The following is a 48,467-nucleotide window of genomic DNA, read 5'->3' on the forward strand; positions in this document are numbered from 1 at the left end:
ATGAGATTGGCTATCTGCCCTTCGGGCGTGAAGAGGCAAACTTGTTCTTCAACGTGGTGGCCCAGCGCTACGAGCACACCAGCATCATCGTCACCAGTAATCTGCCCTTCTGGATTTGCCCCCGTATAACCGGACACGGGATCACCCTTGGGTTGATAAATCCTGGTGACGCCTGAACTCCCTGGGGGATCTGTATTTCAGTGCACTGTGGGGATGCTGCTCGTTGTAATGCTCGAAGGCGATCGCCAGATTCTGCAAGGCGGTAGGCACATCGGGCTTTGGCATGAAGGCGACGTAGTCACGCTTGATCGTCTTGACGAAGCTCTCAGCCATGCCATTGTTCTGGGGGCTACGCACGGGTGTGGTCAGTGGCTTCAGACCGATGCGCCTGGCAAACTCCCGCGTCTTTTTCGCAATGTAGCCCAACCCATTATCGTTCAGCCACTCGATCTGCTGTGCCACCTGGTCAGCGTCACCAAACCGCTGCTCCAGCGCCGCCAGCATCACATCGCGCACTTCATCGCCACTGTATCCTGCCGTGGTCGCTGACCAGCTCATGGCCTCGCGGTCGCAGCAGTCCAGAGCGAAGATCACTCGTAAGGGGTTGCCATCGTCGCAGCGGAATTCGAACCCGTCGGAGCGCACCAACGCTGGTTGCTGCGCAGGACGGCGACCTGCCCGTCGTGGTGCCGTGCGGGCATTTGAGGACGCCTGCGGCGCTCCAGCAACAGATCGTGGTCGCGCATCACCCGGTAAACTCGCTTGGCGTTGATGGGCAACTCCTGTCGCCGTTCCCGGTCACGACGCACCAGCGCCCAGACTCGTCGGTAGCCATAGCTGGGCAATTGTCCAATGTGCTTCTGGATCGCTTCGACCAACTCCGCATCCTGCGCCAGGCGGGCCGTGCGGCCATCACGCCAATCCACTGACCGAGCCAGCTTGACTGCCATGTTCGAGCGCGCAACGCCGAGGACTTCACTGACCCGCTTCACTGGTCTTCCCCTGGCAACGAGGGCGAGCGCGCAATCCATTTTTTTGAGCGGCCGTACTCCACCGCTTCGCGCAAAATCTCGTTCTCCATAGTCTTCTTGCCCAGCATCCGTTGCAGTTCCCGGATCTACTTGAGTGCGTCGGCCAGCTCAGAGGCCGCGACCACCTGCTCGCCGGCTCCTACCGCCGACAGGCCCCCGTCCTGGTACAGTTTGCGCCAGTGAAACAGTTGGTTCGGGTTCACGCCATGGCGTCGCGCCACCATCGAAACCGTCTGGCCAGGCTCGTTGCTCTCGCGCACCATCGCCAGTTTCTGCTCCACCGACCAGCGTCGCCGACGCTCCGGCTGGGTCAGTAATTCCATCACTTCCTGTTTGCTGTTGGTCATAAACACAGTCGTATGCCTACCTGCTATTTTAAGGGGGGACTGTGTCCGGTGATTCAGGGGGCTAATCCACCTTCGCCAATGGTCCTCCTGCTTCGCAGAGGACCAGACGCTGACCGCCGCCTTGCTCGACCGCCTGCTGCACCACGCTCATATCGTGCAGATCGCCGGCGAAAGCTACCGGCTCAAGGACAAGCGCAAAGCATGAAATATCAAGATCAGAAATTAGTTTTTTAGACGCCGGGGTGGGTCAATTTTCAACCGACGTTGACACATTTCCGTCACGCCTTGCCCGAAGCTCGCTTTGTAGCCTGCGTAGTCATCGCAGATCAGGCTGCCTTGCCAGTCCGCCAAGAAGGCTCTGGCATGGCTACCGGATCCGCCTTCCGTAAAGTCATACACCACAGCCTTAAGATCCTGGAACACCCCTGGCGCATAGGCCCAAAGATAGCCACGGTACGTTTTCTTGCTGCCGGGTTGTAGTACTTGCACCAGCGCTTCGTCAGCATGCAGTACAGGCTGCGCCAGCATTTCAGCATTCATGCGTGAGCGCGGCGGTTGGCGAACAGGTAAGCGTGGCGGAGGTGTGCTTGGCCAAACACTGCAACCACCTGCATCAGCAGACGATACATGCCGCTGCGCATGTCCACTGGCTCCACGCCCAGCCAGATATGGTCGATACGGATCATGGCAGCAAGACCTTCAGGCATACCGCCAGGCGGTCGGCGTGTTTTGCCGCCCAGTGCAGGCGCACCGGGCCTTGGCTTGATGGTAACTCTACTGTGATCCGCGTTGATTCTGCGATAACAGGCTGACGGCCCTCATCCACAGGCAGTGACGGCACAGTTCAATAAAGGCTGCCTGTCTGGTTGTCTGCGAACTTATCATCGACAATGACTGAACCGGAACACTCGCTCCGCTCTCTTTGTATTCCTCGACCAACGGCGCAGCAGATTGGCATTCAATCCGCTGGCTAACGCTATCGAGGCAATCGACACATGCGGCTGCAGGCACTGTATTACCAAGTCTCTTTTGTATTCCGCCGTATATCGCCGACGACGTCTCGGACCTGCCAAAATCTGTCCCGCAGAGTGCATACTGCTCCACCTTTTTTAATGGAGCAGTATCCTCTTATGCCCTAAGCAACGGCGCAAGGTGACCTCACCGGACGATTAATTTTAAGAAACAAAAAGCCAGTCAAATGACAGATTTTTCTTTTCTGGTCTCAATGCTTATGGATTCCATTTATACAAAAGATAAATAAGGAACAATAAGATTAGGGTTATAAACCCTCTCTTTTTCTTCGTTGACGGATCATCGCTCGTCATGAATTGCATAAATTTGGATTTTTTAGCGAACTCTTCTTCTTTTTGCTGTTGCTGCTGTTGCTTAATCTCTTCTTGCTTCTGTTTTACTTCAAGCGATCCACGCACGCTGGATGCCCAACTAGAAAATTTATCGTAATTTATGCTTTTAGAATATTTTTCCAATATAGGAAGATTATGATCGCACTCAACGAGTGTTTTCAGTGAATATTTCGCTACTTCGCTAGTAAAGTCTTTTTCCTTCAGCTCTTCCAGCATTTTCTCCAACTCGAATTCAGCTTCAGGATATTCAATTCTACTCGCGTAGCCACGCAAAATTTCTATGTTATGCTGAAAATCAGCGATGGTGTAGATGTTTGCTTCTTTGATTCTTTTATCAAAGAGCATCTTTCTTTCGCTATCAAGATTTCTCATCCCAAAGTAGGAGATGATAGCATTTAATTTCCCGTTATCCCCACCGAAATTCTGAAAAATCAATGTGTATATTTTTTGGCTGTACGGATAGTATTCGATAGCTTTCAGAAAATTGAGAAGAATTTTTTCTTCTGGAATACGCCCTTTTTCTATGCTCTCAACAAGTGCTGCAGCTTTTGATATTTCATCACTGGAGTAAGAGTATATGACTCCCGGATTGAAGGAATTGATAGCATCCACCGTCCCTAAAAAAACGGCATTAATAATATTTTTTACTCCATCACTAACTATGGAGACCGTTTCTCTATTTTTGAAAATCTCATCTTTTTTAATGCTATTCCCGATGGCCGTTACACCTTTCGCCATAAGGTTAAAAACCCCATGACCGACGTTGGAGATCAAATTCTTAGCATCTGCTTGATAAACAGCCTGTTGATTAAACCCAACCCATTTAGCTCTATTTTGGCGACGTGCTGTTCTGTGAGCATCTAATTCAGCAGTATTCTCAGCTATTGTTTCATATTGGGCTGCAATAGGTTCAAAATCTTCATCCCAAGTTACATAGGCCCCAGCAAAGCGAGAGTAAAGCTGCTCTTCTGTGACTTCGTAAATCTCATGGCTGGCTAGTATTTTCATAGCCTGATCAATGGCTTTACTTAAAACCTCATGTGCCAGACCATCAGACTGCTCATAGAGATCATCGAGATTTGAGAATCTTCCATAGAAGTTTGACAATATCAGGTCGGATTCATTTATTGCCAATACATTGAAATCCTTGCGAATTAAATTTGCATTAATCTTTGCGGACGGAATTTCAATTGAAGATCCAAATATCTCGATTTTTTTAAATTCCATGACTACTTATACCCCGGTCGATGTGATTAGAAATCGGTTCCATAGTTAAATTCAAATCAATCTAAAAAATTAATAGATTTTAGACAAACACCTATCGACAAAGCTTCTTTCTTCTACTGGATAGATGTCAGTCTTAAGACACATCTTCAACTACTTAAAAACAGAAGAAGGATAGCAGCCACTTCATGCCTTGGCACGATCAACGAGCACTTGGCGGTCAAGACAACTTACTACCGTGAGACTTGTCGTGGTCAAGTATCAGTGAGTAGTCCCCCCTATTTAGCGATTGCCAGAAGTAGGAACGCTATACGGCCATGGCCAGCCGCTGTTTAGGGGTATATCCTCCCAGTGCCATGTTTGGGCGTTCATGATTGTAAGACCACATCCATTCTGCCGCTGTACGCAGGACCTGATCCAGATTTTCCCAGTGATATTGAGACAGCCAATCGTAGCGCACCGTCCGGTTGAACCGCTCAATATAGGCATTCTGTTGTAAATTGCCTGGTTGGATATACTCAAATTTGATATCCCACCGGTGCGCCCATTCGGTGATTGCTGAACTAGAGCGTGTTATGAACTTTTCGGGAAAGCAGTTATCGTAGTGTAATACCGAGCCGCCGACCGTATCCGACTGATGCTAGTGATGAAGAATGGGCGTTCACCGCGCCGTATTTAACGCTGATGGACGAAAAAACCCCGCAGCACGGGTACGAGCTTAGGGCGATGTTCAATGTCTTGCGTTGATGGCCCGAGCAGGAGCACCGTGGCGCGGCTACCAAATGATTTTCCGTCCCGGGAGGCAGTCTATCAACAGACGCAGCACTGGTTGCAGGCCGGTTGCTTCGAGGCGATGGTGTATGCTTGCGCATCTGTATCGCGTGTGACACAGCAGCGCCAAGGGTAGCCCAGCGTGGTTATTTCTGATGGCCGCACGCTGCAATCGATCTGTGAGAGCGGCCCGCGCGCAGGTTATGACGGCTACAAACGCAAGAAGGGAAGCAAGGTTCACATAGCCGTCGACACGCAGGGACATTTGTTGGTAGTGCACGTGACGCCAGCCAATGAGCAAGAACGTGCCCAGGTGGGCGAACAGGCCCAGCAGTTCAGGCAGTGACCGGCGAGGCAGTCAGCGTCGCGCTTGCCGATCAAGGCTACACGGGACAATATCCGGCACAGGCCACGCAGACACAAGGCATTGATCTTCATATCGTGAAGCTACCCGAGGCAAAGAAAGGATTCGTCCTGCTGCCCCGCCGCTGGGTGGTTGAGCGCAGTTTCGGCGGCTGAACCGCTTCCAGCGACTGGCCCGAGATTATGAGCGGCTGCCAGAAACCCTTACCGACCCGCACTTCGTCGTGTTCGCCATACTCATGCTGAACAACATGCTGCAAAGATTAAGTTCATAACACGCTTAATGAACCACTGCAAAGATCCCTGTTTGGCTCGTAAAATATATATTGCATCGCCATCATCGACCGAGAACATCCATAGCTAAAATATCTGGGATTATGAGCAATGGGGATCACGATAGGGTCGGCACGGTGAGTCCACCGATGCTCAAGACTGCAATTGCCACGCTACGATCCTGATGCTGACCCGTATCGCCGATTACCCGATCAACTGCATCCAGGATTTATTCCATGACATCTGGATTTACCCTGCAAAGAACAGGCGACGTAAGCCGTGCAAAGGTCGTTCCCCTGCAAGACACAGCGCTGGTGCTGCGCATCGAACTGCGATACATCACACCTATCATCCATCGCACCATCGTCGTGCCTAGTCGCATCACGCTGCCCAAGCTGCACGTGACGATTCTGCGAGCGATGGGCTGGCAGGGGGGACACCTGCATGAGTTCCAGATCAACGGTATGCGCTATGGGGAACCGGATCCCGACTATCCTGATTCCAACCTTCAAAGCGAAAAGCGGGTGCGTCTGGACAAAGCCCTGGGTGATACCCAAGATCTTGCCTACCTCTACGACTTCGGTGACGACTGGGAGCACGACCTGCGCATCATGGAAGTGGCGTTCTTTAACGATCCACTGACTTCACCCATATGTCTGGACGGCGCAAATGCCTGCCCGCCCGAAGATGTCGGCGGTCTGCCGGGCTACGAGCACTTCGTGCGAGTACTCTCCGACAGGACTCACCCTGAATACGATGACATGCTGCTCTGGCACGGCAAGCGCTTCGATCCCGCCGCTTTCGACCTCGGTGAGGTCAATCAGCGATTGCGTCAAATACAGATCTAATTCAAGACTATATTGGGCGGACGCTTTACAGACAGCTCAGAGAGGCGACTCGAACATATCCTCAATCCGTTCGGCATCGAGTACCTGCATCGTCCATTGCTGCAAGGTGAGCAGGTCGGCAGTGGCGATACGCGCCTGTATCGGGGCTGGAATGTGGCTGAATTTGCGCAGCAAGAGTTGATTGAGCATGGTCTGCAGTGCTGCCTGACGACCTTGCTCTTGCCCCTGCTGTATGCCTTGTTGAATACCTTTCTGCAGGCCCTCTTCCCGCCCCTTTTGCAGCCCCTGCGCCAACCCTTGCTCGACCCCTTTGCGAGTAGCACGATTGAGAGCCGTGCGCTCATCAAGCATGGCAATATCACGCTGCAACGCGGCCCAGCGCAGTTTTTCGTCAGCGGACAGGGTTTGCAGGTGTTGTAATGTTTCTTGCACAGGGGGATGGGTGATCTGCTTCATGGCGGCCTCGTCCAGGTTGTGCAGCAGGCAGGCGATCCAGGCGTGTAGTTCGGGCGGCAGACCGCCGAGCCGTTCAGCCTTGGGCAGTTCCATTATATGCAGTTGCAAGGCTTCCTTGAAGCAGACGGCGGGAGTCTGCTCGTCACGCAGGGCCAACCGCCAGAGCGCTTGTTGTGGGTGTTCCGGGAATAGATCATGCGCCAGCAGGCTGATGCCAATGACAGGTCGCAGACCGTCGTAGTTCTGGCCCGCCTGCAATTGCTCCGACAGACCACGGGCGAGGTAATACACATTGCGCTCAGGCCAGGGTTCCTCGCGACGGACCTGCATTTCGATGATGAACAGGGCCTCGGTGGCATCGCGCACCAGAATATCCATGACAATGCGCTTGCCATTGACGTGACGCGGCAATCTACCGGATGGCTGGATCATTGAAAATTGGACAAAATTGTCACTCCGTACATCAGCCAATAGCCCCCTCAAATCATCCCCGGCTTCCCCAGTTCCGTCCCATCCACCAGCCGCGCATGCCTGAACGGTGCCGGATCCACGATCGGCGTATCCCCGCACACCAGATCCGCCACCAGCCGACCCGCCCCCGGCCCGATCCCGAAGCCATGCGCGCTGAATCCGGCCGCGACCAGCAGCCCTTGCGGCCCGGCCGGCGAGATCACCGGGATCAGGTCCGGCGTGCTGTCGATCAGCCCGCCCCAGGCACGCACCACCTGCAGCGCGGCCATGGCCGGGTACTCTTTCTTGATGGCCCGCAGGGCTTCATCGACCATCGCATGATCGGGCGCAGGGTCCAGAATGCGTTGCCGCTCGAATGGCGACTCGCCATCCATCTGCCAATGCGCGTTGGCCTCCGGCCCCCGGAAAAATGACTTGCCGATCCTGATCTTGAGGTTGGGCAGCCGATTGCGAAAACCCGGCCAGAACTGCCGCGCATGGCGGAACAGTTGCGGCGTGATTTCCAGCCGGCCACGACCGGAGACGGACAGCGCATAGGCACCATCGATGGTCGGGCGCAGGGCGAAGGTCGGGGTGTACAGCGGCGTGGGAATCACGCCGGGCGCGGCATCCGAGGTCAGCATGGCGGTGCCGTTGACGTGCGCCAGCGGCAGGGTCAGGCCATGTCGCCGGCAGAACAGCGAGGCCCAAGTGCCACCCGCGCACACCACGGTCGAAGCACGCACCAGACCGCGCTCGGTCCAGACACCGCTGATGCGACCCGCCTCGATATCCAGGCCGCGCACAGCGCAATTCTGGTGGACCAGTGCGCCCAGTTTCTGCGCAGCGCGGGCCAGTGCCGGGCTGGCTCGAAAAGGATCGGCATGGCCATCGTCATGCGACCAGACACCGCCCAGCCATTGGGTGGTGCTGCCCGGGGTCAGTTCACGGGCGCGGGAAGGGGTCAGGATTTCACTGTTGAAGCCAAAATCCCGCGCCTTGGCACCCCACGCCTGCCAGGTATCGATCTCGCTCTGGCGGGTAGTCGCATAGACAATGCCCGAACGCCGAAAGCCCAGCTCTTCACCCGTCTCAGCACCCAGTTCGCCCCAACGGCGCAGGCTGTACATTGCCAGCGGCAGTTCGCGATGGTCGCGGTTCTGCTGGCGGCACCAGCCCCAGTTGCGGCTGGACTGTTCGGCACCGACCAGGCCTTTCTCGAACAGGGCCACCCGCACACCCTTGCGGGCCAGTTCATAGGCCGCCGCCGTTCCCACAATACCCGCACCGATAACCACGACATCGACGGCCTGCGGAAACTCGCCGCTGTCCGGCACCGCTTCGATATTCTGCAACATGCTCTTGGTTTCCTTGGAAAGTTTTGAAGGCCCGCCAGGGCCTGCCTCGTCAGGCCAGTGCCTGCGACGCCAATGCAAATCTCGACGCGCCCCCTGCGGGAATCGGCCATGCGCCTTTTGCCATGACAGCCACGGTATCGACCTGCTGCAACCCACGCGCCAGCAGTGCCGTCTGCAGGCCCGAGGACTCGGGGATATCGATGCGCACCAGTCCGGAACCGGCCTCGGCCAGCAGGGTATCGATCAGGGCCAGCGCGCTGTCGCCATCGGGTGCGATCACCGGGCCGATTACCTGCCCACGGCCAAACAGACGCACCACCGCATAGGCCTGCAAGTGCCCATCGCGGTACAGGCCCACCATGCGCCCGGCGCTGGCCAGGGCCTGCAGCAACGCTGCCCGCCCCATGCCGGTTGCACCATCATCCAGCGCAATCGCCTCGCGCAAGGCCGATGCGTCTGCCAGCTCGGCAATCTGTCCGGCCACGACCACAGGCGTGACCGGCGCAGGCTCGCCCTGCATCTGCAGCACCTGGCCTGCCGGCACAAAGCCCTGTCGGGCATACACGCCTGCGCCTGCCGGGGTGGCATGCAGCAAGACCGGCTCGCTGGCGCAATCGGCCAGCAGCTTCTCCACCATCTGGCTGGCCATGCCGCGCCCGCGATGGGTATCAGCCACGATAATCAGGCCGATCGTCATGCCATGCGCATAGCGCCAGCGCATGGCCACACCCACCAGCGCATTCTGTTCCCAGACCGCCAGCCCTTCACCCAATGCCAGGCAGAAGGCCCAGTCTTCGAGGCGATGCGGCCAGCGAGCGGCGACCGAAAGGGCATGCGCCCTGGGCAGATCCTGCTCACGCAGGGGCTGGAACCGCCATGCAGATTCCTGTTGTTGCAGCATGTCTGGATTCTCCAATGTCTCGGCCATTATTGTCGTTCCGCCAGCAGTTGCTGGCGTGACCTGTCGGCACTGATGCGCGCCGTGGCTTCTTCCAGCCATCCCTGGCGCAGTTCCGGCACCGAGTTGACCAGCAGGTCGGTGTAGGGATGCCGGGGTGGTACGGTCAGCTCACCGCGCGCGCAATGATCGACCTGCTTGCCCCGGTACAGCACCATCACCTCGTCACAGATGGCGCGCACCACCGAGATGTCGTGGCTGATGAAGATGTAGGCAAGGCCCAGTTCCCGGCGCAATTCCGCCAGCAACTCCAGAATGGCCGCCCCCACCACCGTATCCAGCGCCGAGGTCACTTCGTCGCACAGAATCAGGTCGGGTTCGGCAGCCAATGCCCGGGCCAGATTGATGCGCTGCTTCTGCCCGCCCGACAGTTCCGAGGGCAGGCGCTGCGCAATGGCCGCCGGCAGGCGCACCATGTCCAGCAACTGGATGACCCGCTGGCGTACCTTGTCAGGCGGGCAGCAATTGAAGACCTGCAGCGGGCGCATCAGGATTTCCTCGATCGTGCGCTTGGGGTTGAGCACGGTATCCGCATTCTGGAAAACCAGTTGAATGCGGCGGCGCTCATCCTGGTCGCGCTGCATGAAGCGCGGGGCCAGTGGCCGGCCATCGAAGCGTATCTGTCCCTGGTAGGGTGCTACCAGTCCCGCGATCGTCCAGGCCAGCGACGACTTGCCGGAGCCGGACTCACCAATGATGCCCAGGGTCGTGCCACGCGCCACGCGCAGATCGATATCCGTCAGGACCTTGATGGGCGGTACCCCCTGGCGATCCGGCTTGCCGTATCCTGCCGACAGGCCCGACACCTCCAGCAGCGGGCGGATGCCTGCGCTTTCCGAAGGCGGGGCAGCCGGTGCCTGCTCGACGGTCTCGACCACGGTTTCGGGGCGGGCGGCAGCCAGCAAGCTGCGAGTATACGGATGCTGCGGATCGGTCAGGATCTGGCCGATCTCGCCATATTCCTGGATTTCCCCGCCGTTGAGCACCACCACCCGATCCGCCATCTGGGCCACCACGGCCAAGTCGTGCGACACATACACGGCACTGGTATGGCGCTCGCGGATGGCTTCCTTGAAGGCACGCAGCACGTCGATCTGCGTGGTCACATCCAGGGCGGTGGTCGGTTCGTCGAACACCACCACATCCGGATCGTTGATCAGTGCCATGGCCGCCATCAGACGCTGCAACTGCCCGCCCGATACCTGGTGCGGATAACGCTCGCCAATCGTCTCCGGGGCAGGCAGCGCCAGTGCCCGGAACAATTCGACGGCCTTGATCCGCGCCTGCTGCGGCGTCATCAGACCGTGAATCTGCGCGCCTTCGATCACCTGGTTCATGATAGTGCGCGACGGGTTGAAAGATGCAGCCGCGCTCTGCGCCACATAGGCGACCTTGCGCCCACGCAGGGTTCGCAGCGCCCGGTCATCCAGCGCCAGCACATCTGTGCCATCGACCCGCACGCATCCCCCCGCGATGCGGCAGCCACGGCGGGCATAGCCGAGCAGGGACAGTGCAATCGTTGTCTTGCCGGAGCCGGATTCACCGATCAGGGCCAGCACCTCGCCGCGCCCGACCGAAAAACCCACGTTGTTGACGATGGTGGTTTCGGGGCCGCCATCGCGACGGGCCACGACCTGCAGGCCTTCGACCACGACCAGGGGTTCATGTGATGCGCTCATGCCTGTACTCCTTTTGCGGCCACGCGCTTGCGCAGCGACAGGCTGTCGATCAACAGATTGACGCCGATCGTCAGCGTAGCGATGGCCACGGCAGGCACGATCACCGCCGGCGCGCCCTCGAACAGCCCCGACATGTTCTCGCGCACCAACGCACCCCAGTCGGCATAGGGAGGCTGTACACCCAGGCCCAGGAAACTCAGGCCGCTCAGGGTCAGCACGATATAGACAAAGCGCAAGCCGAAATCCGCCAACATGGGATGGATCATGTTGGGCAGCAGTTCCCGGAAGGCAATGTAGAAATTGCCCTCGCCGCGCAGCCGCGCCACGATGACGTATTCCATGGCATTGAGGCTCACTGCCATCGAGCGCGCAATCCGGTAGGAACCCGGCATGTAGGTGATCGCTGCCGTGATGATCAGCAAGGGCAGGGAGGAACCAAACACCGCCACGATCAGCAACGCGAAAATCTTGCTCGGCGTCACCAGCAACACGTCGTTGATCCGGCTGATGATCTCATCGACCGTGCCGCCAGCTACCACCGCCAGCAGCGCCAGCAGCGTGCCACCCACGCTGGCGCATATGGCTGCCGTCAAGGCCAGCCCGATGGTCAGTTGGGCTCCATACAGGATCCGGCTCAGCATATCCCGGCCCAGGTAATCGGTGCCCAGCCAGAACTGGCTGCTCAGGGAGCCGAAAATATCGTTGTCGGCCAGATCCTCCATGCCGTACGGCGCAAGATAGGGACCCAGCACCATCATCGACAGCCAGAACAGCGAAATCACCAGCCCGATTTTGCCGGCCAAAGGCAGCGACACACAGAATCGCCACAGCCCCGACGGCAGGTTCAGTATTTTCTTGATCATGATTTGCGCAGCCTCGGGTTGAAGACAATGGTGCAGATGTCCGCCAGCAGCAGCAGAAACAGGTAGCACGCACTGAAGAACAGCACCCCGGCCTGCACCATCGGCAAATCCCGGTTGCTCACCGCATCCACCAGTTGCAGCGCCAATCCCGGATAATTGAAAATGGTCTCGATGATGATGACGCCGCCCAGCAGGTAGGACGTGCTCAGCGCCATCACATTGGCAATCGGGCCGACCGCATTGGGCAGGGCGTGCGACAGCACCACCCGCAACGGCCGCCCACCCTTGAGCAGCGCCATTTCCACATAGGGCGCATCGAGCTGGTTGATGATGGCCGCCCGCGTCATGCGCGCCATCTGCGCCACCACCACGCAGCACAGGGTCAGCACCGGCATGGCATAGCTGCGCAAAAACGCGCCCAGGCTGTCGACGTTGCCGCCGAACGACAGTGCCGGCAGCCACTGCAGCTTAACGGCGAACACCAGCACGGCCAGCGTCGCCACCAGGAATTCCGGCACCGCCACCACCGACATGGTCAGGATGCCCAGCACCCGGTCGAGCCGCGAACCATTGCTCATTGCCGAGACGATGCCCAGCACCAGCGCGATCGGCACGGACACCAGCACCGTCACCCCCGCCAGCATCAGCGAGTTGGGAATCCGCGAGGCAATCAGTTCGGCCACCGGAAAACCGCTGGCATACGATGTACCCAGATCGCCCTGCAGGATGCCCGCCAGCCATTGCCAGAAACGCAGCCAGACCGGCTGGTCCAGCCCCAATTGCTGGCGCAGCGCGGCCACGGTCTCAGGCGTGGCCTGCTGCCCCAGGGCCAGTTGCGCCGCGTCGCCCGGCAGCAGGCTGGTGATGCCGAAGATCAGCGCGGCCACCAGGAACAGGGTCAACAGCCCGGCCCCCAGACGCCTGACAATCAGGCTGGCAATGGTCCAATTGAACATTCACGGCTCCTTTCCGGCTTCAGGCATCAAGCCAGACATCCTCGGCAAAGCGGTATCCCATCAGCATGCCGGCCGGGTTCGGCGTCAGGCCCTTGACGCGCTTGTCGTAGGCATCAAGAAAGCTGATGAAAACCGGGATCAGCACACTGCACTGCTCACTGATCAGGACCTGCATGTCGCCATACATCTGCTTGCGCTTGCCCTCGTCCAGCTCGGCCCGGGCCTGAACCAGCAACTCGTCGAACTGGGTGTTCTGCCAGCCCGATTCGTTCCAGGGCGAATCCGATTTGTAGAACTGCGAGAAGAGCGCATCCAGCGTCGGCCGTGGATTGATCGACCCGTAGGACATCGGGTGCTTCATCCAGTGATTGCTCCAGTAGCCGTCATAGGGCACCCGCCGCACATTCAATTGCAGCCCGACCGTGCGTGCACTCTGCTGCAGCAACTGGGCACCGTCGACCGACCCTTCGACATTGGGCGTGCAGACCAGGTCCCCGCCCTTGCCCTGCAGCTTGCCGCGCTCGACGTGAAAGCGCGCACGGTCGGGATCGTAGGCCCGCTGGGGCAGGTCTTTCATGTAGTAGGGATGCCAGTCGGGCACCGGATGGTCGTTGGCCAGCGTGCCGTAGCCGCGCAGGATGGCATCGCGCACCCGCTCGCGGTTCTGCAGGTATTTCATGGCCATGACGAAATCCGGATCGCGCACCACATCGGCATCCTGGCGCAGGATCAGGTTGGTATACAGGCCGGAACGGGTTTCCAGCACCTCGTGACGCCCACCGGCGCGCAGGCGCTCGATGTCGCGCGGGCCGACCGTCGTCACCATATGCAGATCGCCGGCCAGCAGTCCATTGACGCGCGCAGCCTGGTCGGTCAGGCCGATCAGTTCGATTTCGTCCAGGTACGGCTTGCCGTTTTTCCAGAAATTCTCGTTGCGCACACCCACCACGCTGCCGCCCGGCGTGAACGACTTGCTGCGATAGGGGCCCGTGCCGTTGGCCAGCGCAAAATCGGTCGTGCCATCGGCAATGATCAGGAAATGCGAGGTGCCGAGCAGGGCCGGCAGATCGACGTTGGGCGACACCAGTTCGATGCGGACATCGTGCGGGCCTTCCGCCACCACCGTCTCGAACTGATCGGCCAGTGACTTGGCCTTGGACGCCGTGGCAGGATCCTTGTGCCGCAACAGAGAATAGACCACGTCGTCGGCCGTGAAAGGCTTGCCATCGTGGAACACCACACCCTGGCGCAGCTTGAGGTGCCAGACACGGCCATCCGGCGACTCGAACGACTCCGCCAGCGCCGGCTGGGCATGCATCTGGTCATCGAGTTCGGTCAGCCCGCTGTAGAACATGAACTGGCGCATGTAGTCGCCGGAGTTGGTGCCCTTGGCCGGGTCCAGCGTATCGGCGACCGACGAGTTGGATGCCGCCACGCGCAACCTGCCGCCACGCCTGGGGGCTTCGGCCAGGGCCGGTCCGCCATAGAGCAGCAGCCCAGCTGCCGACATGGACAGCCCCGTCGCCATGGACAATCGCAGAATGTCGCGACGGGACCAGCCAGATTTGCCGTGCTTATCAGTGTCATTCCCCATGATGCTTCCTTTTGTGTTGCGTTGACGACTTCGACTTCAGAAAAACAGGTCCTTCATCCGGTAATACAGTCCCGCCATCGGCAGGAACCAGGGCGTGCCGCTATAGCCCGGCACCGCGGGCCATTGATCCGCGCCTTGCCAGGGATGCAAGGCCGGCCGGCCCAGCATCTGCTCGGCCATGACCTGCCCCATGCGCACCGACATCTGGGTGCCATGCCCGCTGTAGCCGGTCGAGAAATACAGTCCCTCGTGCTGTCCGGCACGCGGGAATCGGTCCACCGTCATATCGACCAGGCCGCCCCAGCAGTATTCGATCCGCGTCCCGGCAAGCTGGGGAAACACCCGCTGCAGACCGGCCTCCAGAATGTGGCCGCTCTTGCGGTCGGACAGCGGATTGCTGAGTGCAAATCGGGCACGCCCGCCAAAGACCAGACGCCCATCTTCCGTGGTGCGGAAGTAGTTGCCGATGTTCAGCGTCGTCACGTACGTGCGCCGCTGCGGCAGTAAGCTGTCGATCACGGCAGGGGCCAGCGGCTCGGTCACGACGATGAAGCTGCCCACCGGCACGATGCGCCGTTGCAGCCAGGCAAAAGGGCCGACATTGGAGCAGCCCGTCGCCAGCAGCACGCGCCCAGCCTCGATCGTGCCCCTGGACGTGCGCACCCGGTAACGTGTGCCTTCCAGGCGCTCCAGCCCGGTCACCGGCGTCTGCTCATGCACGCAAGTTCCCTGGCGAACCGCCGCCTGGGCCAGCCCCATGCCGAAACGCCCCATGTGCATCTGCGCGCCCCCCGGCATCAACAATCCGCCGTGGAAGGCCTCGGAATCGATTTCATCGCGCAGCCCGGCCCGGTCAAACAGCTGAACATCGGGCGACACATGACGGCGAAGTGCCGCATAGGTGGCCTCCAGTCCTTGCATATGACGTGCCTTGGAAGCCAGCTTGAGCTTGCCGCGACGCACGAAATCGCAGGCAATGTTTTCTTCGCGCACCAGTTGCTCGACATGATCGACCGCTTCCGTATAGAAGCGCTGCAGGGTGCAGGCCCGTTCCAGCCCGGCGCTCCTGACCAGCCCGGCAAAATCGTGGGCAACGCCGGTATTGCAGTGCCCGCCGTTGCGCCCGGAAGCCTGGCCGATCACGGTCCCGGCATCGAGCACCACCACCTGCACACCGGCACGCGCCAGCGACAGGGCCGCAGACAGCCCGGTAAATCCGGCCCCCACGATCACGCATTCTGCCTGGGCAGGCAGGTCCGACGCGGCTGCGGCATCGAAGGCGGGTGCGGTACTCAGCCAGTACGGTTCGAGCTTCATGATGATGGCTACCGGTCAGAGTCCCAGCACACCGGCCAATCCGCCGATATCGCGGATTTCCTGATATCCGTAGTACGGTGTGGAGGGCTCGTGCCCGCGCGCCACGAAGACCTTGTTGCGGATTCCCAGGTCATGGGCCGTCATCAGGTCGTAGCGCAGGCTGGAAGACACGTGCAGGATGTCTTCCGGGCCGCATCCCAATTGATCCAGCATGTATTCGAACGGGCGCATGCGCGGCTTGTAGGCCTGCGCCTGCTGCGCCGTGAACACGGCATGAAAGGGCGCACCGAGCTTGTCGACATTGCTGTGGATCTGCTCGTCCATCGCATTCGACAGGATCACCAGCGGCACCTCTTTGGCGACCTTGGCCAGCCCTGCCGGCACGTCGGCATGCGGTCCCCAGGTCGGCACCGTCCGGTAGATACGCTCGCCTTCGCCTTCCCGGTATTCGATGCCATTGCGCTTGCAGGTGCGGCGGATGGCGCTCTCGACCACATCCTTGTAAGGCTTCCAGTCACCCAGCACTTCATCCAGGCGAAACGCCGCAAAGTGTTGGGTGAAGGTCGGCATCATTTCGGGGCTGACGCGGTCGGCATAGATCTCGGCGGCAATGCCGGCCATGTCGAAAAAAATCAGCGTGCCGTAGCAATCGAAAGTGACGTACTTGGGTTTGAAAATGGCCATGATGGATTCCTTGCGCTTGCCTGAAATGAAAACTCAATCGAAGTCGATCAATACGCTCTTGTGACGCAGGTTCGCCTCGAAGGCCTGCCGTCCCAGATCCTTGCCCACACCCGAGCCATTGAAGCCACCCGTAGGCACGATGAAGTCATGCGTGCGGCCATACCGGTTCACCCAGACCGTGCCGGCCGCCAGCGCACGGGTCGCGCGCAGTGCCCGGCCCAGGTCCTGCGTATGCACGCCGGCTGCCAGCCCATACACCGGATGTCCGGCCAGCGCGATCCCTTCGTCCTCATCGTCGAAGACCTGCACGGTCAGCACCGGGCCGAAGATTTCATCGCGCACGGCCGGTGTATTGGCATCGACCTCCGTCAGAATGGTGGGCCGATAGAAAAAACCACCGCCAGTGCCTTCGAAAAAATCGCCCCCGGTCAGGACACGGGCACCAGCAGCAATACTGGCCTGCACCGCCTCGTGCACCTTGTCGGCCTGCCGTCCGTTGATCAGCGGGGCATAGCGGGTGGCAGCCTGCCAGGTCAGTCCGGGGCGCAGTTCGGCCACCGCCTCGGCCACCGCCTCGACCAGCGCAGCCGCAATGCGTCGCTGCACGATAAGGCGTGTCCCGGCCACGCAGGCCTGCCCGGCATTGGAGGTAAAGCCCTTGGCGATACGGCTGGCCACTTCGCGGATATCACCGGCATCCTCGAACACCAGTTGCGGGCTCTTGCCGCCCAGTTCCAGCGTGGCTGGCTTCATGCCATGATGCGCCGCCTCCGACATCACCACCGCCCCGGTCGCCGTAGACCCCGTGAACGACACCTTGCGCACCAGGGGGTGTCGCACCAGTGCAGACCCCGTGCTGGCACCATAGCCATTGACGATATTCAGGACACCCGCCGGCAGCCCGGCCTGGATGGCCAGTTCCGCCAGATACAGGGTCGAGAAAGGCGTCAGCTCCGACGGCTTGAGTACCACGGCATTGCCGGCCGCCAGTGCCGGGCCGCATTTCCAGGAAGCCATCGACAGCGGAAAATTCCACGGCGTGATCGCCCCCACTACGCCATAGGGTTCCGGTGCCAGCAAACCCAGACTGCCGCCGCGCGTGGGCAGCAGATCGCCACTGTACTTGTCTGCGCACTCGGCAAAAAAACGGATTGCCTCGGCGGTAAACGGAACTTCGTGCAGGATGCAATCATGGATGGGTCGGGTCGAGCTCACGGCTTCCAGCCGCCCCAGCGTCAGGCTGTGCTCGTCGATGAGGTCAGCCCAGCGGCGCAGGATGCGGGCGCGTTCGCGTGGCGGCCGGCGATCCCAGCCGCTGTCCTGCAGCGCCTGATGGGCATTTTGCACGGCCCGGTCTACCAGGTCGGCATCGCCGTCGGGCACCGCCCCCAGCAGCAGCCCGTCGGATGGCCGGTTGACCTCGATATCCCATTGCCCGCCCGCCACAGGGCTGCCCCCGATGAAATGGCCGCCTGGCAGCCTCACATCGCCGGGATCGAAATCGCTGATTGTGTTCATGTCCATGAGTCTCTTGTCGTCCCTAGTCTTGTGCGACCGGCGTCAAGGCCGGAAAACGCTGCCGGATATCGGCCAGCACGGCATCCATCTGCATATCCATGTCGCCACCGGCATGCTCGCCGGCTGCCACGGCATCGAAAATCCGGTGCTTGAGGTAGTGCCGCCACAGGATGGGCACGCCAGCCAGAAAATCGGTCAGGCGGGCGTAGCGTGCCCGGGTCCAGACCTGTTCATAGGCGGTCCGCGCCGCACCGAAATCGAAATGCCCGTCGGGCACGTCCACTGCCATCGAGGCACGCAGCGCATCGGTCGCAGCCAGGTCGAGTTCGCCCTGCACATCGATCACCACGCCATACTGCAAGCGCGCCTGGGCCGAGGAAACGAATCCGCACTGCACATCCCTGAGCACACGCTGGGGATCGCGTTCCAGCGGATTGCCGTAGCCGCCCGCGCCCGGCCCGATCACCCGGATCACATCACCCGGCTCGCAGGCCACCACGTCGGTATTACCCAGTTCGACATGGCGCGACGTATCGGGATTCTTCTGGAATCGCGACAATGCCCCATGTCGCCCCCCCAGCACGCCCCAGCTGTGAAAACGGGAGCGGTTGCGATTGCGGGCCGTCACCACCGTACCCGGTGCCGACACCCGAAATGCCATGACCGTCGCCATGCCACCCCGGTACTTGCCGGCACCGCCCGTATCCGGTTCGATACCGTAGCGCAGGAAATGAATCGGCACTTCGGCCTCGTTGATTTCGATGGGCGTGTTTTTCAGGAAGGCCGAAGAGCCGCCCATGCCATCCGGACCATCGTTGAAGGGCGTGCCGCCGCCCCCACCACCCACCGGGCCGATGGAAGCCATGATGGGCAGGTTGTGCCTGTCATGGGTCTTGATGTTCATGATGGCGTTGCCACCCGGCGCGCTGGCCGGAATCTTCTCCGGCAACGCCTGCGAGAACGCCCCGAAGGTCACGATCTGGGTCAGCATGCAGGTCAGCGAACGCATGCCCACGGCAGCCGGTGCCTCGCAATTGACCACGCTGCCCCGGGGCAGGATGGCACGCGCCACGCGCAGGGTGCCGGCATTGAGCAGCAAGCCCGGATGCAGCGTATAGAGCACATAGGTCAGGCCCACCATCGCCAGCGGGTGACGCTCACGCCCGCCCGTGGGCATGTTCAGCGATGACGCCAGTTGGGGATCGCTGCCGGTGTAGTCCAGCACCAGTTCATCACCCTGTATGCGCAGCGTCAGCGCCACCCGGCAGGGATGGTCGCTGTCGCCATCCTCGTCGGCATAATCCGCAAAGAAATACTCACCGTCCGGAATCTCGCGGATGACGCTGCGTGCCTGCTGGTGCGCATAGTCCAGGATAGCGCGTGCGCCTTCCCGGAAGGCCTCGACGCCGAAGCGGTCGATGATCTCGTGGATCTTGCGCTCGCCGATATTGACGGAGGCAATCTGGGCGTTGAAATCCCCCCAGTTCTGCGCAGGTGCCCGGACATTGAGCAGCAGGATATCGATCACATCCTGGTTCAGCACACCGGCCCTGACGATCTTCAGCGGGGGAATCCGCACCCCCTCCTGGACGATCTCGGTCAGGGCACGCGACAGCGAGGCAGGCACGGCACCGCCGACATCCGTATTGTGGATATGCCCGACCACGAAGCAGACGATCCTGCCGTCATGGAAAACCGGCTTCCAGATATGCAGGTCCGGCGAGTGCGTGGCCACATTGCCGCTGTAGGAATCGTTGGTGATGCAGATGTCGCCCGGTTCGTAGCTGTCGATCATGTCCACCACCGGCGCGTAATCAATGCCGCTGTACCAGGGTGCGCCGAAGCTGCGGGGCGAGGCAAAGGCCAGTCCGTCCTCGGTCAGGATGGTGCAGGAAAAGTCCTCGGTTTCCTTGACGAAGGCCGAATGCGCCGTACGCATCAGGGTATAGGCCATGGCATCGGCGGCTGCGCAGCAGTAATTCGCCAGGATCTGTATGTTTCTCTTGTCGAAGGCCATGTTCATTCTCCGAAGGCCGCAGCAGGCGCGCAGGCAATCAGCAGGTTGCCGAAGCTGTCCACCGACACCGCCATGCCTGGCAGCACCGTGGTGGTCGTATCGTTCTGCATGACGATGGCAGGGCCGGTAAACGCATGCCCCTCGCGCAGGTCTTCGCGGACATACACCGGCACCGTGCGCCACTGCCCATCCATGAAGGCCTTGATCTGCTGGCGCGGCTGCAACGGCTGCAGCGCCTTGCCGATCGGCTTGATCACAGGCTTGGCCGTGGCGCCGGAAATCACCAGCCGCAGACTGATCAGTTGCGGCACGGCCTGCGCGTCGTGATGACCGAACAGGCGCGCGTGTTCACGATGGAAAGCCTGCGCGATCTGCGCCACGTCGCCACGCTCGATCCAGGCCGGCTCCAGCGGCGTCTCGATCTCGTACGACTGGCCGCGATAGCGCATATCCGCCGAACACTGCAGGGTGCTCTCGCCGGTAAAGGCCTGCTCCACCCGCAGCCACTGCTCGGCACGCGTGCGCAATCCATCCAGCGCCGCCTGCAGCGGTGCAGCGATGGCGGGCGACACATCCTGGTAGAGGGTATCGATGAAATCGTTGCGGACATCGGCGACCAATCCACCCAGCGCGCTCAGCACACCCGGCACCAGGGGCACCACCACGCCCTGCAGGTTGAGTTCGCGTGCCAGGTAGCTGGCCATCATGGGCCCGGCCCCCCCGAAAGCCAGGAAATGGTATTCGCGCGGATCGATGCCGAAGCGCGACAGCAGGGCGCTGACATCGGCGTACATCTCGGACGTAGCGATGCGGATGATGTTTTCGGCTGTCTCGTGTACATCCTGCTTCAGCAAGGCGGCCAGTTCCCCCACGACGGCCAGCGAACGCGCGCGATCCACCTGCACGGCGCTGTAGCCAAGCTGGCTGTGCCCGATCACCCCGCAGACCACGAAGGCGTCGGTGACCGTTGCCCGCGTACCACCCCGGTTGTAGCAGGCGGGCCCTGGCAAGGAACCCGCACTGTCCGGCCCGACCTTGAGGACGCCATGCGCATCCACCCAGGCAATCGATCCGCCCCCCTGACCCACCGACGTCACCGACACGGACGGAATATGGATCTGAAACTCACCCACGACCTCGCCGACACCATACTGGGCCTGGCCATCGTGGATCACGGCCACATCGGCACTGGTGCCGCCGATATCCAGGCTCAGGATTCGTCCGTAGCCGCAACTGCGCGCCACGAAGCCGGCCCCGATGACACCCGAGGCCGTGCCCGAAAGTATCATCTGCACGCTCTCGGCCTTGGCCTGGGCCGCGCTCATGACACCGCCATTGGACTTGGTGATCCGGGGTGGCACCGTCACACCCTGGGCGGCCAGGGCCTGCTCGAAAGAGGTCAGATAATGACTGACCTTGGGCTGGACGTAGCCATTGATGACTGCGGTCGTGGTGCGCTCGTATTCACGGATGATGGGCCAGATCTCGCTGGCGCAGAACACCGCCATGCCGGGAGCCTGTTGCTGCACCCACGCTTTCACGGCCTGTTCGTTGGCACCGTTGCGATAGGCATTCAGGAACGAGATGACCAGCCCTTCGCAGCCTTTCGCCTGCGAGGCAGCCAGAGCCTGTTCCATACTCTCCAGTTGGGCAGGCAACAGCACCTGGCCCTCACTGTCGATACGCTCGTCAATCGGGAACACGCGATCCCGGCTGATCAGGGGGTCGGGGCGGCGGCCATACAGGTTGTGGATCGGATGGATCTTCAACCGGCCCAGTTCCAGCACATCCTCGAAATGACGCGTGGTCAGCAGCCCCAGCCGGACACCCTTGCGCTGGATGACGGCATTGATGCCGACGGTCGTGCCATGCGTGAAATAGCAGACATCTTCCGCCCGGATGCCATCGCGCTCGGCAAACGTCTCGAGCCCCTTGGTGATCTCGCTGCCCGGTGCATCCGGCCGCGACAGCACCTTCAGTGTGAAGACTTCCGAACTTGCCTCATCCAATACGGCAAAGTCGGTAAATGACCCGCCGATATCGACCCCGATCCTGTAGCCCATTTCAAATGCCCTTTCCTGCGTGCCGATGAAGCCACCCGGTTTCGAATATTGCTTCGGGTTCATTCATCCGACCGATGATGTTTAATATATTAAAAATATAATCACATTTCTAGCAGTTTTTTAAAAATTCGGGAAAACCCCGAAGCACTACAAAAAGCACAAATATGGTGAATAAATGGCACTTTAAATGTGCATATGCGTTTTTTAAGTGCAAAAATCCTATGGAGGTGAAAATATCGCACCGCCATAATTTCAATATAGTGTTTTAAATAAACCGACAGAGGGCATACTCAGCGGCCAGTCATGCTTATTTCCTGATCCTCATGTACCACTCCGGATGCGGCACGCTCTCGAATCCGGCCCGTCGATAGACCTCATGCGCATCCCGGGTCGCCAGCAACCACGACCGGACATCTGCCAGCGCCGGATGCGTCTGCATGACCCGAGCCAGCCAGGTCGCCAGCCCACGTCCACGATGTGCCTCCACGACAAAGACATCCCGAAGGTAGGCAAATATGGCCCCATCGGTCACGACCCGCGCAAATCCTACCTGCACGCCATCGCCGTCATAAATACCAAACGGCAGAGACCCGGACAGGGCGCGCTCCAGCGTCTGCCTGGGCAACCCTGCCGACCAGTACGCTTCATCGGCCAGATAGCGGTGGATGAACTCGATATCGAGCGCCTGCCGCGCATCGCTGATGCAATAGCCATCCTCCCGCGTGACCGCGAAAACAGCCGGTATCTTGTCCATGCCATGTCCTGCCACTGCCGTTCTCCTTGCACTGAAATCGTCCCGCCTGATATTCAATATAGTGCCATCCAAAGATCAAAATAATAAGTAAATACCCTGATTTTCAGCGCAAAAAGCAACCAAAAAACACAATCTAGTTGAAATTTCAAGAACCTGTGACGGCAGCAGCAGAGCCTGCCGAAAAGCAGCGAACAACCGCATGGTCTACCTGTTTTCCGTGCCAATAAGGACAAATCTGCCAGACCACCGATGCTTTAATTTTCGGGTTGCCTCACAAGGACGTAGACACATGCCGCTCACTATCTTGAACACGGATCTGCTGCCGGGCAGTAACTTCATTGCCGGTACTTGGGTAGAAGCCGAAGACGGTGCCGTCTTTGCCGTATCGGACCCTGCCACGGGAAAGGACTTTGCCAGCGTGCCGGACAGCAGCGCAGGCGATGCCCGCCGCGCCGTGGATGCCGCCGACACTGCATTTGCATCATGGCGCAAAGTCCCCGCCAGGCAGCGGGCCCTGATCATCAAACGCTGGAATGACCTGATCCTGGCCAACCTGGATGATCTGGGCAGGCTGATTTCCCGCGAACAGGGCAAGCCCCTGGCCGAAGGCAAGGGCGAGGTCGCCTATGCCGCCAGCTATGTCGAATGGTTCGGCGAGGAAGCCACGCGTGCCGATGGCGACATCATTGCCGCCCCCGTGGCCGGTCGGCGCATGTTCGCCCTGCGCGAGCCGGTCGGCGTGGTGGCGGCCATCACCCCCTGGAATTTCCCTGCTGCCATGATCGCCCGCAAGATTGCCCCGGCGCTTGCTGCAGGCTGCACCGTCGTCTGCAAGCCGGCCGAAGATACGCCGCTGACGTCCCTGGCCCTGGTGCGCCTGGCAGAGCAGGCAGGCGTGCCACCCGGCGTCCTGAATATCGTCACGGCATCACGCCAGCAGGCCGCCCATGTGGCCGATGTCTGGCTGGACGACCCACGCGTGCGCAAGATCACCTTCACGGGTTCGACGCCGGTCGGCAAGCTGCTGGCGCGCCGCTCGGCCGATACCCTCAAGAAGCTGTCGCTGGAACTGGGCGGCAATGCCCCCTTCATCGTGTTCGAAGACGCTGACCTGGAGGCCGCCGTCGAAGGCCTGATGGTCGCAAAATTCCGCAATGGCGGTCAGACCTGCGTCTGCCCCAACCGGGTCTATGTCCACCAGGACGTCCACGACGACTTCGTCGCCAGGCTGACCACCCGCGTGCAGGCGCTGGTGGTCGGCCCGGCCAGCGATCCGGACTCGCAGATCGGCCCCATGATCAACACCCGTGCCGTGGAAAAAATCGACCGCCATGTCCGCGACGCCGTGGAGAAGGGCGCGCATATCGTGACCGGCGGCCATCGCCTCGAACCGGGCAGCGGCGCACCCGCCCACTATTACGCCCCCACAATCCTGACCGGCGTACAGGCCTCGATGGCCTGCGCCTGCGAGGAAACCTTCGGTCCCGTCGTGCCCATTACCTGCTTTGGCGATGAGGCCGACGTGATCCGGCAGGCCAACGACACGCCTTTCGGGCTGGCAGCCTATTTCTATTCGCGCGACGTGCGCCGTATCTGGCGTGTCACGGATGCGCTGGAAACCGGCATCGTCGGGGTCAACGAAGGTGCCGTCGCTGCAGAATCGGCCCCCTTCGGCGGAGTCAAGGATTCCGGTTATGGCCGCGAGGGTTCCCGCCACGGTCTCGAGGAATACATGCACATCAAGTATGTCTGTCAGGGTCAGCTCGACTGAGCCTGGCAGACAGGTGCCAGGGCGGCTCTGCCCCTGACACCACAACATTCAGGCAACAGCAGGCATATCAGCACACACCACTCCATCATTCGCCAGAAGGAATCTGAAAAATGACACATACCAACCAGGCCTGGATCGATGCCAGGACACAGCATGTACCACGCGGCGTCGTCACCGCGCATCCCATCTTCGCAGAGCGGGCACAGGGCAGCCTGCTGTGGGATGTCGAAGGACGCCGCTATATCGACTTCGTGGGTGGCATCGGCGTGCAGAACGTCGGCCACAACCATCCCCGCGTCGTAGCGGCCGTACAGTCACAATTGACCCGTGTCAGCCACGCGGCATTCCAGGTCGTCGGCTACGACCATTACGTCACCCTGGCCGAAAGGCTCAACACACTGGTCGGTGGCAGCGAACCCTTCCAGACGCTGCTGGCCACCACCGGAGCCGAGGCCGTCGAAAACGCCATCAAGATCGCCCGGGCCTATCGCAACGTACCCGGTGTCATTGCCTTTCGCGGCGGTTTCCACGGCCGCACGCTGCTGGGCTCCACGCTGACCGGCATGAGCACCCCGTACAAGCAGAACTTCGGCCCGCTGGCCGGCGACATCTACCATACGCCCTATCCCGACGATTATCTGGGGGTATCGGGTGACGATGCCCTGCAGGCGCTGGAAGAACTGTTCGCGACACAGATCGCCCCCGAGCGGGTCGCCGCCATTCTGCTGGAACCCGTCCAGGGCGATGGCGGATTCCGTCCGGCAGGTGCCGCATTCCTGAAAAAACTGCGCGCACTGGCTAACCATCACGGCATCGTGCTGATCCTGGACGAAGTGCAGACGGGATTCGGCCGTACCGGAAAAATGTTCGGATTCCAGCATGCCGGCATCCAGCCTGATCTCGTCACGGTTGCCAAGAGCCTGGCAGGCGGCTTGCCGCTGTCGGGTGTCGTCGGCAAGCGTCACATCATGGAGGCTCCGACGCCCGGCGGCCTGGGCGGCACCTACGCCGGCAACCCGCTGGCCTGCGCAGCCGCCTTGGCGGTCCTGGATGTTTTCGAAGAGGAATCGCTGCTGGAGCAGGGTGAACGCCTGGGCTCGCTGCTGCGTGCCGGACTGGATGCACTGGCCGCGCAATTCCCTGTCATCGGCACCGTGCGCGGCGTAGGCCCCATGCTGGCCCTGGAATTCGTGCGCAACGGCGATCCGCGCCAGCCGGACGCAGACATGGCCCAGCGCGTCATCGACCTGTGCCGGGCCGATGGTCTGCTGGTCATCAAGTGCGGCGTCTATCGCAATACGCTGCGCCTGCTGGCACCGCTGAATACGCCGCAGGATATTGCCCAGGAAGCGCTGGGGATTCTTGGCACGGCGATAGCAAAAGCCTCCTCGACCTGATGAATTGAAGCGGGCTTCAGCCCAGCGTGATCCCCCTGTCATGCCGAGACCCGGCGACGTTGCAAATACATGCAACATCGTCGGGTCTGCTGGCATGTGCCCAGGGTTGACCATCCCGTACCTGCGATGCACACTGGCAGACACTGCCCATCCCCTGCGGCACTTCTCCATTCTTCCGCCAGGAAATCCCACCATGCGCTTTCTCATCACAGGCCAGACCGGACAACTCGGTTTCGAACTGCGCCGCAGCCTGTCGGTACTGGGTGAAGTCATTGCCCTGGACCGTCATGCCGCCGACCTGGCGAAGCCGGACACACTGCCCGCCATCATCCGCCGGCACGCCCCCGATGTCATCGTCAATGCCGCCGCCTATACGGCCGTGGACAAGGCCGAAAACGAGCCTGGACTGGCACGGCAGATCAATGCCATGGCACCGGCCATCCTCGCCGAGGAAGCCGCACGCCTGGATGCCGTGATGGTGCACTTCTCGACAGACTATGTGTTTGATGGCCGCCAGCCCACGCCCTACGCCGAATCCGATACGACCCATCCACTTTCAATATATGGACAGAGCAAGCTGGAAGGCGAACAGGCCGTCCGGAGTGCCACACCGCGGCACCTGATCTTTCGCACAAGCTGGGTCTATGGTGCCTACGGCAACAACTTCCTGAAGACCATGCTGCGTCTTTTGCAGACGCGGCAGAGCCTGAGCGTGGTCGATGACCAGCACGGTGCCCCCACGGCAGCCAGCCTGATCGCCGATACCTGTGCACAGATCCTGGCCCGCCTGCCGGCCAGCCAGGCCACGCAGGCAGAATTTCCTTTCGGCACCTATCACCTGAGTGCCGCCGGATCGGTATCCTGGCACGGCTATGCGCATCATATTGCCACGCAGGCAAGCCGGCTGGGCTACCCGCTCACCCTGTCACCCGACAATATCCTCGCCATTCCGACCTCGGCCTATCCACTGCCTGCGCCACGTCCCGCCAACTCGCTGCTGGATACATCATTGCTGCGCACGACTTTCGGGCTGGCCTTGCCTGACTGGCGGGAAGGGGTGGAGCAGACCCTGGCCTTGCTGAAAGCGGGCAGGGCAGCATAGCGAACGCTTCCGGCCTGAACGGTATCCACGGACACCATTCAGGCCGGTGCTCACATATTTCAGGCCTGCTCCGGTGCCGATACCTCTCCGGTATCGGCATCGACAATCTCGCCCTGCAGCACTTTGAAAACCGACACCGCCTCGACAACGGCCTCGACCTGATCCTGCAGCGACCGGGCTGCCGTTGCAACCTCCTCGACAAGCGTCGCATTCTGCTGCGTGGTGTGATCCATCTGCGCCATCGCCTTGCTGACCTGCTCAATGCCACTGGCCTGCTCCAGCGCCGCTGCTGCGATTTCCTGCATCAGGCCCGTGGAACGCTGGATGGACGCCACGATATCCTTCATGGTGTCGCCCGCCTGCCGGGCATGGCCGACCCCGGTGCGCACGCGATCACCCGAGGTTTCCAATAGGGTCTTGATCTCGCGGGCGGCCTGGCCGCTGCGTTGCGCCAAAGCACGCACTTCGCTGGCCACCACCGCAAACCCCTTGCCCTGTTCACCGGCCCGGGCCGCTTCCACCGCCGCGTTGAGCGCCAGGATATTGGTCTGGAAGGCGATGCTGTCGATCACATTGACGATTTCGCCGACCTTGCCGGAATCGGTTGCAATCTCCTGCATGGCTGCCACGACCCGGTCCACAACCGCACCGCCCTGCTGCGCCACGGCAGAAGCATCGTTGACCAAGGTGCTGGCCTGGCGTGCCTGTTCTGCATTCTGCTGAACGGTGGCCGCCAGTTCTCCCATGGCCGATGCCGTTTCTTCAATGGAGGAAGCCTGTTCTTCGGTGCGGCGACTCAGATCCTGGTTGCCGCGGGCAATTTCATGTGCACCGACATCGATCTGGCTGACGCTTGTGCGCACCGAAGTGATGCTGCGCGACAGGCTGCCCTGCATCTGTCGCAGGCCATTGAACAACTGGCCCACTTCATTGTCGGACTCGACACGTACCCGAGCGGTCAGGTCGCCGGCAGCGATCTGCGCCAGATGCCGGTTGAACGCCCGCAAGGGTCCCAGTACCTTGCGCACCACCAGGAAAATCGCAACGGCCAGCACCAGCAGCACACCGACCGCCAGCACCATGTAGCCGGTCAGCGTACTGCGTGCCTCCTGGGTCAGTTCGTCCAGATTCGCCTGGCCGACAATCAGCCACTGCCAGCCGGGCGCATGACCATAGACCTCGATCATGTCATGGCCGTCCTCGGTATAACGGTGTATACCGGAGGGCTCCGCCAGCATTTTCTCGATCTGGGCACGACGTGCCGTATCGCGACTATCCAGGGCCGAACGACCGGACTGCTGTTCATGCACTTCGTAAAGACCACGGCGATCGCCTCGGCTGGCATTGATCACGACATAGCGCCCGGTCTCTCCGATCCGGTAGCCCAGGATCTCCTGCCTCAGTTCATCGACCGCCTTGGTGATATCCACCCCCACGAAAAGCAGGCCCACGATGGCACCGGCATCGTTGCGGATGGGACGATATACCGTCATGTAGGTCTTGCCGAACAGGCTGGCCGCCCCCACGAACTCCTTGCCCTCGCGGAGCAGGGCATAAGCGGGATGCGTCGGCCCCAGCGAGGTGCCCACGACCCGATCCCCCTTATCCGTACGCAACGAGGTCGCCACCCTGACAAAATCGTCACCCTTGGCGACAAATATCGTGGCGATACCACCGGTGCGTGCCGTGAAAACATCGACTGCAGAAAAATCGCCATTGAGCAGCCGATCATCATTCATCAGGGCAGGGGCCGTCGTACCACCGACCGGAATGCTGCGCCCCGCATCGATCTCAAAAGCCTGCGGAAACAAAGAGCTGGAAAAGACGCCCATGAAACTGTAGGCCGCGTCCTTGGCCGCGGCATCGAACATCTCGCTCATCTTGGCAATGGCACCAACGCCCTGTTCCATCCGGGCGACAGCTTCATTTTCCAGTGTGTGCGACACCGAACGATAGAACGCCGCCATGAATACGGAAAAGACGAGGGCAGTCAGGAGAAAAACCAGAACGGACAGCAGATTGGCGATACGCCACTGCCGCCACTTGAATATGGATACATTCATTTTGCGGTTCCAGGCAAACAATCGACAACATATTGAATAATTCTTATATATGGATTTGGTGTCTCCATATGCAGATCATACCTTTTTCCCAATGTTCTGATTTTCATCAAATAAGCTCAAAAAACCTCTTATTCATTGAAATAGTGACAAAAATCACAACTTCTGAGCCTATCTCCTCTCATGCAAATAATGACGTAATAAGACAAAGTAATGTACGATCAAGTTTCTTTTAGTGACATAGATATTCGATTAACGCTCTTTATAACAACCCCTCTTGGAGATACCCCGCATGTCCCTGCCTCTGCTGCGCAATTTGCGCATTGCAACGCTACTGCCTTGCCTCGTTTTCTTTCTGGGTGCGGCTGTACTGGGCTTTTTCTGCCGAACTGCCGTGATGATGCAGCAGGAAATCGCCATCGATATCATGCGGGCTGAAGTCGACGGCATCGTCAAGATGAATACGCTCTTCGATCGAACCGTCAACGACGAAATCAAGAGCTTCATGCGGGTATTTGCCAACGGCTACCCCAAGCGGATCGACCTCGATCCCACCACCACCATTCAGGTCGGTGCCGAAACCGTGCCGGTCCTGCGCGCTGGCACGCGCACGCTCAATCTCAACTTCGAAGGGCCGGATCGCTTCTCCGAATTGACCGGTGGTGTGGCCACCATTTTCGTCGCCAAGGATGATGATTTCATCCGCATTTCCACCTCCCTGAAGGACGAGTCCGGCCAGCGCGTGGTCGGCACGCCCCTGGGCAAATCCCACCCCGCCTACAGCGCACTGCGCGCCGGGCAGGAATATACCGGCATGGCCACACTGCTTGGCCGGCCCTATATCACCCAATACCGGCCCCTGACCGACAGCACAGGCAAGATCGTCGGCGTCCAGTTCGTCGGTGTCGATATCAGCGCCCAGGAAGAGATGCTCAAGCAGGACATCTCCAGCCGCAAGATCGGCCAGAGCGGTTTCTACTATGTCATCAGCAGCGATACCCAGGGCGGCAATCCCCGTTTCGAAATTCACCCCTCGCTGGCAGGCCAGCCGGTTTCCGCCGCCAACGGCAACAGCCACGGGCAGAGTGCCGAACTGGCCACCACCATGCTGCGCGAAAAGAACGGCATCCACTATCACGACTTCAAGGGAGCCGACCAGGTCGATGTCTACGCCTGGTCGCCCAGCCGCAACTGGCTGATCGCCGGCACCGCCAATGTCGAGGAAATCACGCATGCGGCACGGGTCAAGCTGGGCATTTTCGGCACTATCGCACTCGGCCTGATGTTGCTGCTGTCGATCGGCATCTACATCCTGACGCGCCGCCTCATCAAGCCACTCGACGAAGTCAGCCAGCACCTGTCCAGAATGGCAGGTGGCGACCTCACGGAACGGGTCGAGGCCCGCTCCAACAATGAAGTGGGCGAACTTTTCATCTCGCTGCGCAAGACACAGGAAAGCCTGTCCAGACTCATCAGCAGCACGCGCCATGGGATCGACGAGATCAACAACGACACCCGGGCCATTGCCTCCGACAACATGGGCCTGAGCAGCCGCTTCGAGGAGCAGGCCTCGGCGCTGGAGGAAACGGCTGCCGCCATGGAGCAGATGGCGTCCTCGGTCAAGCAGAATGCGGAAAATGCCCGCATCGCCAACGAGCTGACCGCCAACGCCTCCAGCGTGGCCGAGCGCAGCGGCGTGGTGGTTGATGAGGTCGTGCGCTCGATGGAAACCATTGCGTCCGGCTCCGCCAAGATGGGCGAGATCGTCAACGTGATCGAAGGCATTGCTTTCCAGACCAACATCCTGGCGCTCAATGCGGCGGTGGAAGCGGCCCGGGCCGGTGAACAGGGCAAGGGCTTTGCGGTGGTGGCCAGCGAAGTACGCGCCCTGGCACAACGCAGTGGCCAGGCCGCGCGCGAGATCAAGACCCTGATCGAAACATCCAACGCCACGGTCGGTACAGGTGCCAGCAACGCCAAGCGGGCCGGCGACACCATGCACGAGGTCGTTTCGGCCGTACAGCGTGTCACGGCCATCATGAACGACATCTCGGCAGCCTCGTCGGAACAGTCCATCGGCATCGAACAGATCAATCTGGCCGTCTCGCAGATGGATCACGTCACGCAGCAGAATGCCGCCCTGGTCGAGGAAAGTGCTGCCGCCACCGAGACCCTGAGCGAACGCGTCGACAAAATGGCCAGCCGCATGTCGGTCTTCCGCATTCCCAGCAACGAAATCATCGACGCCGACGAAGACACGCCCGTCCCCGGAAAAGCCAGAATAGGCTAAAGCCCGTCAGGCCGGTTGCCATGCCGGCCTGCATGCCACTGCCTGTCATCCTGGCGCAGTAAAATGCAGGCCACACCGCCTTGGTTTCTTTTTACAGGATTCAACCAGATGTCCAGCACGACAGACAAGAAGTCCTACGGTATAGACGAACTGAGCATCGGCATGTCGCTGACGCGCGAAGTGGAAGTCACGGATGACACGGTACGCGGCTTCGCGCTGGTGTCCGGCGACCACAACCCGGTTCACCTGGACGAGGAATACGCCAGCAACACCCGCTTCAAGAAGCGCATTGCCCACGGCATGCTGGGCGGCAGCCTGTTTTCCACGATTTTCGGCACCCAATTGCCGGGCGAAGGCAGCATCTATGTCTCGCAATCGCTGGTATTCAAGCGGCCCATCTACATCGGCGACAAGGTTGCCGCCACCGTGACCATCACGCGCATCGATACGGAAAAGCACCGCGTGTTCTTCACCACGCAGTGCACGGTCGAAGGCAAGGTCGTGATCGACGGCGAAGCCGAGATCTATATCCCCTGATCCAGCCAGGCCAGCAACAGAAAAGCCCAGCCGACGCTTGTTTCAGGTCGGCTGGGCTTTTTGATGCGGAAAACCGGGAAATCAGGCCTCGTCTTCACCCAGATAGGCGGCACGGACCTTGGGATCATGCAGCAGATCCTTGCCTGGGCCTTCCAGACTGATGTGACCCGACTCCATCACATAACCGCGATCGGCATGTTCCAGCGCCAGGCGGGCATTCTGTTCGATCAGCAGGATGGTCACGCCTTCGGCAGCGATATTGCGCACCACCTCGAATACCTTCTCGACCATCAGCGGCGCCAGCCCCATGGAAGGCTCATCAAGCAGCAACAGGTGCGGCCGGGCCAGCATCGCGCGCCCCATCGCAACCATCTGCTGCTCGCCCCCCGACAGCGTACCGGCCGACTGATGGCGGCGTTCGGCCAGTCGCGGAAAGCTTTCGAAAACCCGCTCGAGATCCTGCTTGATCTGGGCATGGTCATTGCGCACGTAGGCCCCCATGGCGAGGTTTTCCTCGATCGTCAGTTGACCGAAAATGCCACGTCCCTCGGGCACCATGACCAGGCGCTTGCGCACCAGTTGATACGAAGGCGTATTGGTGGTCTGCTTGCCGTCATACCAGATCGAACCACCGGCCACCGGCACCAGGCCGGTAATGGCACGCAGCGTCGTGCTTTTGCCGGCACCATTGGCACCGATCAGGCACACCAGCTCGCCTTCATTCACATGCAGATTGATACCCTGCACAGCCTTGATGCCACCATAGGCAACCTGCAGGTCGCGCAATTCAAGCAGTGGCGTCTTTTGCGTCGTCATGCCGATTCTCCTGTCGCTACCTCGGCTGCCGCACCGGCCCCCAGGTAGGCTTCGATCACCTTGGGATTGCGCTGCACTTCGGCCGGCACACCCTCGGCAAGCACCTTGCCATATTCCAGCACCAGCACACGGTCGCACAACCCCATCACCAGCTTCATGTCATGCTCGATCAGCAGCACGGTAATGCCATCGCCGCTGATCTTCTCGATCAACTGACGCAGCACCACCGTTTCGGACTCGTTCATGCCAGCGGCCGGCTCATCGAGCGCCAGCAACTTGGGCTCGGTCGCCAGCGCACGGGCAATCTCCAGCCGTCGCTGGTCACCATAGGGCAGGGAACGGGCCACATCGTTTGCACGATGCGCGATACCGACATATTCCAGCAATTCGTAGGCACGCTTTTGCGTGGCAATCTCTTCGCGACGCGTAGCCGGGGTATGGAAAATCGCCCCCAGGAAATTGCTGCGCGTGCGCACATGGCGGCCGATCATCACATTCTCGATCGCGCTCAGATTGCCGAACAGACGAATATTCTGGAAGGTACGCGCCATGCCGACCGACGCCACCTTGTGGGGCGCAATCCCGACCAGCGGCTTGCCATCGAAATCGGCCCGGCCCGATTCAGGCACGTACAGTCCGGTCAACACATTGAACAGCGTCGTCTTGCCGGCACCATTCGGACCGATCAGACCATAGGTTTCGCCACGCCGGATCTGGAAGCTCACATCGGACAGCGCCTGCAGGCCACCAAAGCGCTTGCTCAGGCCCTTTGCTTCAAGCAGGATGCTCATCGACCTTCTCCCTTGCTCGTGGACAGCTCACGCTTGCGCACTGCCGAAGGCCACAGACCCGCCGGACGGAACAGCATCACCAGCACCATGGCCAGGCCGAACAGCAACATGCGGATGCCTTCGGGATCGACGATGACGTCACCGAACAGCGTCTGCTGCACCGGCACCACAATGGCCCGCAGGAATTCCGGCAGGATCGCCAGGATAATGGCACCGATGATCACGCCCGGGATATGGCCCATGCCACCCAGCACCACCATGCACAGCACCGAAATCGACTCGGGCAGGCTGAAACTCTCGGGGCTCACGAATCCCTGCATCGAAGCAAACATGGAACCCGCCAGCCCGGCAAACATGGCACCAGTGGCAAATGCCAGCAGCTTGACGTTGCGGATGTTGATACCCATCGCCTTGGCGGCAATCTCGTCTTCACGCACCGCTTCGAGCGCACGACCCACCCGCGAGTTTTGCAGGCGCGAACTGACCAGCACGATCAGCAGCGTCATGAACAGCAGCAGGAAGTAGTACTTCTCGGGCCCCGTGAAGCGCATGTCGAAGATCGTGCTGGCACGCCCGAAATTGAAATCGCCCACCTGGAACGAATCGATCCGGTTGATACCCTGCGGCCCATTGGTGATATTGAACGGCGCGTTCAGGTTGCGCAGGAAGATCCCGATGATGGCGCAGAATCCCAATGTGACGATCGCCAGGTAATCCCCCTTGAGCTTCAATGTCGGAATGCCCAGCAACAGGCCGAACATGCCTGCCACCGCCACGGCAATCGGAATGACCAGCCAGAACGGCAAGTGCAGCCCGAAGTGCGGCGATGCCAGCAAGGCCCAGGTATAGGCACCCACGGCATAGAAGGCGATGTAGCCCAGGTCGAGCAGACCGGCAAAGCCAACGGTAATGTTGAGCCCCAACGCCAGCATGACATAGAGCAGGGCAAAGTTGGCAATGCGCACCCAGCTCTGGCCTGCCTGCCCGATAACGAAGGGCAGGGCGATCAGTACGATGGCCAGTACCACCCAGCCCGCAAGGCGAGCCGTATTGCGCTGCGCCGAAACGCCGTTTTGCAGAGTCGAAGTCGTCATGCGCGGTCTCCCACACGCTCACCCATGAGACCGGACGGGCGGAAGACCAGCACCAGTACCAGCACCATGAAAGTAAAGAAATCCTGATAGTGACTGCCCAGCACACCGCCGGTCAGGTCACCACTGTAGCCTGCCGCCAGGGCCTCGATCACCCCCAGCAGCAACCCGCCCAGCATGGCACCGGCCAGGTTGCCGATCCCCCCCAGCACGGCTGCAGTGAAAGCCTTCAGGCCCAGCATGAATCCCATGGTGTACTGCGCCAGTCCGTAATAGGTGGTGACCATGATGGCCGCCACGGCCGCCAGCGCCGAGCCGATCAGGAATGCCGCCGAGATGACGGTGTTGATGTTGATGCCCATCAGGCCGGCCACTTCACGGTTCTGTGCTGTGGCACGCATGGCCGTACCCAGGCGGGTCTTGTGCACAACCAGCGTCAGTCCGACCATGATCAGCGCGGCAACCACGATGATGGCAATCTGCAGGCTGCTGATACTGGCTCCACCGATCTTGAAGATGTCGGGTTCGATAATCTGTGGAAAGCTCAGGTAGTTGCGACCCCAGATCATCATCGCCACGTTCTGCAGGATGAAAGACACGCCGATGGCGGTGATCAGCGCTGCCAGCCGCGGGGCGCGTCGCAAGGGTCTGTAGGCGACCCGTTCGGCCGTCCAGCCCACCCCCATGCACACCGGCATGGCAACCAGCAGTGCCACACCTATGACAAGCCAGACAGACAGGGTACCGGGCTCACCGCCGGAAAGCAGGCTCGTGGCCACGACCGTCGCCACCATGGCACCGATCATGACCACATCGCCATGCGCAAAATTGATCAGTCCGATGATGCCGTACACCATCGTATACCCCAGTGCGACCAGGGCGTAAACGCTGCCGAGTGTCAGCCCGTTCACGATTTGCTGGATGAATAATTCCATACGGAATTCCTAATTGCAGAGATGCTGCAGATACTGCCAAACAAGCGGACGGATGCCCTTGCGGCGCATCCGTCCTCGTCATTACCGGTCCTGCATCAGGATCAGGCTCAGTTGGCCGAGCTGACCATGGTTTCGACCATTTCCCACTTGCCATCCTTGACTTCATAGACGGTGACCGAGATTTCCTTCAGGTCGCCCTTGTCATCATAGGCAATGTGTTCGCTGGTCGCACCCGAGCGCTCCAGGTCAGCCAGCTTGCCGATATAGCTCGAAGGCTTGGCGCTGTTGGCATTCTGGATGGCCGTGATCAGGTTCCAGGCGCCATCGTAGGCATAGGGCGCATACACGCCGGGAGCCTTGTTGAAGCGCTTTTCATAGGATTCGGCAAACTCCTTGCCGGCCGTCATCTGATCCAGCGGCACGCCGGCCAGCGAAGCATAGGTCCCTTCGGCCGCCGAACCGGCCAGCTTCAGGAACGTATCGCTGCGGGTCATTTCACCCGACACCAGCGGTGCGGTAATACCCAGCGACACCATCTGGCGCTTCATCGGACCGGATTGAGCATCCAGGCCGCCGTAGAAAATCGCATCAGGAGCCACGCCGCGGATATTGGTCAGGATGGCCGTGAAATCGGTTGCCTTGTCCGAGGTGTACTCGCGACGCACCACTTCACCACCGGCTGCCTTGACGGCTTTCTCGACCTCGTCGGCCAGACCCTGGCCATAGGCGCTGCGATCATCGATCAGTGCAACCTTCTTGCCATTGAGCTTTTCAACGATGAATTTACCCACGGCCGCACCCTGCTGCGTATCGCTGGTCATCATGCGGAAGGTGGTTTCATAGTCCTGCAGGGTGTATTCCGGCGAGGTCGCCATGGCGATCTGCGGCAGGCCCGCATCGTAGTAAACACGCGAAGCAGGAATCGTCGTGCCCGAGTTGAAATGGCCCAGCACGCCATCGACACCCTCGTCGACCAGTTGCTGCGCAACCTGTACTGCAATGCGCGGATCAGCCTGGTCATCCTTGGACACCAGGATGAAGTTGGCCTTGCTGCCATCGATTTCGATACCCTTGGCATTGGCTTCTTCGATCGCCAGCAGCAGACCGTTGCGCATGTCTTCGCCGTAATGCGATTGGGGGCCGGTCAGGGGCGCAGCAAAGCCGAACTTGATGTCAGCAGCGTGGGCCGCAGCACCACTCATGGCAAAACCGGCCAACGCCATGCAGGCGGCCAGCATGGATTGTTTCATTTTCATCTACTCTTCTCCTGTCGGATCGTCGGGAACACGTGGGCCTGACCATTGGTTGCAACCCCAGTCCAGGTTGCGGTATCACCACTGCATCTGCTGCGCCATGCCACGATATCCATGGCATGAGCAGAAACAAGGTCTGGCGATTATAGTGACGGCACTTTCAAAGAGTTATGCGTAAAAACCCTATGGTTGCACCTTGCACAAAAGACAGGTTGCACCCCGTGGCTGCAGCACTTCCGTGCCGTCAAATAATATTTGTATGTCAAGCCACGAGATAGACAGCATCACGATCTGTTTGTCTATAATCCAAGTATCTTCTTGAAACTTTTTTGTATCCAATCAGATACGCGCCACGGACTCGAACATGCACCAGAACGATAACCCCTACCTGGTCACCGTGCCACTCGAAATCATTGGACTGCTGCGCGCACTCGAAAGAAGACAGGCACTGGTACGCATGCATGTACAGGATCGTCCGATTTCCGTCGTCACCACCATCCTCGATGTCGACGTACAGGACAACAAAGTCATCCTCGATCATGCCGCTGCCGAAGACCTGAACCAGATTTTCATCCGCGCCGATTTCGTCCGTTTCGAAACCGCGCTCGACAGCGTACCCATCTTCTTCTCGTCATCATCCATTGATGCATGCACGCACGATGGCCTGCCAGCACTCGCCATCGATATCCCGACCAGCCTGTCACGCCTGCAACGCCGCGAATCCTATCGCGTATCGATTCCCGCACTCGAACCGGCCCTGTGCACCATTGTGGAAGGTGCCGCAGCCAACGGCACGCTGTCGACCGGCGACGGCATCAGCGTCGAACTGCGCGACATCAGCTCCAGCGGCCTGGCCATCATGGATTATGGCAAGATCATCAATTACGAACCAGGCACGCTTTATCACAACTGCCTGCTCGACCTGCCAAGGGTAGGATCTTTCCCGATCACGATCCGGGTCGTGCGCTGTATCAACGAAGTCCTGCCCAGCCAGCGCAACTGCCGCCGCATCGGGGCTGAATTCGTGGATCTGCCGAATGCCGTTCTTATCATGATCCAGCGCTACATCGGCATGGTCGAACGCGAGCAGAGCGCCCGGCGCAAAGGGTTCTGACGCCAGCCAGGGGATAAGGGCCTGTCACGAAACAGACATGCTGGGAATCAATAATGACGATTCCCTTCTAACTGTATCCGTTCAGGCATCACTTTCCTATGCAACTGGATATCCCTGCGCCAGTCGACACCGGCCATTCCGTTGCCGACATCATTCTGAACAAACTGCTCGTTCCGCACTTCCAGCCTATCGTCGACATGGTCCGGCACTCCATCTCGGGCTACGAAAGCCTGATCCGCGGCCTGACCCCTTCCCCCCTGCAACAACCCGCAACCCTCTTCTCGGAGGCTCGTCGCCAGGGGATTCATGCCGACCTGGAACTGGCCTGTGCGCAACTGGCCCTGCAGCGCTATTGCGAACAGCAGCAGCCAGCCAGGCTATTCATCAACATGTCCAGTTCTGCCCTGAGCGAGCAATGGCGCCGACATGGGGATGCATTGCCCCATCTGATCCAACAGCAACAGCCATTGCCGGCAGAACGGATCGTCATAGAGATCACCGAGGAAGATGCCGCAGAAGAGCAGGGCATGTTCCTGCAGCGGGCTCTCGCAAGCCTGCGCGCACACGGCATGCTGCTGGCCATCGACGACTACGGCTCCGGACGCAACTGCCTGCGCTTCTGGGACCAGATACAGCCAGAGATCGTCAAGATAGATCGATACTTTTTCGACGGCATCGGCCAGAACGAGAAAAAGCAGAAGCTGGTCCAGTCCATCCTGGCGATCGGCAACAGCATGGGTACGCAGATCGTCGCCGAAGGCATAGAAACGGAACAGGATCTGCTGGTCACTCGTGAACTCGGCATACGCTATGTGCAGGGATGGTTCCTGGGCTATCCCTCGCCCCAGGCCATCCACTTGCTGCCTCAGCATATCCAGGAAAAGCTGGAAAACATCGCGCTCAAGCGCACCACCATCCAGCCTTATCACGCCACCGTTCACAACCTGCGTATCACAGCACCGGCAGTCCGATTGGAAACCGATACCAACGATCATCTGCACAAACTGTTTGTCGACAACCCCGGACTGCATGCTGCTGCCGTCATCAACGCAGAAGATCGGCCTGTGGGTATCGTCAACCGGCGCGATTTTTCCGAGCACTATGCACAGCAATTCATTCGCGAACTCTACGGACGCAAATCCTGCAGCCAGTTCATGAATGCCAATCCAGTCCTGGTCGATGGCAGCACAACCATCGAAAGCCTGAGCCACCTGCTGATATCCAAGGACCAGCGCTATCTGGTCGATGGTTTCATCATCACGCACCAGGGACGCTACGATGGCCTTGGCACCGGTGAAGCCCTGGTCAAGGAAGTCACGGAAAAACGCATCGAAGCCGCACGCTATGCCAATCCGCTCACATCGCTGCCCGGCAACATCCCCATCAGCCATCACATTGCCTCCCAGCTGGACCAGGAACAATCGTTCGTGACGGCCTACTGCGATCTGAACAACTTCAAGCCATTCAATGATGTCTACGGCTACTGGCGCGGCGACGACATGATCCGGCTCTGCGCCGAAGTCATCAAGTCGCATTGCAATCCGCAGCAGGATTTCATCGGCCATGTAGGCGGCGACGATTTCATCATTGTCTTTGGCAGCGGCAACTGGGAACAGCGGGCACACTCGATCATCAACGACTTCAACCTGCGCGCGCAGCGGCTGTACGACCATGAAGACCAGGCACGGGGTGGAATCGAAGCGGAAGATCGCCACGGCATCAACCGTTTTTTTCCCTTCGTGTCGCTGGGAATGGGAGCCGTCTACGTCGATCCCACGCAAGGCGACCGGATACAGCCACAGGATATTGCCTCGGCAGCGGCCCGCGTGAAACACCGGGTCAAGAAGGAAAACCTGGATCTTGTCGTCGAGTCATGCCTGATGCCGATGACGCACTGATGAGGCTGCCATAGGACGCTGCGCTGTGCACAGCGCACGGGACGGTCGCCCCTACAGTATCTGCATCGAAACCAGCTCGTCGGGCCTCTGATCCCATCCCTGGTCACGTATTCGCGCCCGGATGCGATTGATGGCCTGGGTGCGCAACTGGCACACGCGTCCTTCAGTCACCCCCATGACGACGGCGACTTCCTTGAGGTTCATGTTTTCCTGGTGCAACAGGGCCAGAAGCAGTTTCTCGCGCTCGGGCAGGGCATCGATCGCCTGAACAAGCACCTCTCGCAGGTTTCCCCCCAGCAGGGCCTCAAGCGGATCTGTCCCGTTGGCTGCGGCCACATCCGGACGCATGACAGCCTCCAGGCCATCACCGTCATATTCGAAATCCTCATAGTGCAGAATCTGCACACCCTGGGCATCCTGCAGTAGCATCAGATATTCATCCTGCCCCAACTCGAGATACGCTGCAATCTCGCTTTCCCGAGGTGCCCGGCCCAGGGACTGCTCCAGGGCATGAATGGCCTGTTCGATGCGCCTGGCCTTTTCGCGCACGCTGCGCGGCAACCAATCCTGGCTGCGCAGTTCATCGAGCATGGCCCCCCGTATGCGCTGCGTGGCATAGGTTTCGAATCCGGCCTGGGGCATCTTCTGGTATCGCCGCACGGCATCCAGCAGCCCGATCATCCCGGCCTGGATCAGGTCATCCAGCTCGACACTGCTGGGCAACCTGGCCACCAACTGCAGGGCAAGCTTGCGTACCAGCGGTGCGTGGCGTTCTATCAGTTCGGATTCCTGTCCCTGCATACACACACGAAAAATGATCGGTCCTGGCTGTTCATCAGCCTTATCGAGTCCATTCTACGACAGATGACAAACCTTCATTGCGCCGATTTGCGCCTGTGGACAGCCTCTATGAAGGGGATCTGTGGTCAACCTGTGGACAGCTTCTGCACAACCCAGGCATTGGCGGCTGGCCGAAATCTTGTCCAGAATCCGTCCTCAGTCCACACAGCAGCTTTCCACACTCAAAAAACAGGTCCAACACCTTGATACAGATAAGGTTTTCAGAGTTGATAGAGTTATCAACAGGCTATCTTATCCATAAGTAGTTATATATAAAGCTTATAAACAAAGGATAGACCTGACAGCGTTCTTCTGCAGGAAATACCTACAATGTATTTTTTTGGCAAGCAGGACCTGCAATGATCGTTTCCAAACTGCCGGATATCGGCACAACCATCTTCACGACCATGAGCAACCTTGCTCAGGAAACCGGGGCAATCAACCTGGGACAAGGCTTTCCGGACTTCGACCCTGATCCTGCACTGCTGGATTTGGTCACCGATGCCATGCAGCAAGGGCTCAACCAGTACCCGGCCATGCCTGGCTACCTGCCATTGCGCCGCGTCATTGCAGGCAAAGTGCAGGACACCTACGGCAGAGTCTACGATCCGGATACTGAAGTCACCGTGACCAGTGGAGCCACGCAGGCATTGATGACGGCCATCCTGGCATCTGTGCATCCAGGAGACGAAGTCATTGTCATAGAGCCCTGCTATGACGCTTATGCTCCTGCCATCAGGCTTGCAGGAGGCTCTCCGGTCTACGTGCCCATGCAGGCCCCTACAGAGGCCTCTCCTGGCTATTCGATCGACTGGGACAGGGTCAGGGGTGCCATCAGCTCAAAAACGCGTCTGCTGATCGTCAATTCGCCTCACAACCCCACTGGATCGATTCTGTCGGCCCATGATCTGGATGCGCTGGAAGAAATCGTTGTGAAGCACGATCTGCTGATCCTGTCCGATGAAGTCTATGAACATCTTGTATTCGATGGCCTTGTGCACCAGAGCGTGGCGCGCAGGCCCGCACTTGCAGAGCGGGCATTCATCGTTTCTTCCTTCGGAAAGACTTTTCACGTCACGGGATGGAAAGTAGGCTATTGCTGCGCGCCTGCAGCGCTGATGCGCGAATTCCGCAAGGTTCATCAGTTCATGGTGTTTACCGTCAGTTCTCCTTTCCAGGCAGCTCTGGCAGGCTTTCTTGCTCATCCGGAGCATTACCTTGGGCTTCCTGCCTTTTTCAAGGCAAAACGCGATCTGCTGACTGCTGGGCTTGCATCGACCAGGCTAAAGGTGCTGCCGGCACCTGGCACGTATTTCATGCTGGCGGACTACAGCGCAATTTCCGATCTGTCCGAAGCTGATTTTTCGATATGGCTGACGCGCACTTTCGGCGTGGCTGTCATTCCCGTGTCTGCTTTCTATGCGGATCCTTCGGCTGCCGAGTCAAACCATCGATTGGTCAGGTTCTGCTTTGCCAAGAAAGAAGCCACATTGCAGAAAGCTATCTCAAGACTGGCTGAACTTTAAAGAAAGTTATCGACAGGGGGCAGGCATTAGGCCTGCCTTTTTTTTGACTGGAAAAAGTGGGCTTCAAGTTATCTATTTCTTTTTATATATATAGATGTCTTTAATAATGGGTGCCTGTGTATAAGTGGTGTTTTTCAAAAAAGTCCATAGTTTTCATATGTTTGATGAGAATTTCAGCCGTGGGTAACTTCTGTGTGGGCCTGGGATGGTTTCTGGACAGTTTTTTGCCTGGGCCCTGTATCCATAGTTGTCCAGAATTTGTCCTGAGGATATCCTCCTAGTTATCCAGAAAGTTATCCACAGGCTATCAGGGGGACTATTCCCCCTTTTTTGCTAGTTCTTGCAGCTCATGGCGCTTCAGATTCTGTCCGCTGTTGCCGTGATGGTGTCTGTCTTCCAGATGCGATAGCGGACTTCGGTATCTTTTGGCGTGTAGACAACAATAGGTAGGCGGCTGTTATAGCGAACAATTCCAGGACCGTTGGCCGTGCTGACGAACTGATTTTTCCTGGGACCCTGGCACGCCATCATGGTTGATATCATCTTTCCTTCTTCAGGTTCGATGACGTAATAATCGTATCCCCAACCTTGAACGGTTTCCTCCTTGTAAGAGGCGGGCAGGATATGGTGATTGCAATCTATCTCGAGTGTCTTGCCTGCGATGATTTCGACTTTGTAATCTTCCTCATTGACCTGTTGAGGGACATGAATCACGGATCTGGCCCATTCCTTTTCAGGTTCGGGAAAGGGAGAGAGCAACGCTGGCAGAGGTTGACGCTCTGTGACAACATCTACGAGCACCCATTTTTCCGATGATTGATCTGCAGCTGGGTTCTTTATTTTTTCCTTGCGGATTTTCAGCAGGGATTCAGTGCCATCGTCCTTGAATTCGAAGCCTTCAATACTGCCGTAGTAGTTCTGCCAATCCTCATTGGCAGAACTACGGATCTGCATGCATTGTTGTGGTGCAACGCCGGTGCAGGGTTGGCTTTTTCCTGCAATGTATACATAGCTGTCGCTTTGCTCAGGCACTTGGGGATTTGCCATTGAAATTGCGGGAATGGATGTACACAGTGCAAATGCAAGCACGATATTGTGGTTTCTCATCGACATATGGGTCTCCAGATGGTCTATCGACTGTATGTTTCACGTGAAACATTAAAGCTCTTACAGTTTTGCACGCCATTCGAAATGCGCCAAGATCTATAATTCCTTTCTTGATGATCTTTTGCTTTTGAACATGGACTATCCTGTACAGTTTGATGTCATCGTCGTAGGTGGCGGGCATGCCGGTACGGAAGCAGCTCTTGCTGCTGCCAGGACTGGCTGCAAGACGCTGCTTTTAACGCACAATATCGAGACATTGGGGCAGATGTCCTGCAATCCTTCGATCGGTGGTATCGGCAAGGGACACCTTGTCAAAGAAGTTGATGCCCTTGGTGGAGCGATGGCGCTGGCCACCGATCAGGGCGGAATTCAGTTTCGTATTCTGAATGGTTCAAAAGGGCCCGCTGTCAGAGCGACTCGCGCGCAGGCTGATCGAATTCTGTACAAGGCTGCCATACGTTACATGCTGGAGAACCAGCCAAATCTCTGGCTTTTCCAGCAAGCTGTTGATGATCTGATTGTCGAAGGTGACCGGATTGTCGGAGCCGTTACGCAAGTTGGGATCCGTTTTCGTTCCAAGACTGTTGTCCTGACTGCAGGTACATTTCTCAACGGTCTGATCCATGTCGGTTTGCAGCATTATTCTGGCGGTCGGGCAGGGGACCCTCCAGCATCCTCCCTGGGAAAACGGTTACAGGAATTGAATCTTCCACAGGGAAGGTTGAAGACTGGGACGCCACCGCGAATCGATGGGCGGACGATTGATTTTTCCAGGTTGCAGGAGCAGCCAGGTGATTTCGATCCAGTGCCTGTTTTTTCCTATATGGGGAATGCTGCCATGCACCCAAGGCAGCTTCCTTGCTGGGTGACCCATACCAATACGCGCACGCATGACATTATTCGTGGCGGCCTTGATCGTTCCCCAATGTACAGCGGGGTTATTGAAGGTGTGGGTCCCCGCTATTGCCCCTCTATTGAAGACAAAATTCATCGTTTCGCCGACAAGGAAAGTCATCAGATTTTCCTGGAGCCGGAAGGCTTGACGACCAATGAGATATATCCAAATGGCGTCTCCACGAGTTTGCCATTCGATGTCCAGCTTGATCTGATTCATTCCTTGCCAGGTCTTGAACAGGCACATATTTTGCGTCCTGGATACGCCATTGAGTATGACTATTTCGATCCACGAGAGTTGAAGTCAACCTTCGAAACGCGTGCGTTTCAGGGGTTGTTCTTCGCTGGTCAGATCAACGGTACGACGGGCTATGAAGAAGCTGCAGCTCAAGGTTTGTTGGCAGGTGTCAATGCCGCTTTGATGGCTCAAGATAAGGAAGGCTGGTCTCCGCGTAGGGATGAGGCTTATCTTGGTGTTCTTGCAGATGATCTGATTACGCGCGGTGTCAGCGAACCGTATCGCATGTTTACCTCTCGAGCTGAATACAGATTGAGTCTGCGAGAAGACAATGCAGATTTCCGGTTGACAGAAGTAGGTCGATCACTTGGGCTGATTTCTGATGATCGTTGGGATGCCTTCAATCGCAAACGGGATAATGTTTCACGTGAAACAGAGAGACTGAAAAGTTCCTGGGTCAACCCACGCATTTTTCCTGATGATCAGTCAGAAAAATTGTTGGGGAAAAAGATTGAAAAAGAATATGCGCTCGCGGATCTACTCAAACGACCCAACGTCAGCTATCGGCAATTGATGCAAGCAGTAGGGGCTGATGGCAAGCTTATTGCGGGGCCTGGACTTGAAAATGACGCAGAATCTGAACAAGTTGAAATTCAGATCAAATACGCAGGCTACATCGATAGACAGAAAGATGAGGTGCGCAAACATGCTGCGCATGAAAACCAAAGAATTCCTTCTGGTTTGGACTATAAAGCAGTAAATGGATTGTCTTTCGAAGTTCGCCAAAAGTTGCAAGCAGCCCAGCCTGAAACGGTAGGGCAGGCTTCGCGGATGTCTGGTGTGACACCCGCTGCAATATCACTGCTATTGATTCATCTTAAACGGCTGCAATACAAAACAGATACCAAGGCATGACCCAATATCTTTCTTTTTCCGATGTTCAGGCATTGCCGCGACTAAAACGAGCATGCGAGTCTCTTGGGCTGGTATTGGATGATAAACAGTACACATCCTTGCTGGACTATCTGACTTTGCTCAAAAAGTGGAATAAAACCTACAATTTGACTGCTATCCGCGATACAGACGGAATGCTTGTACAACATCTTTTTGACAGCCTGGCCGTAGTTCCATTTTTTCAAACCAGCCTTGTTTCACGTGAAACATCAGTTGTACTTGATATTGGTTCGGGGGCAGGATTGCCCGGTGTGGTCATCAGCATAGCCATGCCAGGTACGCAAGTCATCTGTGTCGATGCCGTAGAAAAAAAGACAGCATTTATCCAGCATGCAGCGAGCATATTGAAACTGAGCAATCTATCGGCAGTGCATGGAAGAATAGAATCAATTGAAAAGGTAAACTGTGACATTGCCGTTTCCAGGGCTTTTTCATCGCTGGACGATTTTGTCAGTCTGGCTGATCGGCATGTGAAAGTGGGGGGAAGCATTCTGGCCATGAAGGGGAAAAAGCCGGATGATGAGCTTGCTGCAATGCAGCAAGCTACATGGGAAGTCACGCGGATAGATACCCTGCAGGTTCCGGAACTCGATGCACAGCGTTGTCTGGTGCATTTTCGACGTACACAGGAAGAAGCATGAACAAGACAGCAAGCAGTGAACGCCGTGCGCATGTTTTTTGCATTGCCAATCAGAAGGGAGGGGTTGGAAAGACCACAACCGCTATCAACCTTGCTGCTGGTCTGGCCGCACACAATAAAAAGGTCCTGCTGGTAGATCTTGATCCCCAGGGAAATGCGACGATGGGTAGTGGCATCGACAAGCATGCACTGCAAGGCAATCTCTATCAGGTTCTGATCGGTGAACAAAGCATCGAGCAGGCTCGTGTACGATCCGAGTCTGGAGGCTACGACGTGCTGCCTTCCAATCGGGAACTATCCGGTGCCGAGATCGATCTCGTTGGCATGGAGCAACGGGAACGTCAGCTTGCAAATGCGCTTGCTTCGGTCACGGATCAGTATGACTTCATCCTCATCGACTGCCCCCCCACGCTGTCCTTGCTGACGCTCAACGGACTGACGGCAGCTCATGGCGTGATCATTCCGATGCAGTGCGAGTATTTTGCACTTGAAGGACTTTCGGATCTCGTCAATACGATCAAGCGCGTCCATCGCAATATCAATCAGGAACTCAAGCTGATCGGCCTGCTGCGCGTGATGTTTGATCGCCGCGTGACATTGCAGCAGCAAGTTTCAGCCCAACTTGAGTCACACTTTGGCGACAAGGTATTCAAGAGTGTTGTTCCGCGCAACGTCCGCCTGGCCGAGGCTCCCAGTCATGGCATGCCCGGCGTGGTGTATGACAAATCCTCGGCAGGAGCCAAGGCGTATATCGCTTTTGGGGATGAGTTGATCAAGCGTGTCAAGAATTTCTGAACAAGTCTCAATCGCTTTGAACAGGTAAACAAGCATGGCAACCAAGAAAACCAAGGGTCTCGGCAGGGGACTTGATGCATTGCTCGGGGCGGATGCGCCGGTGTTGGACCAGATCGAGAATGCAGGCAAGGCACCCAGTGTGTTGCCTGTCAGCCAGATGCAGGCGGGCAAGTACCAGCCTCGGACGCGCATGGATGAGGGGGCGCTCAATGAGCTGGCCGAATCCATTCGGACGCAGGGCATCATGCAGCCCATCCTGGTGCGTGCCCTGGCTTCCGGTGGTTATGAAATCATCGCTGGCGAGCGCCGCTTTCGTGCTGCCCAACTGGCTGGATTGACGGAAGTCCCGGTATTGGTCCGCGAGGTCGCAGATGAAAATGCAGCCGTCATGGCGCTGATCGAGAATATTCAGCGCGAAGATCTCAATCCGCTTGAAGAAGCACATGGTGTGCGACGCCTGCTTGATGAGTTTGGACTGACACACGAACAGGCGGCGACAGCCATTGGCCGCTCACGTTCTGCCACCAGTAACCTGCTGCGACTGATCAACCTGGCAGAGCCTGTGCAGACCATGCTGCTGGCAGGAGATATCGACATGGGACATGCCCGCAGCCTGCTGGCAGTCGATGCGGCGACTCAGATACAGTTGGCCAACCTGGTCGTGGCGCGCCGCATGTCGGTGCGCGATACGGAAAAAATGGTCAACAAGACTGTCCAGGAAGCTGCAGGAGAGCCCGCACGCAAGAAAAAGACAGGCTCGGCCGGGAGCAGGGATGTGGCACGTCTCGAAGAGGCGCTGTCGGACGTCCTGGGCACCCAGGTGACATTGAAAGTCGGCAGCAAGGACAAAGGACAATTGCAGATCCATTTCCATGGATGGGACCATCTCAATGCGCTGCTTGAAAAGCAGGGCCTGGGCAGTGTGCTGGATCAGTAAAGAATAAATTTGATTGCGCTGGTCAAAGCGATTGGAATGATGTTATTATTCTGGTCGCTGAGGAGTTGACCTTTTCCTTGAAGAGGTTCATAATCATCAGTTCTCTGCTGGAGAGATGCCCGAGTGGTTAAAGGGGGCAGACTGTAAATCTGTTGGCCTTGCGCCTACGTTGGTTCGAATCCAACTCTCTCCACCAAGAGCGCCGGTACAAGCGGGGCGCTTCGAATTGCCTGGTTGTCGGCGTGTGCGGGTGTAGCTCAATGGTAGAGCAGAAGCCTTCCAAGCTTACGACGAGGGTTCGATTCCCTTCACCCGCTCCAGATTGCCCATGTGGCTCAGTGGTAGAGCACTCCCTTGGTAAGGGAGAGGTCGCGCGTTCGATCCGCGCCATGGGCACCACAAATCTTGTAGTACGTATCGCGTAGTACATTCTTCTTTTCTTTAGCAGAATCCAGGTCGGGAGTCATCCATGGCAAAAGGTAAGTTTGAGCGCACGAAGCCGCACGTGAACGTGGGCACGATCGGTCACGTTGACCACGGCAAGACGACGCTGACGGCAGCGATTGCAACGGTGCTGGCCAAGAAGTTCGGCG

General features: G+C 58.6%; 38 protein-coding genes, 3 tRNA genes and 6 pseudogenes. 20 read left to right on the top strand and 27 right to left on the bottom strand.

All coding sequences use genetic code 11. The features are described from left to right. Window positions 1-110: pseudogene (locus ABN482_RS13345) on the top strand (ATP-binding protein); the annotation flags it as partial. A 31-nt stretch (window positions 111-141) separates the two neighbouring features. Here ABN482_RS13345 and ABN482_RS13350 read toward each other — a convergent pair. Then, window positions 142-1,354, bottom strand: a pseudogene (locus tag ABN482_RS13350) (IS3 family transposase). A 100-nt stretch (window positions 1,355-1,454) separates the two neighbouring features. Here ABN482_RS13350 and ABN482_RS13355 point away from each other — a divergent pair. Further along, window positions 1,455-1,583: pseudogene (locus tag ABN482_RS13355) on the top strand (ATP-binding protein); the annotation flags it as partial. A 77-nt stretch (window positions 1,584-1,660) separates the two neighbouring features. On the opposite strand, the pseudogene ABN482_RS13360 reads toward ABN482_RS13355, so the two are convergent. The 5 genes and pseudogenes from ABN482_RS13360 to ABN482_RS13375 all read right to left on the bottom strand — a co-directional run. Further along, window positions 1,661-1,894 (bottom strand): annotated as a pseudogene (locus ABN482_RS13360) (IS66 family transposase); the annotation flags it as partial. Window positions 1,895-1,914: 20 nt separating this feature from the next. Further along, on the bottom strand, window positions 1,915-2,064 hold the full coding sequence (tnpB, locus tag ABN482_RS13365) for an IS66 family insertion sequence element accessory protein TnpB (protein WP_349504454.1): 150 nt from the start codon (window positions 2,062-2,064) through the stop codon (window positions 1,915-1,917). Between the two features lie 195 nt (window positions 2,065-2,259). Next, entirely contained in the window at window positions 2,260-2,472 is a 213-nt protein-coding gene (locus ABN482_RS16500; protein ID WP_502877300.1) for a transposase, read from the bottom strand. Window positions 2,473-2,607: 135 nt separating this feature from the next. After that, on the bottom strand, window positions 2,608-3,969 hold the full coding sequence (locus ABN482_RS13370; RefSeq protein WP_349504455.1) for a hypothetical protein: 1,362 nt from the start codon (window positions 3,967-3,969) through the stop codon (window positions 2,608-2,610). A 304-nt stretch (window positions 3,970-4,273) separates the two neighbouring features. Next, window positions 4,274-4,531 (bottom strand): annotated as a pseudogene (locus tag ABN482_RS13375) (integrase core domain-containing protein); the annotation flags it as partial. Window positions 4,532-4,575: 44 nt separating this feature from the next. Between ABN482_RS13375 and ABN482_RS13380 the strand changes: the two are divergent. Both ABN482_RS13380 and ABN482_RS13385 read left to right on the top strand, forming a co-directional pair. Continuing rightward, window positions 4,576-5,375, top strand: a pseudogene (locus tag ABN482_RS13380) (IS5 family transposase). A gap of 234 nt (window positions 5,376-5,609) precedes the next feature. After that, the gene (locus ABN482_RS13385) at window positions 5,610-6,221 is read left to right on the top strand and encodes a plasmid pRiA4b ORF-3 family protein (protein ID WP_349504456.1); all 612 of its coding nucleotides are present in this window, start codon (window positions 5,610-5,612) and stop codon (window positions 6,219-6,221) included. A gap of 36 nt (window positions 6,222-6,257) precedes the next feature. On the opposite strand, the gene ABN482_RS13390 is transcribed toward ABN482_RS13385, so the two are convergent. The 13 genes from ABN482_RS13390 to ABN482_RS13450 all read right to left on the bottom strand — a co-directional run bounded on the left by ABN482_RS13390 (window position 6,258) and on the right by ABN482_RS13450 (window position 22,888). After that, window positions 6,258-7,109, bottom strand: coding sequence for an Rpn family recombination-promoting nuclease/putative transposase (locus ABN482_RS13390; RefSeq protein ID WP_349504457.1), 852 nt, complete (start codon window positions 7,107-7,109; stop codon window positions 6,258-6,260). Window positions 7,110-7,156: 47 nt separating this feature from the next. Then, complete coding sequence (locus ABN482_RS13395) at window positions 7,157-8,485, bottom strand: NAD(P)/FAD-dependent oxidoreductase (protein ID WP_349504458.1); 1,329 nt, start codon at window positions 8,483-8,485, stop codon at window positions 7,157-7,159. Window positions 8,486-8,534: 49 nt separating this feature from the next. Continuing rightward, entirely contained in the window at window positions 8,535-9,386 is an 852-nt protein-coding gene (locus ABN482_RS13400) for a GNAT family N-acetyltransferase (RefSeq protein ID WP_349504459.1), read from the bottom strand. A gap of 26 nt (window positions 9,387-9,412) precedes the next feature. Beyond that, window positions 9,413-11,122 carry an ABC transporter ATP-binding protein gene (locus ABN482_RS13405; protein ID WP_349504460.1) on the bottom strand — a complete coding sequence of 570 codons (1,710 nt, stop codon included), beginning with the start codon at window positions 11,120-11,122 and terminating at the stop codon, window positions 9,413-9,415. After that, window positions 11,119-11,985, bottom strand: a complete 867-nt coding sequence (locus tag ABN482_RS13410) for an ABC transporter permease (protein WP_109063078.1) — start codon at window positions 11,983-11,985, stop codon at window positions 11,119-11,121. Before ABN482_RS13410 ends, ABN482_RS13405 begins: the two co-directional genes overlap by 4 nt. Beyond that, on the bottom strand, window positions 11,982-12,941 hold the full coding sequence (locus ABN482_RS13415; RefSeq protein WP_143859389.1) for an ABC transporter permease: 960 nt from the start codon (window positions 12,939-12,941) through the stop codon (window positions 11,982-11,984). Before ABN482_RS13415 ends, ABN482_RS13410 begins: the two co-directional genes overlap by 4 nt. Before the next feature lie 19 nt (window positions 12,942-12,960). Beyond that, window positions 12,961-14,535, bottom strand: coding sequence for an ABC transporter substrate-binding protein (locus tag ABN482_RS13420; RefSeq protein ID WP_349504461.1), 1,575 nt, complete (start codon window positions 14,533-14,535; stop codon window positions 12,961-12,963). A 36-nt stretch (window positions 14,536-14,571) separates the two neighbouring features. Next, window positions 14,572-15,852, bottom strand: a complete 1,281-nt coding sequence (locus ABN482_RS13425) for an NAD(P)/FAD-dependent oxidoreductase (protein WP_349504462.1) — start codon at window positions 15,850-15,852, stop codon at window positions 14,572-14,574. A gap of 15 nt (window positions 15,853-15,867) precedes the next feature. After that, window positions 15,868-16,536: a haloacid dehalogenase type II gene (locus tag ABN482_RS13430; protein WP_109063082.1), complete on the bottom strand. Its 669-nt coding sequence runs from the start codon at window positions 16,534-16,536 to the stop codon at window positions 15,868-15,870. A 33-nt stretch (window positions 16,537-16,569) separates the two neighbouring features. Further along, a complete protein-coding gene (locus ABN482_RS13435; RefSeq protein ID WP_502877301.1) occupies window positions 16,570-18,054 on the bottom strand; it encodes an aldehyde dehydrogenase family protein in 1,485 nt (494 codons plus the stop codon). 22 nt (window positions 18,055-18,076) lie between these two features. Beyond that, on the bottom strand, window positions 18,077-20,071 hold the full coding sequence (locus ABN482_RS13440) for a hydantoinase B/oxoprolinase family protein (RefSeq protein WP_349504464.1): 1,995 nt from the start codon (window positions 20,069-20,071) through the stop codon (window positions 18,077-18,079). A 2-nt stretch (window positions 20,072-20,073) separates the two neighbouring features. Beyond that, window positions 20,074-22,134: a hydantoinase/oxoprolinase family protein gene (locus ABN482_RS13445; RefSeq protein ID WP_349504483.1), complete on the bottom strand. Its 2,061-nt coding sequence runs from the start codon at window positions 22,132-22,134 to the stop codon at window positions 20,074-20,076. 307 nt (window positions 22,135-22,441) lie between these two features. Then, the gene (locus ABN482_RS13450; RefSeq protein WP_349504465.1) at window positions 22,442-22,888 is read right to left on the bottom strand and encodes a GNAT family N-acetyltransferase; all 447 of its coding nucleotides are present in this window, start codon (window positions 22,886-22,888) and stop codon (window positions 22,442-22,444) included. A gap of 289 nt (window positions 22,889-23,177) precedes the next feature. Here ABN482_RS13450 and ABN482_RS13455 point away from each other — a divergent pair, with 289 nt between their 5' ends. From ABN482_RS13455 to rfbD, 3 genes are all read left to right on the top strand, one after another. Beyond that, the gene (locus tag ABN482_RS13455) at window positions 23,178-24,659 is read left to right on the top strand and encodes an NAD-dependent succinate-semialdehyde dehydrogenase (protein ID WP_349504466.1); all 1,482 of its coding nucleotides are present in this window, start codon (window positions 23,178-23,180) and stop codon (window positions 24,657-24,659) included. 110 nt (window positions 24,660-24,769) lie between these two features. Further along, window positions 24,770-26,056, top strand: a complete 1,287-nt coding sequence (gabT, locus tag ABN482_RS13460) for a 4-aminobutyrate--2-oxoglutarate transaminase (RefSeq protein ID WP_349504467.1) — start codon at window positions 24,770-24,772, stop codon at window positions 26,054-26,056. 193 nt (window positions 26,057-26,249) lie between these two features. Continuing rightward, window positions 26,250-27,158 carry a dTDP-4-dehydrorhamnose reductase gene (rfbD, locus tag ABN482_RS13465; RefSeq protein WP_349504468.1) on the top strand — a complete coding sequence of 303 codons (909 nt, stop codon included), beginning with the start codon at window positions 26,250-26,252 and terminating at the stop codon, window positions 27,156-27,158. Window positions 27,159-27,217: 59 nt separating this feature from the next. Here rfbD and ABN482_RS13470 read toward each other — a convergent pair whose 3' ends face one another. Further along, the gene (locus tag ABN482_RS13470) at window positions 27,218-29,221 is read right to left on the bottom strand and encodes a methyl-accepting chemotaxis protein (RefSeq protein ID WP_349504469.1); all 2,004 of its coding nucleotides are present in this window, start codon (window positions 29,219-29,221) and stop codon (window positions 27,218-27,220) included. 289 nt (window positions 29,222-29,510) lie between these two features. Between ABN482_RS13470 and ABN482_RS13475 the strand changes: the two genes are divergently transcribed. Together ABN482_RS13475 and ABN482_RS13480 are read left to right on the top strand one after the other, a co-directional pair. Beyond that, on the top strand, window positions 29,511-31,508 hold the full coding sequence (locus ABN482_RS13475; RefSeq protein WP_349504470.1) for a methyl-accepting chemotaxis protein: 1,998 nt from the start codon (window positions 29,511-29,513) through the stop codon (window positions 31,506-31,508). Between the two features lie 108 nt (window positions 31,509-31,616). Then, entirely contained in the window at window positions 31,617-32,045 is a 429-nt protein-coding gene (locus ABN482_RS13480) for a MaoC family dehydratase (protein ID WP_349504471.1), read from the top strand. A gap of 81 nt (window positions 32,046-32,126) precedes the next feature. Here the strand turns inward: ABN482_RS13480 and ABN482_RS13485 are convergent, their stop codons facing one another. The 5 genes from ABN482_RS13485 to ABN482_RS13505 form a co-directional block, all read right to left on the bottom strand. Next, a complete protein-coding gene (locus tag ABN482_RS13485) occupies window positions 32,127-32,861 on the bottom strand; it encodes an ABC transporter ATP-binding protein (RefSeq protein ID WP_109063090.1) in 735 nt (244 codons plus the stop codon). After that, window positions 32,858-33,652 carry an ABC transporter ATP-binding protein gene (locus ABN482_RS13490; RefSeq protein ID WP_143859401.1) on the bottom strand — a complete coding sequence of 265 codons (795 nt, stop codon included), beginning with the start codon at window positions 33,650-33,652 and terminating at the stop codon, window positions 32,858-32,860. Before ABN482_RS13490 ends, ABN482_RS13485 begins: the two co-directional genes overlap by 4 nt. Continuing rightward, window positions 33,649-34,746, bottom strand: coding sequence for an ABC transporter permease subunit (locus tag ABN482_RS13495; RefSeq protein WP_349504472.1), 1,098 nt, complete (start codon window positions 34,744-34,746; stop codon window positions 33,649-33,651). The genes ABN482_RS13490 and ABN482_RS13495 overlap by 4 nt, the downstream gene beginning before the upstream one ends. Further along, entirely contained in the window at window positions 34,743-35,678 is a 936-nt protein-coding gene (locus ABN482_RS13500) for a branched-chain amino acid ABC transporter permease (RefSeq protein WP_349504473.1), read from the bottom strand. Before ABN482_RS13500 ends, ABN482_RS13495 begins: the two co-directional genes overlap by 4 nt. A 107-nt stretch (window positions 35,679-35,785) precedes the next feature. After that, on the bottom strand, window positions 35,786-36,934 hold the full coding sequence (locus ABN482_RS13505; RefSeq protein ID WP_349504474.1) for a branched-chain amino acid ABC transporter substrate-binding protein: 1,149 nt from the start codon (window positions 36,932-36,934) through the stop codon (window positions 35,786-35,788). A 361-nt stretch (window positions 36,935-37,295) separates the two neighbouring features. On the opposite strand from ABN482_RS13505, the gene ABN482_RS13510 reads away from it, so the two are divergent. Together ABN482_RS13510 and ABN482_RS13515 are read left to right on the top strand one after the other, a co-directional pair. Beyond that, window positions 37,296-38,045 (top strand): flagellar brake protein, encoded by a 750-nt coding sequence (locus ABN482_RS13510; protein ID WP_349504475.1) that lies wholly within the window; start codon window positions 37,296-37,298, stop codon window positions 38,043-38,045. A 98-nt stretch (window positions 38,046-38,143) separates the two neighbouring features. Further along, the gene (locus ABN482_RS13515) at window positions 38,144-39,943 is read left to right on the top strand and encodes an EAL domain-containing protein (protein WP_349504476.1); all 1,800 of its coding nucleotides are present in this window, start codon (window positions 38,144-38,146) and stop codon (window positions 39,941-39,943) included. Between the two features lie 51 nt (window positions 39,944-39,994). Here the strand turns inward: ABN482_RS13515 and ABN482_RS13520 are convergent, their stop codons facing one another. Continuing rightward, a complete protein-coding gene (locus ABN482_RS13520; RefSeq protein WP_349504477.1) occupies window positions 39,995-40,744 on the bottom strand; it encodes an RNA polymerase sigma factor FliA in 750 nt (249 codons plus the stop codon). A 398-nt stretch (window positions 40,745-41,142) separates the two neighbouring features. Between ABN482_RS13520 and ABN482_RS13525 the strand changes: the two genes are divergently transcribed. Further along, window positions 41,143-42,309, top strand: a complete 1,167-nt coding sequence (locus ABN482_RS13525; protein WP_349504478.1) for a pyridoxal phosphate-dependent aminotransferase — start codon at window positions 41,143-41,145, stop codon at window positions 42,307-42,309. A 357-nt stretch (window positions 42,310-42,666) separates the two neighbouring features. Here the strand turns inward: ABN482_RS13525 and eco are convergent, their stop codons facing one another. Beyond that, window positions 42,667-43,422 carry a serine protease inhibitor ecotin gene (gene eco / locus ABN482_RS13530; protein ID WP_349504479.1) on the bottom strand — a complete coding sequence of 252 codons (756 nt, stop codon included), beginning with the start codon at window positions 43,420-43,422 and terminating at the stop codon, window positions 42,667-42,669. 127 nt (window positions 43,423-43,549) lie between these two features. Between eco and mnmG the strand changes: the two genes are divergently transcribed. The 8 genes from mnmG to ABN482_RS13570 all read left to right on the top strand — a co-directional run. Further along, complete coding sequence (mnmG, locus tag ABN482_RS13535) at window positions 43,550-45,463, top strand: tRNA uridine-5-carboxymethylaminomethyl(34) synthesis enzyme MnmG (protein WP_349504480.1); 1,914 nt, start codon at window positions 43,550-43,552, stop codon at window positions 45,461-45,463. Then, on the top strand, window positions 45,460-46,143 hold the full coding sequence (gene rsmG / locus ABN482_RS13540) for a 16S rRNA (guanine(527)-N(7))-methyltransferase RsmG (protein ID WP_349504481.1): 684 nt from the start codon (window positions 45,460-45,462) through the stop codon (window positions 46,141-46,143). Before mnmG ends, rsmG begins: the two co-directional genes overlap by 4 nt. Continuing rightward, entirely contained in the window at window positions 46,140-46,937 is a 798-nt protein-coding gene (locus ABN482_RS13545) for a ParA family protein (RefSeq protein ID WP_349504484.1), read from the top strand. Before rsmG ends, ABN482_RS13545 begins: the two co-directional genes overlap by 4 nt. Window positions 46,938-46,971: 34 nt before the next feature. Further along, complete coding sequence (locus ABN482_RS13550) at window positions 46,972-47,874, top strand: ParB/RepB/Spo0J family partition protein (protein ID WP_349504482.1); 903 nt, start codon at window positions 46,972-46,974, stop codon at window positions 47,872-47,874. Window positions 47,875-47,983: 109 nt separating this feature from the next. Beyond that, a tRNA-Tyr gene (locus tag ABN482_RS13555) sits at window positions 47,984-48,070 on the top strand. A 50-nt stretch (window positions 48,071-48,120) separates the two neighbouring features. Next, window positions 48,121-48,194: transfer RNA gene (locus ABN482_RS13560), tRNA-Gly, on the top strand. 4 nt (window positions 48,195-48,198) lie between these two features. Continuing rightward, window positions 48,199-48,273: transfer RNA gene (locus ABN482_RS13565), tRNA-Thr, on the top strand. A 70-nt stretch (window positions 48,274-48,343) separates the two neighbouring features. Beyond that, window positions 48,344-48,467, top strand: a 124-nt coding sequence (locus ABN482_RS13570) for a GTP-binding protein (protein WP_349504193.1), incomplete at its 3' end; no start/stop codon positions are given.

The sequence above is a fragment of the Corticimicrobacter sp. genome (assembly GCF_040137905.1).
In the GTDB taxonomy this organism is placed as follows: Bacteria; Pseudomonadota; Gammaproteobacteria; order Burkholderiales; family Burkholderiaceae_B; genus Corticimicrobacter.

What these genes read in the sequence shown, in the direction of transcription:
- tnpB (WP_349504454.1), bottom strand. Translation starts at nt 2,064, where the DNA reads ATGATCCGTATCGACCATATCTGGCTGGGCGTGGAGCCAGTGGACATG.
- ABN482_RS16500 (WP_502877300.1), bottom strand. Translation starts at nt 2,472, where the DNA reads ATGCACTCTGCGGGACAGATTTTGGCAGGTCCGAGACGTCGTCGGCGA.
- ABN482_RS13370 (WP_349504455.1), bottom strand. Translation starts at nt 3,969, where the DNA reads ATGGAATTTAAAAAAATCGAGATATTTGGATCTTCAATTGAAATTCCG.
- ABN482_RS13385 (WP_349504456.1), top strand. Translation starts at nt 5,610, where the DNA reads ATGACATCTGGATTTACCCTGCAAAGAACAGGCGACGTAAGCCGTGCA.
- ABN482_RS13390 (WP_349504457.1), bottom strand. Translation starts at nt 7,109, where the DNA reads ATGATCCAGCCATCCGGTAGATTGCCGCGTCACGTCAATGGCAAGCGC.
- ABN482_RS13395 (WP_349504458.1), bottom strand. Translation starts at nt 8,485, where the DNA reads ATGTTGCAGAATATCGAAGCGGTGCCGGACAGCGGCGAGTTTCCGCAG.
- ABN482_RS13400 (WP_349504459.1), bottom strand. Translation starts at nt 9,386, where the DNA reads ATGCTGCAACAACAGGAATCTGCATGGCGGTTCCAGCCCCTGCGTGAG.
- ABN482_RS13405 (WP_349504460.1), bottom strand. Translation starts at nt 11,122, where the DNA reads ATGAGCGCATCACATGAACCCCTGGTCGTGGTCGAAGGCCTGCAGGTC.
- ABN482_RS13410 (WP_109063078.1), bottom strand. Translation starts at nt 11,985, where the DNA reads ATGATCAAGAAAATACTGAACCTGCCGTCGGGGCTGTGGCGATTCTGT.
- ABN482_RS13415 (WP_143859389.1), bottom strand. Translation starts at nt 12,941, where the DNA reads ATGTTCAATTGGACCATTGCCAGCCTGATTGTCAGGCGTCTGGGGGCC.
- ABN482_RS13420 (WP_349504461.1), bottom strand. Translation starts at nt 14,535, where the DNA reads ATGGGGAATGACACTGATAAGCACGGCAAATCTGGCTGGTCCCGTCGC.
- ABN482_RS13425 (WP_349504462.1), bottom strand. Translation starts at nt 15,852, where the DNA reads ATGAAGCTCGAACCGTACTGGCTGAGTACCGCACCCGCCTTCGATGCC.
- ABN482_RS13430 (WP_109063082.1), bottom strand. Translation starts at nt 16,536, where the DNA reads ATGGCCATTTTCAAACCCAAGTACGTCACTTTCGATTGCTACGGCACG.
- ABN482_RS13435 (WP_502877301.1), bottom strand. Translation starts at nt 18,054, where the DNA reads ATGAACACAATCAGCGATTTCGATCCCGGCGATGTGAGGCTGCCAGGC.
- ABN482_RS13440 (WP_349504464.1), bottom strand. Translation starts at nt 20,071, where the DNA reads ATGGCCTTCGACAAGAGAAACATACAGATCCTGGCGAATTACTGCTGC.
- ABN482_RS13445 (WP_349504483.1), bottom strand. Translation starts at nt 22,134, where the DNA reads ATGGGCTACAGGATCGGGGTCGATATCGGCGGGTCATTTACCGACTTT.
- ABN482_RS13450 (WP_349504465.1), bottom strand. Translation starts at nt 22,888, where the DNA reads ATGGACAAGATACCGGCTGTTTTCGCGGTCACGCGGGAGGATGGCTAT.
- ABN482_RS13455 (WP_349504466.1), top strand. Translation starts at nt 23,178, where the DNA reads ATGCCGCTCACTATCTTGAACACGGATCTGCTGCCGGGCAGTAACTTC.
- gabT (WP_349504467.1), top strand. Translation starts at nt 24,770, where the DNA reads ATGACACATACCAACCAGGCCTGGATCGATGCCAGGACACAGCATGTA.
- rfbD (WP_349504468.1), top strand. Translation starts at nt 26,250, where the DNA reads ATGCGCTTTCTCATCACAGGCCAGACCGGACAACTCGGTTTCGAACTG.
- ABN482_RS13470 (WP_349504469.1), bottom strand. Translation starts at nt 29,221, where the DNA reads ATGAATGTATCCATATTCAAGTGGCGGCAGTGGCGTATCGCCAATCTG.
- ABN482_RS13475 (WP_349504470.1), top strand. Translation starts at nt 29,511, where the DNA reads ATGTCCCTGCCTCTGCTGCGCAATTTGCGCATTGCAACGCTACTGCCT.
- ABN482_RS13480 (WP_349504471.1), top strand. Translation starts at nt 31,617, where the DNA reads ATGTCCAGCACGACAGACAAGAAGTCCTACGGTATAGACGAACTGAGC.
- ABN482_RS13485 (WP_109063090.1), bottom strand. Translation starts at nt 32,861, where the DNA reads ATGACGACGCAAAAGACGCCACTGCTTGAATTGCGCGACCTGCAGGTT.
- ABN482_RS13490 (WP_143859401.1), bottom strand. Translation starts at nt 33,652, where the DNA reads ATGAGCATCCTGCTTGAAGCAAAGGGCCTGAGCAAGCGCTTTGGTGGC.
- ABN482_RS13495 (WP_349504472.1), bottom strand. Translation starts at nt 34,746, where the DNA reads ATGACGACTTCGACTCTGCAAAACGGCGTTTCGGCGCAGCGCAATACG.
- ABN482_RS13500 (WP_349504473.1), bottom strand. Translation starts at nt 35,678, where the DNA reads ATGGAATTATTCATCCAGCAAATCGTGAACGGGCTGACACTCGGCAGC.
- ABN482_RS13505 (WP_349504474.1), bottom strand. Translation starts at nt 36,934, where the DNA reads ATGAAAATGAAACAATCCATGCTGGCCGCCTGCATGGCGTTGGCCGGT.
- ABN482_RS13510 (WP_349504475.1), top strand. Translation starts at nt 37,296, where the DNA reads ATGCACCAGAACGATAACCCCTACCTGGTCACCGTGCCACTCGAAATC.
- ABN482_RS13515 (WP_349504476.1), top strand. Translation starts at nt 38,144, where the DNA reads ATGCAACTGGATATCCCTGCGCCAGTCGACACCGGCCATTCCGTTGCC.
- ABN482_RS13520 (WP_349504477.1), bottom strand. Translation starts at nt 40,744, where the DNA reads ATGCAGGGACAGGAATCCGAACTGATAGAACGCCACGCACCGCTGGTA.
- ABN482_RS13525 (WP_349504478.1), top strand. Translation starts at nt 41,143, where the DNA reads ATGATCGTTTCCAAACTGCCGGATATCGGCACAACCATCTTCACGACC.
- eco (WP_349504479.1), bottom strand. Translation starts at nt 43,422, where the DNA reads ATGTCGATGAGAAACCACAATATCGTGCTTGCATTTGCACTGTGTACA.
- mnmG (WP_349504480.1), top strand. Translation starts at nt 43,550, where the DNA reads ATGGACTATCCTGTACAGTTTGATGTCATCGTCGTAGGTGGCGGGCAT.
- rsmG (WP_349504481.1), top strand. Translation starts at nt 45,460, where the DNA reads ATGACCCAATATCTTTCTTTTTCCGATGTTCAGGCATTGCCGCGACTA.
- ABN482_RS13545 (WP_349504484.1), top strand. Translation starts at nt 46,140, where the DNA reads ATGAACAAGACAGCAAGCAGTGAACGCCGTGCGCATGTTTTTTGCATT.
- ABN482_RS13550 (WP_349504482.1), top strand. Translation starts at nt 46,972, where the DNA reads ATGGCAACCAAGAAAACCAAGGGTCTCGGCAGGGGACTTGATGCATTG.